Below are 55,716 nucleotides of genomic sequence, written 5' to 3'. Positions count from 1 at the left end.
GCGCGCGAGATCCTCGCCGAATCGCCCCAGCATCCGGGTGCGCGCCTGCTCGCCAGCCAGGTCGCCCAGGCGCGGCCGCTGGAGTCGGCGGTCGGCGAGCTGGGCCCGGCTTTCCAGAAGCCGGTCACGCTGGAATTCCGCGAGGCGCCGCTGCGCCAGGTCTTCGAGGCGCTGGCGCGCTCCAGTGGCGTCAACTTCGTCTTCGACAAGGACGTGCGCGCCGACACGCGCGTGACGGTGTTCCTGCGCGGCGTGACGATGGACGAGGCCATGCGCGTCATCCTCAACACCCAGCAGCTGGACCGCAAGCTGCTCAACGACACCTCGGTGCTGATCTTCCCCAACACCGCCGCCAAGCAGCGCGAGCACCAGGAGCTCATCACCCGCACGCTGTACCTCACCAACGCCGACGTGAAGCAGGTGCAGGCCATGGTGCGCACCATCGCCAAGGTGCGCGACATCCACATCGACGAGCGCCTCAACCTGCTGGTCGTGCGCGACACGCCGGAGGTGCTGCGCCTGGTGGAGAAGCTCATCGCGTCGGTGGACCTGCCCGAGCCCGAGGTCATGCTGGAAGTGGAGGTCATGGAACTGGCCACCGACCAGGTGGACGCGCTGGGGCTGCAGCTGCCCGACACGGTGTCCTACGGCCTGCCTGGCATCAACGGCGGCCTGGCCGCTGGCCAGGTCTTCCTGGGCCAGCGCGACCAGTTTCGCGCCACCATCGCCAACCCCGCCATCGTCGCGACGCTGCGCGGCACATCCGGCAACTCCAACATCCTGGCCAATCCCAAGATCCGCGTACGCAACCGCGACAAGGCCAAGGTCCACATCGGCCAGAAGCTGCCGGTGTTCACGACGACGACCAACTTCAACGGCTCGACCTCCGTGGCAGCCTCGGTCAGCTACCTCGACGTCGGCCTCAAGCTCGACGTCGAGCCCACCATCCAGCTCGACAACGACGTGGTCATCAAGGTGGGCCTGGAGGTCAGCAACCTGATTCGCCAGGTCACCGGCCCCGGCAGCACGACGGCCTATGAGATCGGCACGCGCAACACCTCCACCGTGCTGCGCCTGGCCGACGGCGAGACGCAGGTGCTGGCCGGCCTCATCAACGACGAGGACCGCAAGAGCGCGGTGGGCGTGCCGGGCCTGTCGCGCATCCCGGTGCTGGGCCGGCTGTTCGGCACGCAGACCGACACGCGCAACAAGACCGAGGTGGTGCTGCTGATCACGCCGCGCGTGGTGCGCAACCTGGCCGTTCCCGATGCATCGCTGACCCGCCTGGCCAGCGGCATCGACGCCAGCCCCGGTGCCTTCAGCAGCCTGCTGCGACGCGAGGCCCGGGTTGGCGTGGCGCCGGCCAGCGGTGTTGCCGCACCGGCCGCCGCACCGGCCCAGCCCGTCGCGGCGCCCGCCGAGGCCACGCTCAAGCTGGACGTGACGCCCCAGGTGCCGGCCGGTGGCACGGTATCCGTCGCGCTGAAGAACGACAGCGGCCTGCAGATCAAGGGCGAGCTGGAGTACGACGCCAGCAAGCTCACGCCGGCCCAGCCCATTCCGGGCGCTTCACCCGGGCGTTATCCCATCGAGTTGCCGCCGCGTGGCGAACGCGTCGTCGCGCTGCGGGCGCTGCCGCCGGCGGCGGGCCAGGTGCTGAACGTCAGCCTCAGCGGCCTGTCGGCGTCAGGCCTGAACGGCGAGAGTGCGCCGGTGCGCTTGGATGGTGCCGGGCTGCTCACCGTCGACGCCGTCAAGTAGGCCGGGGCCATGCGCGCACGGGGCTTCACCCTGATCGAGATGCTGGTGGTGCTGGCCATGCTGGGCGTGCTTGCCTCGGCGGCACGGCCGCTGCTCGAACTCTCGGTGCAGCGCGGCCGCGAGCACGAGCTGCGCCAGGCGCTGCGCACGCTGCGCGGCGCGCTGGACGCCTACAAGCGCGCGGTCGAGGCCGGCAGCATCGCGTTGAGCCCCGACGACAGCGGCTATCCGCAGAAGCTGCAGCTGCTCGTCGATGGCGTGGCCGATGCGAAGTCGCCCAACGGCCGCAAGATCTACTTTCTGCGCCGCCTGCCGCGCGACCCCTTTGCTCCGAGCGAACTGGGCGCCGCCGAGACCTGGGGGCTGCGTGCCTACGACAGCCCGCCCGACGACCCGCGCGCCGGCAAGGACGTGTTCGACGTGCATTCGCTGTCGGAGCGCAAGGCGCTGGACGGCAGCAGGCTCAAGGACTGGTGACGGCGATGACCAGGCCACGCGGCTTCACCCTCATCGAGCTCATCGTCGTGATGGCCATCGTGGCGCTGCTCGCGTCCATCGCCGCGCCACGCTACTTTGCTTCGCTGAACAAGAGCAAGGAGACGGCGCTGCTGCAGTCGCTCACCACCATGCGCGACGCCATCGACCAGTACGCCGCGGACAAGGGGCGGTATCCCGAGTCCCTGCGGGAACTGGCCGCGGCGCGCTACATCCGCGACATTCCCGAGGACCCGCTGACCGCCAGCCGCGAGACCTGGGTCGAGCTGCCGCCGCCGGCCGAGATGCAGGCCAGCGGCCGCGTCTGGGACGTGCGCAGCGGCGCAGCCGGCCGCAGCGCCGACGGCCGCCTCTACGCGGACTGGTGAGCAAGATGCGCCCCGAGCGCGGCTACAGCTATCTGGCTGTCCTCTTCCTCGTCGCGCTGACGGCCGCCGGCCTGGCGGCGCTGGGCCAGGCCTGGAGCACTGCGGCCCAGCGAGAGCGAGAGCGCGAGCTGGTGTTCCGCGGCGGCGAGATCGCCAGGGCCATCGCGGCCTACGCGCAGGCCACGCCCAACCCGCCGCAGCAGTATCCGAGAAGCCTGGACGACCTGCTCTCGGACCACCGCGGCCTGCGGCCGCGGCACCACCTGCGCCGTGCCTACGCGGACCCCTTCACCGGTGAGCCGGACTGGGAGCTCGTGGCCGAACCGGGCCAGCCGGGCGCGTTCGGCGCCGTGCGCAGCCGCTCCGCGCATGCGCTGCTGCGCGAATACGGCCCTGATGGCGGCCAGGTCCGGGCGGCGCGCGACCTGCTGTTCTCGTCGCGCAACGCGGCGACCGTCGAGGCCCCCGCCGACCCGGCGTCGGCCGCATCCGCGGCCAGCGGGGTGTCAAGGTAATTCGTTACTCGCGCTGTCGAATTTGTACGGGTTAGTCAAGACCATCGCGTCGGTGAATACCCGTTCCCCCCTTGCTTGCATGCCGGGCAAGTGGGGATGGCCGCGGATTTCTGCTCACTCAGAATCGGCCGCCTAGCTTGGCCCGGTGGCCTATGCGCAGGACGTCCAGACACTTGAACCTTGGCCGTCCCTGCGCGAAGTTGATCAACATCGCAAAGAAAGTGGGTAGTCCAATGAAGAAGACTTTGACGTCGATCGCCCTTGCTGCGGTGGCCCTGGCCGCCTCAGTGGGGGCCCAGGCCGGCGTGCTCCGCACGACCATCAACTTCGAGTCGCCCGTCGATACGGCCGGCGCACCCTTCTTGCCCTATGTGACGCACGACGACATCTTCACGCAGCCGGGCCTCGCCGGGCATGACGTCTTCGTCAACATCTTCTCCAACTCCGCGTTCGCCCAGGCCGGCGACCTGGTCGGCGAACTCATCACCGGCGCGAACTCCGGCTCCTGCGCCGGCATCGCCTGCCCGACCAACAACAACTCCACCTTCCTCAACGTCTACGACGACGCCGTGGCGGCCATCGGCAGCGTCGACGGCTTCCGCTTCTCGGTGAAGAGCTTCAAAGCCGCCTTCATCGGCAATGGCGACCCGACCTTCGCCATCCCCGCCGGGGTACGCCTGCGCGGCGTGCTCAACGGTGTCACCACCGACTACATGGCCTGGCTCAGCGGCCCCGACGCCAATGGCAACCTGGGCTTCTCGACCTTTGTGACCGACGCCGCCTTCGCCGCCAAGGAGTTCGACTACGTGCTGGCCTACGGCTTCTTCTGCACGGCGGGCAGCGGCAGCGGCTGCTCGGCCTTCACCACAGACCGCGCGCAGTTCGCCATTGACGACATCGTCATCGAGCATGTGCCCGAGCCGGCCAGCCTGGCTCTGCTGGGCGTCGCCGGCGTCGCCGCCCTGGGCGCCCGTCGCCGCCGCACCGTCTGAACCCGCTTGCACTCTCGAAAGGACCTTCGATGAAGATGATTCTCAAGCCCGCCGCACTGGCGGCGCTGGTTCTGCTGTCTGGCGTGGCCACGAGCTCGCTGGCCCAGAGCCGCAAAACCTATATCGTCCAGCTCAAGGACGAACCGGCAGCCTCCTATCAAGGCACGGTCTCCGGCTACGCCGCCACGCAGCCGGCACCCGGTGAAGCCTTCCAGGCCAGCTCGGCCCGCGTGCAGGCCTACCTTGGCTATCTGAACCAGAAGCAGGGTGAGGTGCTGTCGCTGATCGACCGCAACCAGGTGCTGGCCACCTACGACACGGTCTTCAACGGCTTCTCGGCCCGCCTGACCGAGGACGAGGCGCTGGCCTTGCGCAACAACGGCGATGTCGTTGACCTGTTCGAGGACTCGCCGCGCCAGCTCGACACCATCTCCACCAGCAAGTTCCTGGGCCTGAGCGCACCGGGTGGCCTGTGGACGCAGAGCATCAACGGCAGCGCGATCAAGGGCGAGAACCTCGTCATCGGCGTCATCGACGGCGGCATCTGGCCCGAGAACCCCGCCTTCTTCGACAAGGTGGACGGCAACGGCATCCCGAGCAGCACCGGCACGCAGGTCTACGGCGCGCCGCCGGCCAGCTTCACCGGCGGCTGCACGCCGGGCGAAGGCATCACGGCCGCGCACTGCAACAACAAGCTGGTCGGCATCAAGTATTTCAAGGCCGGCTTCAACGCCACCGGCAACACGCTGCACTGGACCGACTTCGTGTCCGGCCGTGACTCCGTCGCCGGCCCCGTGGGCCATGGCAGCCATGGCGACCACACGGCCTCCACGGCGGCCGGCAACTCGGGCCCCTCGGCCATCGTCAGCGGCCTGAATCTGGGCGCGGCCAGCGGCATGGCGCCGCGCGCCCGTATCGCCGCCTACAAGGTCTGCTGGACCTGGGTGAACCCCGGCGCCACCGACGGCACCGGCAGCCAGAACAACTGCTGGCCGACCGACTCCGTCGCGGCCATCGACGCTGCCGTCAAGGATGGCGTCAACGTCATCAACTTCTCCATCAGCGGCTCGCAGACCACCGTCAACGACCCGGTCGAGCAGGCCTTCTACCGCGCCGCGCTGGCCAACGTCTTCGTTGCCGCGTCCGCGGGCAACAGCGGCCCCGGCCAGGCCGTGGCCCACCTGAGCCCCTGGCTCAGCACCATCGCCGCGTCCACGCACGACCGCGTCTTCAACGGCGACGTGACGCTTGGCAACGGCGCCAAGTACACCGGCGCGTCGATGTCCCAGAACTCCGTGCCGGCCGGCACGGCCTTGATCAACGCCAGCGATGCCGGCCTGCCCGGTGCCAACGCAACCAACCTGCGGCTGTGCTACACGGCCGGCGACAACGGCGGCACGCCGGTGCTGGACCCGGCCAAGGTGACCGGCAAGATCGTCGTCTGCGATCGCGGCACCAACGCCCGTGTCAACAAGAGCGCGGCCGTCGCGGACGCCGGTGGTGTCGGCATGGTCATGGCCGACAACGGCAGCGGCCTCGTCGCCGAACCGCATTCGGTGCCCACCGTGCACGTCACGGCCGCCGACGGCGCGGCCATCAAGGCCTATGCTGCGGGCGGCGCCGGGACCGCAGCCATCAGCACCTTCTACGTCGGCAGCACGACCAACGCGCCGGTCATGGCCGGTTTCTCTTCGCGCGGCCCCAACGCCGGCGATGCCAACCTGCTCAAGCCCGACATCACGGCCCCGGGCGTCGACGTGATCGCGCAGGGCACGCCCGACATCACCCAGGCCGAGCGCGACCAGGTTGTTGCCGGTACGCTGGTGCCGCCGCCCGCCTGGACGACGCTGTCGGGCACCTCCATGGCCAGCCCGCACGTGGCCGGCCTGGGCCTGCTGCTCAGGCAGGCCCACCCGACCTGGTCGCCTGCGGCGATCAAGTCGGCGCTGATGACGACCGCGTTCTCGACGCTGAACGACGGCCTGAGCGGCGCGCAGAACGGCCTGCTGCCCTGGGCCCAGGGTGCCGGCCATGTCGCGCCCCAGAAGGCGACCGATCCGGGCCTGGTCTACGACGCGGGCAAGAACGACTGGGTCAAGTACCAGTGCAAGGTCAACAAGGCCGCCGTCTCGCCGGCCAGCGACTGCACGACGATTGGCACGCTGGACGAGACCTACAACCTCAACCTGCCCTCCATCACCGCCGGCTCGGTCTACACCACCGGCGTGACCGTGACGCGCCGCGTGACCAATGTTGGCAACACCAGTGCCACCTACGTGGCGTCCGCCAGCGTTCCGAACTTCACGACCGTCGTGACGCCCAGCACGCTGACGCTGGCCGTTGGCGAGACCAAGAGCTTCACGGTCAAGCTGACGCCCAACGCCGCTGCCGCCGCCAACACCTGGTACTTCGGCAGCCTGACCTGGAATGATGGCGCCGGTCACGTCGTGCGCAGCCCCGTGCAGGCCCGCCTCGGCGTGCCCATCAGCGCACCGACCGGGATGAGCGGCCTCACGACTTCCGGCACCCGCACGTTCACGATCAAGACCGGCATCGCCGGCCGGATCTCGGCGCGCAAGGGCGGCATGAAGGACGTGACGATGTCGCCGTCCGCGACGCTGACGCCGGGTGTCGGCCTGAGCTCCGCGCAACTGGCGACGGTCTGCCGCGCCGGTACCGACACCAGCAATGTCAAGGTCTACAAGTTCGACGTGCCGGCCAACACCATCGTCGCGCGCTGGGCGCTGCGCCAGGCGGACACCAGCGGCCCGATGGACGACAACGACATGCTCGTCGTCACGCCGAGCAACACGACCCTCTACTCCGGTTCCGAAGGCAGCAACGAGGCCGTGCAGATCAGCAGCCCGGCCGCTGGCAGCTACACCGTCTGCGTGCATGCCTACGGCGGCCAGCCGCAGATGACGCACTCGCTGTCCAGCTGGGTCGTCACGCCGAGCGATACCGGTGGCAACTTCACGGTGCTGGTGCCCAGCCAGGTCTACGCCGGCAGCTCCGCGACGGTTGGCATGAGCTGGTCGGGCCTGACCAATGGCAAGCGCTACGTCGGTGGCGCCCAGTGGGTGGACCCGAACGGTGCCGTGCAGTCGGCCACCGTGCTGCGCGTCGAACCGGGCGTGGCCGTCCTCAGCGAGGCGCTCGACACGGCACCGCGCAAGCTGGCGGAGGTCACCGAGGAGTAGTCGAGAAGTACCGGCCCGCTCCGGGCCGCTGCATCCCAGGCCGCATGCCGCGAGGCATGCGGCCTTTTTACGCTCTCAGCGCGCCGTAGCCGGCGTCGCGAGCTTGCAGCGCCCCGCCACGCAGGCCGCGCCCGGGTCGACGACCATGGCGCAGTTCGACAGCATGCCACTGGCCTCGATCTCGCGTCGCTGTGCCTCGGCCTGACGCCGTGCCAGCTCGGCCAGCCGCGGCGCATCGGTGCTTTGCGTGGACCAGGCCACATAGCCCGCCGGCCCGCCGCAGGCCTTGGCGCCCACGGCGACGGTGCGGCATTGCAAGTCGGCGCTGCAGGCCGCCGGGCCGATGAGGGCATGCAACTCCCGCCCCAGTCGCTGGGACTCGGCCTCGGCAGGGGACGCGGGAGGCGTCTGGGCGCAGCTGGCGAGGGCGCTCAGCGCGAGCAGGGGACTGAGCAATCGTTGCGGTTTCATGCCCCCATGGTGAGCCGCGCGGGGACGCTTGGCAACAACTAGGATGCAGCCATGCACGCCCTGCTGTCTTTATCGCTCGGTCTTGCAGCGCTGGCGCCCGCCGCCGCCCAGGAAGGCTGCCAGCCGGTCGCGGAGACCGTGCTGGCCGCGCTGAACGCGCTGCGCGCGCAACCACAGGCCTGCGGCGAACGCGTCTGGCCGGCCGTTGCGGCCCTGCGCGCCAGCCCGGTGCTGGCCGAATCGGCGCATCGCTATGCGATGGACCTGGCGGCGCGCGACCGCATCGACCACCAGGGTGCGGCCAGCGGCTCGCTACGCGCGCGGCTGCGCGAGGCCGGCTATGCGGTGCGCGTGGTGGGTGAGAACCTGGCCGGCGGCCCCGAGACGCTGGACGACGCGCTGGCCCAGTGGCTGGCCAGCCCGGCGCATTGCGAGAACCTGATGCTGGCCGACTTCCAGGAGTTCGGCCTGGCCTGCGTGAACGGGCCGGGGCGCTTCCAGCGCTACTGGGTGCTGCACCTGGCTGCCGCCGCAAGACAGGGGCCCTCGTCCCGGTAGTACCCGGGCCGGCCCCACTGGGGCCCGCAGCGCTCGCGGGAAAGCCCCTTTCGCACATCGCCAAGGCGGGCCAGCCTGCGGCGGCCCGGCGCTCGGCGCGTCAAATCCAGCCCAGATCGATGGCGCGCAGCACGGCCTGCGTGCGATCGCGCACGCCCATCTTGGAGAAGATGGCCGAGCAGTGGTTCTTGATGACGCCCTCGCTGTTGCCCAGCAGTCCGGCGATCTCGGTGTTGCTGCGGCCGCTGGCGACGAGGCGAAGCACCTGCAGCTCCTTGGGCGACAGTGGGTCCGGATGGTCGGCCGCCGTGAAGGCGCGCTCGCCGCCACGGGCCTCCATGCGCGTCGTCAACGAGGGGCGCAGCGCGGTGCCGCCGGCGTGGACGTCGCGCAGGGCCTGGGCCAGCGTCTCGGGGCTGATGGCCTTGAGCAGGAAGCCGCGGGCACCGGCGCGCACGGCCTCGTCGAAGGCGGCCGTGTCGTCGAAGGTCGTCAGCAGGACGGTCGGCAGGCGCAGCGCCCGCGCGGCCAGCGCACGGATCAGGCCGATGCCGTCCAGGCGCGGCATGCGCATGTCGGAGAGGATGACGTCGGGCATGTCGTCGGCAGCGGCCGCCGACAGCCATTCCAGCGCCTCGGCACCGTCGCTGGCCTCGCCGACGACCTGCAGCTCGTCGTGCAGCGCCAGCAGGCCCTTGAGGCCTTCGCGCACCAGTTGCTGGTCTTCGACCAGCAGGATCTTGATCACACCCATCGCGGACATCTCAGCTCGATTCGAAACCCAGGGCTGGTGCGCGTCACGCGCATCTGCCCGCCCAGTTCGGCCATGCGCTCGGCCATGCCCGAGAGGCCGTTGCCGGCACGGCCTGCGTGCCAGTGCGGCGCGCCCCGCCCATCATCGTCGATGCCGACGGCCACCTCATCCCCTTCACCCCTGAGTTCAACCTGAACGCGACGCGCGCCGGCGTGGCGCACGCTGTTGGTCACGCCCTCCTGCACGCAGCGCAGCAGCGCATGCGCCGCGCGAGGGCCGAGGTCCCGCGCCGCCTCGTCCAGCTTCAGCTCGATGCGCGTGCTGGCGATGCCCTCGGCCAGGGCCTGCAGCGCGGCAGACAGGTCGATGCGCTGCGAGCTGCGCTGCTGCGACACGGCTTCGCGGACGTCCGCCAGCAACTGCGCCGCCACGCCCTGCGCGCGCCCCAGGGCCTGGCCGGCACCGCCCGAGTCCGCGCGCGCCAGCAGCGCGCCGCCCAGCTGCAGCTGCAGGTTGAGCGCCGTCAGGTGGTGGCCCATCAGGTCGTGCAGCTCGCGGGCGATCTGCATGCGCTCGCTGTAGCGCAGCTGCTCGGCCAGCAATTGCTCGCCGGCCATCTGCTCGGCCAGCACGGCCTGCAGCCAGCGGCGCTTCTCGGCCTCGGCCGCCGCCATGCGCCCCAGGCCGAAGGCGAGGCCGTGCAGGGCCAGCATGGCGCTGAGCATGCCGAACTGGTCCAGCCAGGCGGTCGTCGACGCATAGACGTAGATGCCGGTGTTCAGCACCACCTGGGCCGCCGCGAAGCCCAGCGCCAGGCGGGCCGGCAGAACGACGGCGGCCAGCGCCGTGACGAGGAAGGGCAGGCCCGGCGTCACGCCGAAGGCCAGCAGGTCCACGAGCAGCAAGCCGCCCAGGCGCTGGTTGACGGGCACTGCCGTCTGGCCCTGGCGCGCGAGCCGGAAGATCAGCGCGACGAAGGCCAGCAGCAGCCCCACGCAGACCAGCACCAGGCCGCGGTCGCTGACGTTGCCGCCCAGCTGGCGCCAGACCCAGGCGGCCAGGCCGTCGTAGGGCTCGGTGCGCACGCCCAGCAGCGCCGAGCCGGCGCTGACCAGCTCCATCGCGCAGAACACCAGCGCCGCCAGGCGCAGCACGACGCCGGGCTCGGCCAGGCGCGCGAGCAGGCGGTCGAACTTGGTCATTCGGCCAAGGCTTGCGCGATGACGCCGCCGCCCAGGCAGACATCGCCGTCGTAGACCACGGCGCTCTGGCCGGGCGTGACGGCCCATTGCGGGTCGGGGAAGCGCAGTGTCAGCCGGCCCGACGCGTCAAAGCCCACGCGGCAGGGTGCATCCGCCTGTCGGTAGCGCGTCTTGGCCGCGGCCGTGCCGGTGGCGGGCGCATGGCCGGCGATCCAGCTCAGATCGTCGGCGACGAGGGCCGGGCTCTGCAGCAGCGGATGGTCGTGACCCTGCACGACGATCAGCGTGTTGCTCGGGATGTCCTTGGCCGCGACGAACCAGGGCTCATGCTCGCCGCCGCCGCGCGGTGCACCCTTGTCCTTCACACCGCCTATGCCCAGGCCCTGACGCTGGCCCAGCGTGTAGAACGACAGGCCCACATGCTGGCCCAGCTTGCGGCCACGCTCGTCCTTGATGGGGCCGGGCTGGTGCGACAGGTATTTGTTCAGGAACTCGCGGAAAGGCCGCTCGCCGATGAAGCAGATGCCGGTCGAGTCCTTCTTCTTCGCGTTGGGCAGTCCGATCTCGGCGGCGATACGGCGCACCTCGGTCTTGGGCAGGTGACCCACCGGAAACATCGCCTTGCTCATCTGCGCCTGCGTCAGGCGGTGCAGGAAGTAGCTCTGGTCCTTCAGCGGGTCAAGGCCCTTCAGCAGCTGGAACTCGCCATCGACTTCACGCACCCGCGCATAGTGGCCGGTCGCGATCTTCTCGGCGCCCAGCCGCATCGCATGGTCCAGGAAGGCCTTGAACTTGATCTCGGCGTTGCACAGCACGTCCGGGTTGGGCGTGCGGCCGGCCTGGTACTCGCTCAGGAAGCTCTCGAAGACGCGGTCCTTGTACTCGGCCGCGAAGTTGACATGCTCGATCTCTATGCCCAGCACGTCGGCCACCGAGGCGGCGTCCAGGAAGTCCTGGCGCGTCGAGCAGTACTCGTCGTCGTCATCGTCTTCCCAGTTCTTCATGAAGATGGCGATGACCTCGTGGCCTTGCTCTTTCAGCAGGTGGGCGGTCACGGCCGAGTCCACGCCGCCGGACAGGCCCACGACGACGCGGTGTTTCTTGGGGGAACTCATGGGGCCGATTGTCCCAAAGCCCCCTTCAACCGGGGCCGAACAGGCTTTCGGCGCGCTGGTAGAGCACCCAGCTGGTGGCGATGTACTTGTCGCCGCCCAGCGGCCGGTTGCCACGGTGGGTGTGCGTGAAGCCGCCCGGCGCGATGAGCAGCGTGCCCGCGCGCGGCGCGATCTTGCGGTCCTGGTAGAGGAATTCGGTCTCGCCGGCAGCAAAGTCGTCGTTCAGATAGATGGTCCACAGCACCGCGCGGTGCAGCGCCTCGCCCTGGTCCAGCCGCGGGTACTGCTCGCAATGCCAGTAGGGATAGCCGCCCTGGTCGGCCTGGTAGCGCTGCAGATTGATCGCACCGGGGCGGAAGACCTTGGCGACCAGCCCCATCAGCTGCGCATCGCCCAGCCCCGCGACGCCGTCGGCATCGAGCGGGGCCAGCCTGCCGTCCGGGCCCTGCATCTGCAGCTTCAGCGGCGCCAGCGCCAGGTGGGCGTAGCGGCGCAGGTACTGCTTGAAGCCGGCGATGACGACCTGGTTGAGCTGCTCGCAGGCATCGGCCCATTCCGGGTGGCGACTGATGGCGATGTCCCAGCTGTCCTTCATCGCGACGTCCACGCCGCTGCCCGTCTCGCCGCGCTGCACGCGGGGGCTGGCCTGGAAGCGCGCGACCAGCGCGCGGCAGGCCTCGGGGCTCAGCGCGCCGTCATAGACCTCGATGAAGTCGGGCGCCGTCATGGCTGGGCGGCTGCCGCCGGTTTGAAGAGCTGGCGCAGCGCCAGCAGCGCGGCCGGGTGGTAGATCGTCGCGTGGGTCTCCTGCGGCATGGGCTGGTATTGCCAGGCGCTGCCGGGCGCCAGCTCGCGCTTCAGCATGGCGACGAAGGTCTGGGCCGGCGCGACCAGGCTGGGCTCCGAACTGGTGGCCAGGAAGAGCCGCGGCGCCGCGCCCTTGCGCTGGCGCAGTGCAGCCTGGGCCGTGGGCGTCAACCCGGCGTTGTTCCACCACAGGCTGGGGTCGAAGGCGATGTAGGTGCTGAAGAGACCGGGCTCCAGCGCCCAGGTCTCGACGACGAACAGCCCGGCCAGAGATTCGCCCATCAGCACGCGCTCATCCGTCACGCGGTAGCGCGCGGCGACGGCCGGCAGCAGCTCGTCGCGGATGAAGGCACGGAAGGCCGCCGAGCCGCCGACCTGCGGCGCGATCTTGCGGTCGCTGTCCTGCTCGGTCGGCCCCGTCAGGTCGCGCCGCCGCTGGGTGTTCTCTATGCCCACCAGCAGGAAGGGGCGCAGGGTCCCGTTGGCGAAGCCGACCTGCAGCAGCCCGGCGACATGCAGGAAATCCTCCGCGATGCCGCCGTCGGGCATCACCAGCACCGGCAGGCGCGCGGTCGGGCTCTCGGCATAGCCGGGCGGTGCGTAGACGTTGATGCGGCGCGTCTCGGCCAGCGCGCGGGACGCCAGCGTCAGCGTGTCGCCGATCACCAGCGGCTGGGGGGCGCCGAGTTCGGCGGCCGAGGCGAGCGGCGCGAGGATGAGCAGCAGGGTAGCGGCGATGGCGCCGCGGCAACGTTGAATCAGGTGCATGGTGTCAAGTCTTGACCAAGGGCCGGGCCAGCGAGGGATGGGCGGAGACTGTATCCAGTGGCAGGCGTCGGCCGGCGGCGTGGTCACGCACGCATTGCAACACCAGCGGGCTGCGGTGGCGGTCGGCGCAGGCGGCCAGTTCCGCCTCGCTCATCCACAGGGTGCGGCGTATGCCCTGGTCCAGCGCCCGGCCGGCGATGGCCTCGCCGACGGCACCGCTGAAGGCAAGGCGCACATAGGTCACGTCCTCGCCCACCCCCGCCGGGCCGCTCCCAAGGGGGCAATCTCGCTCGGGGGACGGCGGCGTACTCGCCGCCTGGGGGCCCGCAGGTCGTGCCGGCCGCACGAAGCGGGCCAGGTAGACGCCCAGGAAGGCCTCGGGCACAAAGTGGCGTGCCGTCTCCTCCAGCGCCTCGCGCACGACGGCCTCGACGGGGCTTTCGCCCTGCTTCAGATGGCCGGCCGGGTTGTTCAGCATCAGGCCCTCGGGTGTCTCCTCCTCGACCAGCAGATAGCGCCCGGCCTGCGCGATGACGGCGGCGACGGTGACGCTGGGGCGGAATCTCTCCATCAAGACTTCCTCTCGAATTCCCGAAGCGGGCGGACACGGGCATTGTGTAAGCTGCCGCGCACCCCTGACCGCAAGGAGATTCCATGCAGATCGGCGTCCCGCGCGAACGCGCGGCCGGAGAAACCCGCGTGGCCGTCACGCCAGAGACGGCCAAGAAGCTCAAGGCCCAGGGCCATGTGTTGCGCATCGAGTCGGGCGCCGGCGTCGCGGCCAGCGCCACAGATGCTGCCTACGAGGCCGTGGGCTGCGAGATCGTCGACCAGGCTGCGGCGCTGGGCGCCGAGATGGTGCTGAAGGTGCGCGCACCGGGCGCCGACGAGCTGCCGCTGATGAAGCGGGGCACGGCACTGGTGGGCATGCTCAACCCCTTCGACCGCGATGGCCTGCAGGCCATGGCCGCGGCGGGCCTGACGGGCTTCGCGCTGGAGGCGGCGCCGCGCACGACGCGAGCCCAGAGCATGGACGTGCTGTCCAGCCAGGCCAATATCGCCGGCTACAAGGCCGTCATGATCGCGGCCGACCGCTACCAGCGCTTCTTCCCCATGCTGATGACGGCGGCCGGCACCGTGAAGGCGGCGCGCGTCGTCGTGCTCGGCGTGGGCGTTGCGGGCCTGCAGGCCATCGCGACGGCCAAGCGCCTGGGCGCCGTCATCGAGGCCAGCGACGTGCGGCCGTCGGTGAAGGAGCAGGTCGAGTCGCTGGGCGCCAAGTTCATCGACGTGCCCTACGAGACGGCCGAGGAGAAGGAGGCGGCCGAGGGCGTGGGCGGCTATGCGCGGCCCATGCCGCAGAGCTGGCTGGACCGGCAGAAGGCCGAGGTGGCCAAGCGCGTCGCCGCCGCCGACATCGTCATCACGACGGCGTTGATCCCCGGCCGTGCCGCGCCGGTGCTGGTGACCGAGGAGATGGTCAAGGCCATGAAGCCGGGCTCGGTCATCGTCGACATCGCGGCGCCGGCGGGCGGCAACTGCCCGCTGACGGAGGCCGGCAGGACCGTGACCAAGCACGGCGTCGTCATCGTCGGCGAGACCAACCTGCCGGCGCTGGTGGCGGCCGATGCGTCGGCGCTGTACGCGCGCAACGTGCTGGACTTCATGAAGCTCGTCATCACCCAGGAGGGCGGCTTTCACGTGCCGCTGGATGACGACATCGTCGCGGCCTGCCGCGTGACCCAAGACGGACAAGTGACGAGGGCTTGAGCACCATGGAAATCGTCGACCACACCATCATCAACCTGATCATCTTCGTGCTGGCCATCTACGTGGGCTACCACGTCGTCTGGACGGTGACGCCAGCGCTGCACACGCCGCTGATGGCCGTGACCAACGCGATCTCGGCCATCGTCATCGTCGGCGCCATGCTGGCCGCGGCGCTGACCGAGACGCCGTTCGCCAAGGGCATGGGCGTGCTGGCCGTGGCGCTGGCGGCGGTCAACATCTTCGGCGGCTTCCTCGTGACGAGGCGCATGCTGGAGATGTTCAAGAAGAAGGACAAGGGCGCGGCGAAGAAGGAGGGTGCGTGATGACTCAGCTGAGGACACGTCGGTTGGAGGCCAAGCTGTTGGTCTGGATCGCAGTCGAAGGCCTGGTGCTGGCCTCGCTCGCGGGGATCACCGTCGGCCATGAGGTGCATTGGCTCGCCGGCGTGGCAGCCGCGGCTCTGTGCGTCTGGGGGCTGCTCGGCTGGGTGCGTCGCGGGGCAATGCGGCGGCTCCTGGACTCGCACGGGGAGCAAGCATGAGCCTCAATCTCGTCACGCTGCTCTACCTCGTCGCGAGCGTCTGCTTCATCCAGGCGCTCAAGGGCCTGTCGCATCCCACGACGTCCATACGCGGCAATCTGTTCGGCATGGCCGGCATGACCATCGCCGTGCTGACGACGGCGGCCCTGATCGTCAAGCTGGCCGGCTCGGGGGCAGGCCTGCTCTGGGTGCTCGTCGGCCTCGTCGTCGGCGGCGGCTACGGCGCCTGGCGGGCCAAGACGGTCGAGATGACCAAGATGCCCGAGCTGGTGGCCTTCTTCCACAGCATGATCGGCCTGGCGGCCGTCGCCATCGCGATCGCCGCGGCGGCCGAGCCCTCGGCCTTCGGCATCGCGCCGTTCGGCGGCCACCAGATCCCGCCAGGCAACCGCATCGAGCTCGCACTCGGTGCCTTCATCGGTGCCATCACGTTCACCGGCTCGGTCATCGCCTGGGGCAAGCTGTCGGGCAGGAGCAAGTTCCGCCTCTTCCAGGGCGCGCCAGTGCAGTTCGCCGGTCAGCACTGGGTCAACCTGGCGCTGGGCCTGGCGGCCGTCTTCTTCATCTTCGGCTTCTGGCACAGCCAGAGCGCGATGGACTTCTGGCTGGTCGTGGCGCTGGGCTTCGTGCTGGGCGTGACGCTGATCATCCCCATCGGCGGGGCCGACATGCCCGTGGTCGTGTCCATGTTGAACAGCTACTCCGGCTGGGCGGCCGCGGGCATAGGCTTCTCGCTGAACAACGCGATGCTGATCATCGCCGGTTCGCTGGTGGGCAGCTCGGGCGCGATCCTGAGCTACATCATGTGCAAGGCGATGAACCGCTCGTTCTTCAACGTGATCCTGGGCGGCTTCGGCGGCGAAGCCGGCGGCCCGGCGGCAGGGGCTGCGCAGCAGCGCAACGTGAAGAGCGGCAGCGCCGACGACGCGGCCTTCGTGATGGGCAATGCCGAGACCGTCATCATCGTGCCTGGCTATGGCCTCGCGGTGGCGCGCGCCCAGCATGCGGTCAAGGAGCTGGCCGCCAAGCTGACCGAGAAGGGCGTGACGGTGAAATACGCCATCCATCCCGTCGCCGGCCGCATGCCCGGCCACATGAACGTGCTGCTGGCCGAGGCCGAGGTGCCCTACGACCAGGTGTTCGAGATGGAGGACATCAACGCCGAGTTCGCGCAGGCCGACGTGGCCATCATCCTGGGCGCCAACGACGTCGTGAATCCGGCCGCGCATGTGAAGGGCAGCCCCATCTTCGGCATGCCCATCCTGGAGGCGCACAAGGCCAAGACCGTCATCGTCAACAAGCGCTCCATGGCCGCGGGCTATGCGGGCCTGGACAACGAGCTGTTCTACATGGACAAGACCATGATGGTGTTCGGCGACGCGAAGAAGGTCGTGGAGGACATGCTCAAGGCGGTGGAGTAGCCTGGCCCTTGACAAGGCGGCAGCATCAGCCAGCCTGCTGGTCAAGCTGGCTGATCGGGCATGAGGCCTGATCCGGCCCGCTTGTTCAAGGCTCCTGAGCTGCCGCATGGCCGACCACGCCTTTGCGTTCGGGCCTTGCTGGAGCAGCTCCTCATGCAGCCCGGCGTCTCGGCACCGCGCGCTGCGCGGTGGCTGCGATGCGGCTTCCCGACCGCATTGAAACTGCTGACCGACTTCGAGCCGCGCAGCTGGCTGCGGGAGGTCGCCGGCCACGGCCTCCACGGGCAGCGGCCACTGCACTGCAGGTGTCGAGGAGGGCCTTCCTGGCGCCCCGCCCGTCCTGGACTCCCGGCGAAGCGTCCCTGCACGGTCCTGCGCTGGCACCTCTAGAGTGCGCTATCGAATCCCCTGATCGGTGCGTTGTCAGCCATCGGTCAGAATCGGCGCCAACCAAGAAGGAGACATGGCCATGGAGCCGATCTGGCTGAAGCATTACCCGGCCGCCGTGCCGCGCGACATCGATCTGTCGCTCTATCCCAGCCTGGTCGATCTGCTGGACACGTCGTTCAAGAAGAACGCCGCCAAGCCCGCCTATCTGATGATGGGCAAGAGCGTCAGCTTCGCGCAGGTGGACGAGGCCTCGCGCGCCTTCGCCGCCTACCTGCAGAGCCTGGGCCTTGAGAAGGGCGACCGCGTCGCCATCATGATGCCCAACCTGTTCCAGTACCCGGTGGTGGTGGCCGCCGTGCTGCGCGCGGGCTACGTGGTCGTCAACGTGAACCCGCTGTACACGCCGCGCGAGCTGGAGCACCAGCTCAAGGACTCGGGCGCCAAGGCCATCGTCATCATCGAGAACTTCGCCTCGGTGCTGCAGCAGGTCATACGCAGCGTGCCCACCAAGCACGTCATCCTGGCCGCGATGGGCGACATGCTTGGCCTCAAGGGCCTGCTCGTCAACTACGTCGTGCGCAAGGTGAAGAAGATGGTGCCGGCCTTCGAGCTGCCGGGCGCCGTGCGCTTCAACGACGCGCTGGCCAAGGGCCGCGTCCTGACCTACCAGCCGCCCAGGCTGGGCCCGGACGACATCGCCGTGCTGCAGTACACCGGCGGCACCACCGGCGTGTCCAAGGGCGCGGTGCTGCTGCACCGCAACCTGGTCGCCAACATCCTGCAAAGCGAGGCCTGGTACCAGCCTGCGCTCAAGAAGATCCCCGCGGGCGAGCAGGTCGTCACCATCTGCGCGCTGCCGCTGTATCACATCTTCGGCTTCAACACGAACATGATGCTCTCCATGCACATGGGCGGCGCCAACGTGCTGATCCCGAATCCGCGCGACCTGCCGGCCATGTTCAAGGAGCTGGCCCAGCACCGTTTCCACAGCTTCCCGGCCGTCAACACGCTGTTCATGGCCATGGCCAACCACGCCGACTTCGGCACGGTGGACTGGAGCCGCCTCGTCATCTCGGTGGGCGGCGGCATGGCCGTGCAGCAGGCCACGGCCAAGCTGTGGCTGGAGAAGACTGGCTGCCCCATCGTCGAGGGTTATGGCCTGTCCGAGACGTCGCCGTCGGCCACCTGCAACCCGACCGACAGCACCGCCTACAGCGGCACCATAGGCCTGCCCATGCCGCTGACCGAGCTGCAGCTGCTGGACGACGACGGCAACGAACTGCCCGTGGGCGGTCAGCCCGGCGAGATCGCCATCCGCGGCCCGCAGGTCATGGCCGGCTACTGGCAGCGCCCCGACGAGACGGCCAAGGTCATGACGGCCGACGGCTACTTCCGCACGGGCGACATCGGCACCGTCGACGAACGGGGTTATTTCAAGATCGTCGACCGCAAGAAGGACATGATCCTGGTCAGCGGTTTCAACGTCTATCCGAACGAGGTCGAGGACGTGCTGACGCAGATGCCCGGCGTGCTGGAATGCGCGGCCGTCGGCGTGCCCGACGCCAAGGCCGGCGAGGCGGTGAAGGTCGTCATCGTGAAGAAAGACCCGAATATCACGGAGGCGGACGTGCGGGCCTATTGCGAAGCCAACCTGACGGGCTACAAACGTCCCAAGATCATCGAGTTCCGTACCGACCTGCCCAAGACGCCGGTCGGCAAGATCCTGCGCAGGGAGTTGCGGGACAAGAGCTGAACGCCTGCCCCCGATGACCCGCGAGCGCTGATCCCGCCCGTGGGCGAGGCCCGACAACGTGATCGACCAGTTGCACTCCAAGACTGACGCCGGCCGCGCGGAGATCCGGGCGCGGGCCCTGCCGCTGTCGCGCACGGCGCGCAATCTGCTGCTCGTGCTGGATGCCAGCAAGACGGCGGGCGAGTGGCTGCAGCTGGTGGCCGGCGCCACCGAGACCGACCTCGAAACCCTGCGCCAGCATGGGTTGATCGCACCCCAGGGCATGGGCGGCCAGACGCCGCGGCCCGCGCCGGTGGCTGCTGCGCCGGTGGCGGCCGTGGCCGACGGTGCCAGGCTGCTGGACCGCGCCGCCCTCTACATCTATCTGAGCGGCGAGGCGACCAAGCTGCTGGGGCCGTTCAAGGGCTACAACTTCGCGTTGGAGGTCGAGCGCGCCGACAGCCTGGCGGCCCTGCAGGCGCTGGCGCTGCAGCTCGTCGAGCGCGTGCACAAGGCCAAGGGCGCGGCGGCTGCAGCCGCCGTGCGCGGCGCGCTGGGCCTGCGCTGATCTGGGACACTGGCGGCCCGTCCGCCACCGCCCGCCGCCTTGCCCCGCTTCTTCGTCGACACCCCGCTCACCGCCGCCGGCGAGATCACATTGCCCGCCGGTGCCGCCCGCCATGTGCAGGTGCTGCGCATGCAACCTGGCGACACGCTGACGCTGTTCGATGGCAGCGGCCCGGAATGGCAGGCCGAGGTCACGGCGATGGGCCGCAGCGAGGTGCGCGTGAACCTGCTGCTGGCCGAGCAGCCGCAGCGCGAGCTGGCATGCGCCGTGACGCTGGCCATCGTCATGCCGGCCAACGACCGCATGGACTTCCTCGTCGAGAAGGCCACCGAGCTGGGCGCCGTGGCGCTGCAACCGCTGGTGGCCGAGCGTTCGGTGCTGCGCCTTGCAGGCGAGCGTGCCGACAAGAAGCGCGCCCACTGGCAGGGCGTTGCCATCGCGGCGGCCGAGCAGAGCGGCCGCACGGTGCCCACGCGCATCGAGCCCGTCATGTCGCTGGCGGCCTGGCTCTCGGCGCTGCCGGAGGCGGGCGCCGATGAATGGCGCGGCCTGCTGAGCCCGCGCGCGGCCACGCCGCTCGCGCCCTTGACGCAGCGACGCATGCTCTTCCTCAGCGGCCCCGAGGGCGGCCTGAGCGACGCCGAGGAAGACGCGGCCCGCGCGCGCGGCTTCGCGGCGATCACGCTGGGCCCGCGCATCCTGCGCGCCGACACGGCGCCGCTGGCCGTGCTGTCCTGGCTCTCGCTGACGACATGAACAAGAAGCTCGCGCTGCTTGTCCTGGCCCAGGGCCTCTTCCTCACCAACAACATCTGCTTCATGGCCATCAACGGCCTCGTGGGGCTGGCGCTGGCACCGCGGCCATGGATGGCGACGCTGCCCATCTGCGCCTACGTGGCCGGCGGCGCACTGATGGCACGTTGGGTGGGCCGTCACCAGCTGCGCTTCGGGCGGCGACGGGCCTTCCAGATCGGCCTGCTCGTGGCCATGGCCAGCTGCGCGGTCTCGCTGTCGAGCGTGCTGCACCAGCAGTTCTGGGGCGTCGTGATCGCGACGCTGATCGCCGGCTATTACAACGCCAACGCGGCCCTCTACCGCTTCGCGGCGACGGAGCTGGTACCGCCGGACAAGCGCGAGGCCGCAATCTCCTGGGTGCTGGCCGGCGGGTGTCTGGGCGCGGTGCTCGGGCCCTGGCTGGCCGGCACCAGCAAGAACCTGCTCGTGGCGCCGTTCGCGGGCACCTATCTGCTGCTGATAGCCGTTGCCGTGGGGAGCCTGCTGCTGGTGTCGCTGATCGACTTCCCGCCACTGGCCCGGCCCGCGCCCGGCGCGGGGGGCCGCTCCAGCGCCGAGCTGCTGCGCCAGCCGGTCTTCATGGTCGCGCTGGCCGCGAGTGCGCTCGGTTACGGTGTCATGAACCTGCTGATGGCGGCCACGCCCATTGCGATGGGTCAATGCAGCCTGCCCTTTGGCGACGCCGGCCGGGTGCTGCAATGGCATGTGCTGGGCATGTTCGTGCCCAGCTTCTTCACCGGGCCGCTGATCAAGCGCGTGGGCGTGCTTCCCGTGATGTCCGTGGGCGTGGCGCTCAACCTGGGCTGCGTTGCCTTCGCGCTGTCGGGCCAGGACCTGGACCACTTCCTCGGCGCGCTGCTGCTGCTGGGCGTGGGCTGGAACTTCCTCTACATCGGCGGCACCACGCTGTTCACCCAGGCCTATCGCCCCGAGGAGAAGACCCGTGCGCAGGGCCTGCTGGACACCGGCGTCTACGCGACGATGACGCTGACCTCGTTCTCCTCCGGCGCGCTGGTCACGACCGGCGGCTGGCAATGGATGAACTGGGCCAGCCTGCTGCCCATCGCGCTGTGCGCGCTCGCCCTGGCCGGGCTGGCGCTGCGTCAGCGCCGGTCGTGCTGAAGGTATTCAGCGGCCATCTGCCGGCCTATCCCCTCGGGCTTGAGCCGTGACAGCGCCTTCAGGTCCAGGTCGCGCTGCGTGACGAACAGCGGCGCGCCTATGCGCAGGCCCACGATGGCGCCGCCCTCGCCCAGGGCGGGCAGCAGCGGGTAGATACGCAGGCGCAACACCAGCGTGCCCTGCTCGTCGGCGAAGACCGCGGTCTCGGCCAGCGTGGTGCAGCGCAGGCGGTCGGCCTGCTGCAGCAGCGCAAGGCCGGCGCCCTCGGGATCGATCTGCACGCTGGACGCCGTCATCGGCATGGCGCGACGCCCCTCGCCGTCCAACGCGCCGGCCACGGCGGCGTTGAAGCGCTGGTTCAGCGCATCCCAGTCCGGCTCGCCCGGCGCCGGCGGGTTGCGGCCCTGGCCGAAGACCAGCGTGCAGGGCTGGGCCTGCGCGGCCACGGCACCCAGCGCGAGCAGTGCCGCGGCGATCCGCTCACGCGGGCGCATCACCCTCGCTGACCTTGCGCGCCGAGCCCTTGACGAGGTCGAAGCGGAACAGCCGGCATTCGATGGGGCCGTTCCACATCGGCACGCGACGCGACTCCTTCAGCCGCATCTTGCCCGGCAGCTTCATGTCGGGGCTGAGCATCCACGCCGTCCAGCCGGCGGGGTTCTCGGTGTACTGGCGCTTCCAGTGCGCGGCCAGGCGCGGGAAGAAGTCGTCACCCGCGTCGCGCTCCTCCGAGCCGCCGGCATCGCGCGTCATCGCCGCCTTGCCACGCACCTCGATCCGCTCGCCATAGGGCGGGTTCATGACGATGCTTCCCGGCATGCCCTCGGGCAGTTGCGGCGCGGGCCGCTCCAGCGCGTCGCCGCCGTTGAACTGGATGTACTGAGCCACGCCGGCACGCTCGGCATTGCGGCGCGCGAAGTCGACCATGCGGAAGGCCACGTCGCTGGCGTAGATGGGCACCGCGGGCGCATGGATGCGCGCGCGCGCGGCCTGCGTCAGCTCACCCCAGGCCGCCTTCATCGCCGGCGTGGCGAAGGGCAGCTGGCGCTCGAAGGCGAAGCGGCGTTGCAGGCCCGGCGCCGAGTCGCAGGCGATCAGCGCGGCCTCGATGGGGATGGTGCCGGAGCCGCAGCAGGGGTCGTGCAGCGCGCCCCCTTGCTCATTCGTGCCGCGCCAGCCGGCGGCGGCCAGCATCGCGGCGGCCAGTGTCTCCTTCAGCGGCGCGTCGCCCTTGTCGATGCGCCAGCCGCGCTTGAACAGCGGCTCGCCGGAAGTGTCGACATAGAGGGCCGCGCGCTCGGGGCCGACATGCAGCACCACGGGCAGGTCGGGCCGCTGCGTGTCCACGCTGGGGCGCTCGCCGGTGTGCTCGCGCAGCTGGTCGCAGATGGCGTCCTTGATGCGCAGGGCGGCGAAGTTCAGGCTCTTCAGCGGCGAGCGCTGCGCCGTCACGTCGATGCGCAGCGTGTGCCTGGGGCTCAACCAGTCGCGCCAGTCGACGCGGCGCGCCAGCGAATAGAGGTCGTCCTCGTGGCGGTAGGGGCCCTCGATGATCTCGACCAGCACGCGCTGCGCCAGCCGGCTCTCGAGATTGATGCGCAGGACGTCCTCGGCCGTGCCGAGCAGGCCGCAGCCACCGCGCAGGGCTTCCACTTTGCTGCGCACACCGGGCGGCAGGAAGCGTTTCAGCTCCTCCTCCAGCAGCGGCTCGACGCCGGCGGGGCAGGGTACGAAGAGGTTCAACTTGTTGGGCAGGCTCACCGGCGCATTGTCTCCGCTCCTACAATGACAGCGCTGCCATCACCTCTGCGAGTGCCGCCTGCCATGAAGCGATTCGCCCTGACCCTCGCCTTCCTGTTCACCGCGCTCCAGGCGCATGCCGCCGACCCAGCACCGGCCTTTCCGCCGCACACCCTCCCCGACACCCAGCTGCGCGCCCTGGCCAGGAACGCCGACGGCCGCAGCTACCAGCTGCACGTCCACCTGCCGGCCTCCTTCGCCAAGGAGCCCACGCGCCGCTATCCGGTGCTCTACGTGACCGACGGCTATTGGGACTTCCCGACCGTCGTCAGCTCCTACAACAACCTGGCCTACGACAAGGTCGTGCCCGAGTTCATCACCGTGGGCCTGGGCTATGTCGGCGACAACCCGGACTACGGCCTACTGCGCAACTGGGAGCTGTCGCCGGTGCGCATGAACCCGCTGTCCGCCAGCACCGGCAATGCCGACAGGTTCATCGCCGCGCTGGAGAAGGACATCTTTCCGCTGGTGGAGCGCGACTACCGCGGCGATCCGGCCCAGCGTTACCTGGCCGGCAGCTCGCTGGGCGGCCTGTTCGCGCTGCACGCGATGTATGCCAGGCCCGAGCTGTTCAAGGGCTATATCGCCGCCAGCCCGGCGGTCGTCGTCGGCGGTGACTGGATCATCGGCCGGGCCAAGGCCTATGCCGCCACAGGCAAGCCCATCAAGGCCAGGCTCTACGTGACCGGTGCGGAGAGCGAATGGCCCGCCTTCCTTGCGGGCATCAAGCGCTACCAGGCGCTGCTGCCGGAGCTGAAGCATCCGGAACTGGTGTACGAGTACCGCGGCATCGACGGCGAGCGCCATGCGGGCACCAAGGCCGAGAGCTACACGCGCGGCATGCGCTTCGTGTTCGCCCCGCTGGCGCCGGAGACGGGGCCCTCGCGGGACTAGGCATGAAGCTTCGGTAGGTTGCAGCGGGTGTCCATGCGCCCCGGCAAGCGCAAGGACGGTGCCGAGACCTTCCTGCGCGCTGCCCTTGCCTGATCGTGCCGGGCTGGGCCTGATGCTCCAGCGCCTGATCACGGACTACGGGCCCGCCTTCCATTCACAGCCGTTCCGTGACTCCAGCCGGCGCGCTGTGAGCGGGCTTGCTACGGTCGTCCCTGCGCCTCGTCGGATGAGCCCGCATGGCCGTGCCCGCGTGGAACTGCTTCTACACGGGCACCCGCCGCACCATGGCATCGGCTGCCTACCGCCTATGTCCGAATCCCGCGGTCACGAAAGAACCTCTCGACCCGTCACAGCTAGAGCGCCAGCGCCACCACCGTCGGCGCCCCAGTGAAGCGCATCACGCCGGCGTCCAGCACCGCCGCGGCGACGCCCAGCATGACGCCCATGCCCATGCCGTAGCCCGGACAGGCATGCGGCGGCGGGCCGGCCGGGTCGGCGCGGTCGCCGCCGAAGGCGACATGGTGGCGCAGCGGGTCCTGCTGGGTGGCCGAGCCCAGGCCGACGATCAGCGTGTCGCCGACCGTCACGTCGACCAGCCCCAGGCGGTGGTCGCCCAGCACACGGCGCCAGATCTGGAAGGGCGTGGGGCGCTGGTTCAGCGTCGCCACCAGCGTCGGGCGCAGCCGGGCGACAGCCTCGACATAGCGCTGGGCATCGATCACGGCCTCCGACACCTCGTGCCAGACCGGCTGCAGGTCCCACAGCTTGCGCGTCTGCACCCAGGCGCCCAGCGCGGTCAGCAGGTTGGCGTGCGTCGTCGGCGGGAAGCCGAGCATGACGCCGGCCAGCGTGCGTGCGGGGAGGTCCGCCGACGCGCCGGGCACGGCCTCGACGGCCTTGACGATCTTCTCGGTCAACGCCGGCCATTGCGCCCGCGGCGTCTGCTGCAGCCAGGCCGTCGTGGCGGCCAGGAAGCCCTGGCCGGCCTTGCGGCCGGTGTCGCTGACGAAGGCGCTGGGATGCGGACCGAAGACATGGCGCGACACCTGGAACAGCGCGCGCGGGCAGCGCGGCGGTTCGGGGTGTGTGGGCGGGTGCAGCTCCGTGCCCCAGACCAGCCGGCCGTCCGGCATGCCGAACCAGAGGCGGCACAGCGCGGCCAGCACGCCTTCGCTGAGGCGCTCCAGGTCCAGCGGCGTGTCGGTCGGGATGCCGTCGGGCTTCTGGTCGGCCGGGAACGCGTCCAGCAGCGCGCGGGCCTCCTGCTTCAGGTCGGCCAGCCCCTTGCGGGCGATGGCGTAGGCGGCCAGGAAGGCTTCGGCCTCGCTGACCTGCTCCAGCGCCTTGTTGACCTCGGGCGCCTGTTCCTTGTGGCCGTTGTCATCGTCCATGCCGAGGAAGCCCTCGCCGATGGAGTCGCGCATGCGCTCGCCATAGCCCTTGTTGGAGTAGAGCGCGGACTGGTTGCGCAGCACGTCGCAGACCCGCTCCGGCGCGCCCACCAGCACGCCGTAGGCGGTGCGGGCGACGCCGCCCGGCTGGGCACGCACCCAGGCCCAGGCGAGGTCGCGGGTGTTGGTGTCCTCCAGCCAGCGCTGCCAGGCGGCGAAGTCGTCCGGCGCGGGCGCCCTCAGCGGCACGGGCGTGGGGGCCGGCAACGGCAGGGGCAGCTCGACCAGCGCCGGCAAGGCCTTGAGCGCCGGGATGGAGGGCACGAAGAAGTAGGCACCCCATTGCAGCGTGACGAAAGGCTGGCTGCCGAGGTCGATCTCGTAGGGCTTGCCGGCATGCTCAAAAGGGTAGAGGCGCCTGCCCTGGCTGGGGTCGACGACGCCCAGCAGCGGGTCGCTCTGCGCCGAATAGCCGCCACTGGCGTTGGCGCCGGCCATCCAGCGCTGCACGACCTCGAACTGCTCGGCCAGGTGGGCGTTGTAGGCCATGAAGACCAGGCCGCGGTCGTCCTTGTCATTGGGGTTGAGGCGGTCCGGCGGCGGACCGTAGCTCATGCCGCGGCGCAGGATGCGCGGCATGCGGCCCGTGAGTGCGGAGTCCGGCGCCTGGTCGCGCGGGTTGGCGCGGCGGATATGGGCGTGGAAGGGGCAGGCCGAGCCGCGCGGGTCGTGCTCGTAGTTGAAGTCGTTGCGGTCCGTGCTCTCGTCGGCCAGCGCCTTGCCATCCAGGCGGCGGCCCATCAGCTTGGCCAGCAGCAGCTCGCGGGGCAGGTTGATGCGCTTGGCCTCATGCTCGATGCAGTCGTGCAGCCGGCCGGTGTACTGGCGCAGCTTGCGCACCGCGAGGAAGCTGCCGCAATCCAGCAGCGCGTCGGGCTGCTCGGGTACGGGCCAGCCCTTGTCGCGCTGAGTGGCAAAGCCCTGCACGATCTCGCCCTCGGGCACCTGGTCGTTCCAGTGCCTGTGCTCGACCGGGTCCAGGCCGGGCTGGCTGATGCCGTCCTTGAAGCCGAAGTTCTCGCGGTCGGCGCTGTTGCTGCGCATGGGTTCGACGGCCATCAGCGACAGGCCCGTGCCTTCGGTCAGCCGTCGGCCGGCGGCGGCGATGCGCGCGCGGTCGTCGTCCGTCAGCGCCTCGCCGCCGTTCGGGTTGTGGAAGCGCACCTGCACCAACAGGTGGGCGCCGGCCGGGTCGAAGCGATCGCGCTGGTTGACATGCGGCGCCAGCGCCCAGTGGCTGGGGTGGTTGTGGCGCACGTCGCCCAGCAGGCCGGCGCGGGTGGCCATGCCCTCCTTGAAGGCCTGCGGGAAGCGCGCCAGGCGCGACTCCGGGACGCCCAGCGCCCTCAGGCCGGCCATTGTCAATGCCAGCTGCTGCCAGATGCCGTCGGTACCCGCCTTGCCACCTTCGGCCTGCACCGGCGCGGTGGACAGCCAGGCCAGCGCGCGGGCCGGCTGCTCGATGCGCAGCAGCAGCAGCGCGCCGCGGTTGGCGGGCAGCCGGGTCAGCATGCCGGCCTGCAGCTGGCCGCGGTCCAGCGTCAGCCGGGCGGGCGGCGTGGCGGGAGGCGGCAGCTGGGCCTCGAACCAGGCCAGCATCTCGTGGTGGCGCAGGCGCAGGCTCTCGCCGGGCGTCAGCTGCACGGCCGGCGTGCCCGGCGCGGGCCTGGGGAACTGCGTGGCCGTACCCAGCTGGGTCAGCTCGAAGAGCACGTCCTGCGTGGCGCGCAGCAGGCAGGCGCCGTCGGGCGCGCCCGGGCGGAAGAAGCGCTGCAGCGTGAACAGCCCGGCCAGCGGCACCAGGCCGCGCGCGGCCATCGCGAAGCGCTCCGCCGGCTGGTCCGGGCCAGGCAGGGGCTTGACCTGGCCCGATGAGGGCGCACGCAGGCGGTCGGCCTTGAGCTCGTCGGCATGGCCGCGCTGGGCGGCCTCCAGCAGCGCCAGGTATTCGGCGTCGCCCACCGTGCGGCCGGACTCGATGAACAGGAAGTCAGCCGAGATCTCGTGGGCGCGCACCCAGCGCGAATAGGTCTCGAAGCTGCAGTTGCACGAGAGCTGGTAGCCCTCGGTGTGGCACAGCATCAGGTCCAGCGTGGAACCGAGCTGGTCCCAGATGACCCGCATATAGGGTTCCCAGCCGCCATCGAAGTTGACGCACAGCAGCAGGCGGTCGGGCGTACCGTCCCGGCCCTCGACGACGGCCCAGCGGAAGGAATGGACGATGCGCCAGCGGGCGACGATGTCGGTGTAGGGCGAGGCCGGCGAGCTGGACTCGCGCGAACCCAGGCGCAGGCCGTTGAGCGTGCGCAGCACCTTGCGCAGCCGGTCCACATAGGTGACGACCTCGAGGGCGTCGACGAAGCCTGATTTGATGTCTGCCAGCAGCACCAGGTCGGTGATGCCGCCGAGTTGGACGTCGTTGCCACGTGCCATGCCTGTTCTCCCTTGGTTTGACCGGGAAAGTATCCGGCACCGCCCGACCGCCGCGTCAGGGGACGACCCTCAGGTTTGACGATGCTCGTCCGCGCCGGCTGCATTTCATCCGCGAAAAGCAGCAACCTATCGCAAACCCTTAGTTCTCTCGCCCACCTCGGCACACACTGGCGCCCAGACACAGAGAGGACAACACCATGAACCGCATCAGCACCACCACCACCCGCACCACCCGCCTGCATGCCGTCAGCGCCACCGCCCTGGTCGCCCTGACCGCCCTGACCGGCGCCGCCTGGATGACCCTCACGGTCCCGGACGAGGCGCCCGAGGTGGTGAAGCTGGATCGCGTCGTCATCGAAGGCGTCCGCACGCCTGCGCCTGCCGTCGCGCAGCTGCCCCGTGTCGTCATCGAGGGGCGCCGCAACGCGGGCACCCAGGTCGCCAGCGCCTGCGTCGCGCCGGCGGTCTGCTGAGTCAGCGGCCGAGCACCCGAAGAATCTCGCGGCCATAGGCCTCGAGCTTCTTCGCCCCGACACCACTGATCTCGCCCAGCTCGGCGAGGTCGCCCGGCACGACGCGCGCCATCTCGGCCAGCGTCGTGTTCTGGAAGATGACGTAGGCCGGCAGGCCATGCTCCTTGGCCACTTCGGAGCGCCAGGCCTTCAGCGCCTCGAAGCGCTCCTGCCCCTCGGCATCCAGGCCCAGCGCCGGGTCGATCCTGGGCCTGGCCCCGCCACGCGATGACTTGGCGCGGGACTTCTTCTCCTCCGCCTCGCGCAGCCTCACCTCCACCTCGCCCTTGAGCACCGCGCGGGCGCTGTCCTGCAGCGCCAGCGTGTTGAACTCGCCCTCGGTGGCAACATGGCCCAGCGCGATCAGCTGGCGCAGCACGGCCCGCCACTGCTGCTCCGACAGGTCCGCGCCGCAGCCCCAGGTGGACAGCGACTCGTGGCCGTACTGGCGCGTCTTGTCGGTCGCCTTGCCACGCAGCACGTCGATCAGGTGGCCGGCGCCGAAGCGCTCGCCGCGCTGGTGGAAGCGGTAGATGCAGCTCAAGAGCTTGCGCGCCGCTTCGGTCGCGTCCCAGGTCTGCGGCGGGTTCAGGCAGTTGTCGCAGTTGCCGCAGGGCCTGGATTCCTCGCCGAAATAGGCCAGCAGCCGCACGCGCCGGCAGTCGGTCGCCTCGGCCAGCGCCAGCAGCGCATCCAGCTTGCCGCGCTGGCCCTGCTTGAAGGTCTCGTCGGCCGGGCTCTCGTCGATCATGCGGCGCTGGTTGACGACGTCGGCCAGGCCATAAGTCATCCAGGCCTCGGCCGGCGCGCCGTCGCGGCCGGCGCGGCCCGTCTCCTGGTAGTAGGCCTCGATGTTCTTGGGCAGGTCCAGGTGGGCGACGAAGCGCACGTCGGGCTTGTCTATGCCCATGCCGAAGGCGATGGTGGCCACCATGATGAGGTCATCCTCCCGCAGAAAGCGGTCCTGGTGGCGACGGCGCATGTCGGCGTCCAGGCCGGCGTGGTAGGGCAGGGCGTTCAGGCCCTCGCTCTGCAGCCACTGGGCCGTCTCCTCCACTTTCTTGCGGCTCTGGCAGTAGACGACGCCGGCCTCGCCCTCGTGCTCGTCACGCACGAAGCGCAACAGCTGCTCGCGCGGCGAGCCGTTCTTCTCGACGATGAGATAGCGGATGTTGGGGCGGTCGAAACTGCTGATGAAGACCCGCGCCTCCTGCAGCTGCAGGCGCTCGATGATGTCGGCGCGCGTCAGCTCGTCGGCCGTCGCGGTCAGCGCGACGCGCGGCACGTCGGGGAAGCGCTCGTGCAGCAGGCTGAGCTGCAGGTACTCGGAGCGGAAGTCATGGCCCCACTGGCTGACGCAGTGCGCCTCGTCGATGGCGAACATCGACAGCAGGCCGCGTTCATGCAGCGAGCTCAGCTGGGCCAGGAAGCGCGGCGTCGTGATGCGCTCCGGCGCCGCGTAGAGCAGCGTCAGCCGTCCGCTCATCATCTCGCGCTCGATGCGGCTGGCCTCCTCGCCGGTCAGGCTGGAGTTCAGGAAGGCCGCGTGCACGCCGGCCTCCTCCAGCGCGCCGACCTGGTCGTGCATCAACGCGATCAGGGGGCTCACGACGATGGCCACGCCCTGGCCGCGCTGGTGGCGCAGGATGGCGGGCACCTGGTAGCACAGACTCTTGCCGCCGCCCGTGGGCATCAGCACGAGTGCGTCGCCGCCGGCGGCCACCTGCTCGACGATGTCGGCCTGCTGGCCACGGAAGGCGGTGTAGCCGAAGACTGCTGACAGGACCTGGTGCGCGGCGGATTGCGGGTCGTCGGTCGGGCTTGGAAGATGCGCGGGCGGATTCATTCAGCCGCCATTGTCCCAGGAGCCTTCCCATGCCCACATCCGCCGAGTTGCGCGAGCGCCTGATCCGCAATTTCAAAGACGCGCCGCGCGAACGCTTCCTGCGCCCGCCGCGCTACGACAGCGAGACCGCCTCGATGACCAAGGGCACGGCCGCCCGGCAGATGGGCGCGAGCTTTGACATCGTCGCGCCCGGCCAGCAGAGCTGCCCCTACCACTTCCACCATGCGGAGGAGGAGATGTTCATCGTCATCCAGGGACAGGGCACGCTGCGCGTGGCGGGCGAGCGGCTGCCCATCAAGGCCGGCGACGTCATCACCATCCCGGCGGGACCGGACTACCCGCACCACATCATCAACACCTCGGACGCGCCGCTGCATTACCTGTCCATCAGCACGCACAAGGAGCCGGAGATCTGCGTCTACCCGGACTCCGGCAAGGTGGGCAGCTTCGCGCCCGGGCTGCGCCTGCTGCAGCGGCGCGAGGCGGGGCTGGACTACTGGGACGGCGAGCCCTGAGAGGGGCAGGCGTCAGTAATGCGGCGGCAGCTCGTCGCGCAGGCTGCGCACGCCGCCCGGCTCTCCCGCGGCGGCGGCACGGTCGCGCAGCTCCACCAGCTCGCGCACCAGGCGGTCGATCTGGGCCTGCTGGCGCACGACGACCTGGTTGAGCTGCTCCACCGTGTCCTCGGCGAAGCTGGCCTTGATCTCCAGGTCGGTGATGCGCTGTTCCAGGGTTTGCAGGTTGTCCATGCCCGTATTGGACGCTATGGCGCCGCGAGCCGGAATTCGACGCGCGCCCAGCGGCCCAGGCCGTCCATCACCGTGAGGCGGTGTTCGCCGGCGCGCGCCACGTGCAGCGTCTGCGCGGCGCCGGCCGTGGCGCTGGCGGCCATCCACTGGCCGTCCAGCAGCCAGGTCAGGCCCTGCTGCGCGCCGATGGCCTGCAGCTTCAGCACGACGTCCTGCCGGCCCGGCGCGGGGCGCAGCACGGTACCGGGCTCCAGGCCCACGACACGCAGCCGGTTCGCGACCGGCTCGTGCGGCGCGCAGTCGGCACGCCAGGGCAGGCGCTCCAGCGGATGGCGCTGTTCGGCATCGAGGAAGGGGCCCAGCAGCGCCGGCCAGCGCACGGCCTCGGCGCGCTCGGCGGAGGGCTCGCAGCCCGGCTGCACGCGCTGGCCGGACGCCACCCAGACGGGCTCCAGCAGCGCCCCCGGGCGCAGCCGGTCGGGCAGCGTCGGCGGCACGGCGCCATCCAGCGCCCAGGCGGTGCGGTGCTGCAGGCACAGCGCAGGCGGCGTGGCGGCTTCGGCCAGGCCTTGCGGCCAGCAGATGGGCACCGCCGTGACGCCGGCGGGCCGGCGCCGCGGCGCGAGCTGCTGGCGGGCCTCGTCCGGCCCCAGCGCGGCGGCCAGGTCGCGCAGCAGCGGCGCCGCGGAGTTGGCGCCGAAGTGGCCGGGGTTGGGCGTGCCGTCGGGTCGGCCGATCCACACGCCCAAGGTGTAGCGGTCCGTCACGCCCAGCGCCCAGGCGTCGCGGAAGCCGAAGCTGGTGCCCGTCTTCCACGCGACGCGCTGGCCACTCTCGCGGAACGGGCTGCCGGGCCGGCCACCGTTCTCCAGGATCTCGCGCACGATGAAGGCCGCGCCCTCGCTCATCAGCCGCGACTCCTTCAGCGGCTCATCGGCCGTCAGCCGCGGCCGCGCGGCCACGCCACCGCGTGCCAGCGCCGTGTAGGCGCCCACCAGCTCCTCCAGCGTCGTGCTGCCGCCGCCGAGGATGAGGCTGAGGTTGGGCGCTGCGTTGGCAGGCATGCGCAGCTTCACGCCCGCGTTGCGCAGCCGGCCGGCGAAGCGCTCGGGGCCGAGGCGGTCCAGCAAGTCCACGGCCGGCACGTTCAGCGAGCGCTGCAGCGCCTCGGCCACGCTGACCGGGCCGGAGAAGTCGGCCTGGAAATTGCCCGGCGCATAGCCGCCGAAGTTCTGCGGCGCGTCGATGAGCAGGCTCTCGGAATGAATGAGGCCTTCGTCCAGCGCCATGCCGTACAGGAAGGGCTTCAGCGTGGAGCCCGGCGAGCGCCGCGCGCGCACCATGTCGACGTGGGCGCCGCGGCGCGCATCGGTGAAGTCGGCCGAACCGACATAGCCGCGCACGGCCAGCGTGCGGTTGTCGACGACCAGCGCGGCCAGCGACACCGCGTCGGGCAGGCTGTTGAGCCGGTCCGTCAGCAGCTGCTCCAGCCGCGCCTGCAGGCCGGCGTCCAGCGTCGTCTGGATGACGGCCGGCTTGCGGCCCTGATGCTTCGCGTCCTGCCGCACGCGCTCGGCCGCCAGTGGCGCCAGCCAGCGCGCACGCAGCGGCGGTGCGAAGACACGCTCCAGCTTCGCGTCGGCCACGTCGGCGGCGCTCCAGACGCCGAGCGTCTGCATGCGCGTCAGCACCTTGTCGCGCGCGGCCTGCGCGGCCTGCACGGCGCGGTCCGGCCGCAGCCGCGTGGGCGACTGCGGTAGCGCGACGAGCAGCGCGGCCTCGGCCTTGGACAGATCTGCCGACCCCTTGCCGAGGTAGGCACGGCTGGCCGTCTCCACGCCCTCCAGCGGCCCACCCATGGGCGCGAGGTTCAGGTAGAGCGACAGGATCTCGTGCTTGCCGAGGTGCAGCTCGAGCTGCAGCGCGCGCACGATCTGGCGCAGCTTGGCGGGGATGCTACGGCCCGCCGCCTTGTCATCGACGAGCCGCGCGACCTGCATCGTCAGCGTGGACCCGCCCGACACGATGCGCCCATGCCGCGCCCACTGCCAGGCCGCACGCGCGAGGGCCACCGGGTTCACGCCCGGATGCCAGCGGAACCAGCGGTCCTCGTAGTGCAGCAGCGCCTCGACATAGTTCGGCGACACGGCCTCGGGCGTCGTCGGGTGCCGCTGCGCGCCGTCGTCGCCCGGCCACGCACGCAGCGGCGTGCCGTCGGCGGCGAGGACGGTCAGCGTGGCGGAGTCGGCTGCGGGGCTGGGGAGGGGAAAGGCGAAGTCGAGCGCGAGGATGGCGAGGAGCAGCGCGGCAAGGCCGAGCTCGAAGCGGCGCAGTCGGCTCATGGCGGGAGATTCAGCGCGGACTGGACGCCGCCTTCGCCGCCCGCACCTGCTGCAACTCCGACTTCAGCCATTGCGCACTCTCCACCGGTGCCTTGCCTGCGCAACGCACGAGGTAGGGCTTGCCACTCATGCTGCTGGACGACGCACCGCGCTCGATGAACTGCTCGGCGGTCTGCACCATGTCCTTGCCTTCAAGGTAGTCCAGCTTCTTCAGCAGGTGCGCCCTGGCTTCGACGCCGGCATACCAGCTGCCGTTGCGGTTGAACTCGCAGCCGGAGGATTGCAGCTTGACCAGCAAGGCATCGACCTCCGCGCGGGCGGCCTGCGGCAGCGGAGCGGCGTGAGCCGTCACGGTGGCCGCGACCAGGAGCAGTAGAAGAATGGGCTTGTGCATGGAAGTTCAGGGCGAGGCTGCGATGGCCATCAACTCGCCGCGGCAGCCGGGCGCCAGCGAGCGGGCCTCCATCACCGCTTGTCCACCACCGTGATCTCCCCCTCCACCTTGCCGATGCCGCGGATCTCCGGCCGATACATATCCTCCGCAAACGTCGCCGGCACCACGTACCGGCCCGGCGTCACGGCGCGCACCAGGTAGAACAGGTCCAGCGGCTGGCCCAGCTGCGCGGCGGCAACGAATCGGTCGTCGCGGTACTCGGTGTGGACGATGCGATCGTTGGCATTGGCCTGCGCGACGTTGACCCCGTCCACCGTGAACTCGCCGGCCTGCGGGCCCTGGCTCAGGTTGAGGTTCTCGATCTCGAAGCCGGCCGGGATACGGTCCACGACGAGGCCGTCCCTGATGTTCTGGCTGGCCTTCACGCGCAGGCGCACGACGAACATCTCGCCGGTCGTGAACTGGCGTGCCGTCACGGGCTTGCCGTCGGTCGTGAACATCGCGCGCTCGACCGAGATGCGGTCGCTCGTCGGCGCCAGCGGCCTGGTTGGATAGCCCTGCGCCGTGACGTCGAGGTAGAGCGGCGCGCCGCCGTCGTTCTTCAGCGCGATGCCGCTCCTGAGCTGGCCCAGGTCGAAGCTCTGCTGGCCGACGCCGCGGCCGGCCCACGCGTCGGCCTTGGCGCCGACGCTCAGCGTCGCCTTCCAGGCATCGTCCTTGCCGGCACCGTCGGTGGCGGCCTGCACGGCGAGGAACAGGGCCAGGCGCTCCTGCGTGGAGTAGTAGTTGCGGCGGCCAAAGTCATCGGACAAGTCGAACAGCAGGTTCTCGCGCTTCTCGTGCGCGACCTTGTGGCGCAGCAGCAGCGCATAGGCCAGCGCGCGGTCGCGCACGCGCGAGCCATAGTCACCCAGCCACTGGCCCCAGCCGCTATTCGGGTCGTCGGGCTGGTAGCCGTATCCGCGGGTCATCGCATCGTCCAACGCCGCCTTGGCGCGGCTCTCGTCGCCCATCAGCTTCAGTGCCAGGCCGAGCTGCACCAGCGGCAGCGGCGACAGCGCATGGCTGCGGTACTGGTCGTGCAGCGTGCGCAGCGTGGCCAGCGGTGCCTTCTGTTCGCGGGCCAGGATGTAGCCGGCATGCGCGGCCTCGGCGAAGCGCTGGTGCGCCAGGCGCAGCGTCTCGGCGTCGCGCCAGTCGGCGATGCGGCCCTTGTCGTCGCGCCTGGGCGACTTGGCCGGCGTGGTCTGCTGCGCCGGGGCGCGCTGGAACTGCTCCAGCAGGTTGTCCAGCGAGCGCTTCAGCTGGGCCTCGGGCACGGCGAAGCCGGCGTCGCGCGCGTCCTGCAGGAAGCCGGTCACGTAGGCGCTCAGCCAGCCGTCATACGACCCGCTCGCGGCCCACAGACCGTAGCCGCCCCTGGGCTGCTGCATGCCGGCCAGGCGTGCGAAGGCGGCATCCAGCCGCTTCGCACGCTCCTCTCGCGGCACCGGCTTCAGGCCCCAGCGCTTCGCCGCATCGTCGTCGATGAAGACCAGCGGGTAGGCGCTGGACGTCGTCTGCTCGAGGCAGCCGTAGGGGTACATCAGGAGACCCTGCACCTGGTCCTTGATGTCGATGGGCGGCGTGTTGGAGATGCTCAGGGACAGGCTGGCCGAGCCCGACCAGTAGGCGTCGAGCAGTGCCTTGTCCAGCGCCTGCGTGGCGCCGGCTTCCAGACGGACGCGCCGGCTCTCACGCGTCAGCGGCGTGACGGGCTGCACCTGCAACGCGGCCTCGCGCGTCAGGTTGAGCGCGCCCGCGCTGACCTTCACGGTGACGGGCGCAAGGCCCCACGCGTCCAGCGCCTCGGCCTGGAAACGCAGGATCTGGCGCTGCTTGTCGTTGAGCCGGATCGGCTCGGCGCTGCCGGTGATCTTCACCGGGCCGGTGGACGTGACGGCCACCCTCACGTCCTGCGCGCTTCCGCTGAGGTTGGTCACGTCCAGCGCGATCGTGGCCTTGTCGCCGGGCGATACGAAGCGCGGCATGTTCAGCTCGGCCACCAGGGGCGCGGCGACCACGGTGTCCGCCTGCGCCGAGCCGTAGCTGTCGGCGCCGGACGCGACGGCCATCACGCGCAGCGTGCCGTTGAAGTCCGGCAGCTTCAGGTTGATCGTCGCCTCGCCCTTGGCGTCCAGCTGCACGGGGCCGCTGAACAGGTCTACCAGCAGCACCTTGCGCGGCATGCTCTGCGTGTCGCGCTTGCCGGCGTCGCCGCCAAAGCGCTGCTTGGCGACATTGCCTTCCATCTTCTCGATGAGGCGGCCGTAAAGGTCCAGCATGTCCGCGCCGTAGCGATGCTTGCCGAAGAAGAAGTCCTGTGGGTCGGGCGTCTTGAAGCTGGTGATGTTCAGGATGCCCACGTCCACGGCGCTGACGGTGACGATGGCCGGCTTTCCGGCAAGCTGCGGCGCCTTCACGACGACCGGCAGCGGCACGGATGGCTGCGCCTTGGCCGGCACCGTCAGCGCCACCCTGGCCTTGCGGTCCTCGCGGTTCAGCGGCAGGTGCACCAGGCCCAGTGCGCGGGCGGGCGTCACGCGATCGCCCTGGCTGCCAGGGCGGAAGGCGGCGACGGTGACGTAGATGTCGTGCCGCGCCCAGCTCGCATCGGCCGAGACCGGGATGGACAGCTCGGTGCCGCTCGCCTTCACGGGGATGCGCTTGGTCCACAGCACGCGGTCGCCCTCGACGGTGACGATGGCCTCGCCGTCATGCGGCGCCTTGATGGACAGCTTGGCCACGTCACCTGGCTTGAAGGGCGCGCCCTGCAGCCTGAGCTGCACGCGATCGGGCCGGTTGCCGATGTCGTCGGCGTCCTGCGCGCCGTAGCCGGCGTAGAAGCCGTAGCGCAGCGCCAGGCCGGTCTCGGGGTCGGTCACTTCCAGGCGGTAGCGGCCCCAGCGCACGGGCAGCGCGATCTTCGTGCGCGTCGTCAGCGCGAGGCTGCGCGCCTCGACCAGCTCCTCGTTGACGTTGAAACCGGAGTTCCAGCCGCGGCCGTCGTCATAACGCCAGTACCACTGGCGCTCCTCGTAGATGAGCTTGAGCTGCACTTCCTTGGCCGGCTTGAAGCCGCCGGTCGCGTCCACGCGCGCCAGCTCGAACTCGGCGAGGCCACCTTCTGGCGCGACGTTGCGGTCGAACAGCGGCCGCGCGCCGATGAGCACCGGCGCGGGCCACCAGGCGCGCTCCAGCGAGCGCACGACCGGCCGGCCGCCGGATTCCAGCAGGCTGAAGGCCGCGCGCAGCTTCATCGGCGACTTGCGCTCGCCGAAGGCGGTGGCGATGGCCACGCTGGCCTTGCCGCTCTCGTCCAGCTCCTGCTCGGGCAGGTCCTGCCGGTTCTTGGCCTTGTCGTCGGCCAGGTCGCCGAAGATGAAACCGGGCAGCTTGGCCGGCAGCGGCATCAGCAGCCGCTCGGAGTAGGCGCTGGCCTGCAGCCGGTTGCCGGCGGCGGGGGCACCGTAGAGGTAGTCGCCCTGCGCCTGCACGGTGACGCCGGCGTCTCCCGTGAGCGTGGCCTCGGGCGCACTGAGCGAAAGCTTCATGCGCTCGGGCAGGAACTCCTCGACCTTGAAGGCCCATTGCGCATCGGGCTGGCGCGCGCCGGGGTCGACGCGAGCCTGCAGCGTCCAGCCACCGGTGGGTGCATCGGCCGGCAGCGCGATGGCCTGCTGGTAGTAGCCGGTGCCCAGCTTGCCCGGCTGCACCAGTTGCTCGACGAGCTTGCTGCCGTCCGGCTTCTTGACCGTCAGCGTGAGGGGCAAGGGCTTGGGCAGCGGCTTGCCGTCGGCATCGCGCGCCAGCACAGAGATCTGGAAGGTCTCGCCGGGCCGGTACAGGTCGCGGCCCGCGTAGACGAAGAGCTTGTTGCTGCGCGACGGGTGGCCGGTGGCATCGAACTCGCTGAGGTCCAGCGCCGCGTCGCGCAGCGACAGCACGGACATCTCCTTGCCGCCTCGGCGCGCGATGACGGCGCGGGCCTTGTCGCCGATCCTGCCGTCGGCACCGGTGAAGACCGCATGGCCGTCGCTGTCGGTCTGCACCTGGGCGAGTGCCTTGCCCGCCTCGTCGACGAGGCTGAGTTCGATGCCCGACAGCGCGCCGCCGCTCTTCAGCGACGTGGTGAACACGTCGATCTGCGCGGCGTGGCGGCGCAGGTGCAGGCCGATGTCGGTGACGTAGTAATGCGTGACCTGGTAGTCCCAGCCGAAGCGGCCTGGCTGGTTCATGACGGCCACGTAGATGCCGGGCTCCTGCAGCTCCTTGATGCGCTCCACCGGCAGGAAGCTGACGTTGCGGCGGTTGGGCCGCGCATCGGTCGTGAAGCGGCCGATGTAGACGCTGTCGCTCATCGCGCGCAGCTCGTCCAGCAGCCAGCCGCCCACGGTGCCCTTGAGGCGGCGCTGGTTGTCGCTGTAGCCGTCGTAGTAGTAACCGCCCTCGCCGTCCTCCTCGCCGGCATTGGCCTTGCGCTCGCGGCGGCCCCCCACCTGCTCCAGGAAGGCGGGCAGCGACTCGGGCTTGATGCGCAAGAACTGCACGTCCACCTCGGGCGTGTTGACCGTCACGACCGGCAGGCCGCCGTTCTCGCCGGCCGGCAGCACCAGGCCGCGGCTGGCGAAGTAGTAGCTGTCGGGCATGGCCTCGCTGACGGCCTCGCAGTTCTGCGCCGTGGCCAGCTTGGCACCCGAGCGGGCGGCCAGATCGGGCTTGAGCGCGATGCGGAAGCTGCGGTCCGGCGTCGCGAACGGCAGGTAGAGCACGCGCGGGTTGTCGCCCAGCACCCAGCGGGCGGCCAGCGGCTTGAAGCTGGCGTCAGGTGGCGGAGTCTTCCTATCGCCCGCCCCGGCGGGCGCGGCGCCTTCCTGCGCGGTGACGAGGGCGCCGAAGTCCTGGCGCGAGTCCAGCGGCTGCGTGAAGCTGACCGCGATGGCCGGCGAGCCGTCCAGCAGGCGCGGCTTGCAGTCCATCAGCGCGAAGGCCGTCTGTTCGCCGACCTCGGCGCTGCTGGGCAGGCCCGGGCCGGCACTCCTCTGCCAGGCCCACCAGCCCGCGCCCGCCACCACGCCCGCACCGACCAGGCCCAGGACGGCCTTCTGCCACGCCACCATGGAGATCCTCCCCGCTATGTGGCGGCGAGTTTAGGCATGCGGCGGGGCTGTCACGACATGGCGCGCTAAGGTTTCTTTTCACCTCGGGCGTTGACCGAGCCCATGCCCGACACCGAGCGCTGCACCGACGGGTTGCCGAAGTAGTCCACCGAGCCGATGCCGGAGATGTGGGCGGACAGGTCGTCCGTGACCCACAGCACCACATTGCCCAGGCCGCTGACGTTGACGCGGGCGCGCTGCGCCTGCAGGCGCTCGGCGATGACCTTGCCCTTGCCGGAGATCTGCAGCGCCAGGTCGTCCACCCGGCCGCCCAACTGGCCGTCGCCGGCGCCGGAGATGGTGAAGACGAGCTGGCGCGCCTCCAGCTGGTCCAGCCTCACGTTGCCGGCACCGCTGATGCTGAGCTTGAGCTGGTCGGCGCGCAGCGGGCCGGGCGCCTGCACGTCGCTGGCGCCGGAGACCGACAGCTGGCGCAGCTCGCGCATCTCCACCTGAACGAAGAGCTTGCCGTTGCGCCAGATCTTCCAGCCGCCGGTGGGGCGGATGACCAGCTGGCGGTCGGCCAGCTCGACCTCGACGCCCTTCTGCGCCTCGTCGTCGCCGGCGATGAAAGCCTGGTCGCGGTCACCCTGCACGACGACGACGCGGGCGGAGCCGGCCAGTTCGAGGCGGTCGAAGCTGCCGGGTGCGTAGACCTTGCCCGGCCCGGCGGGCAGCGCCATGGGCGCGGGGCGCGCCGCTGGCGCGGGATGGGCGATGGGGGCCGGGCTGGCCGGCGCCGCCGGCGGCGCGGGCTGGGCCGCGGCCAGGCCGGTGGCCGCCAGCAGGGACAGGGCGAGGCTCTTCATAGCGACTGCTCCCTCAACATCTTGGACACCTCGCGGTTGGCGGTGATGCGCGTGCCATCGCGCAGCTGCACGACAAGCTGCGAGTTCTCGTCGGGCGTCATGCTTTCGACGAAGTCCAGGTTGACGATGCAGCCGCGCTGTACGCGCAGGAAGCGGGTCGGGTCCAGCCGCGTCTCGAAGTCGGCGATGGGCAGGCGCACCAGGAAGCTGCGGCCCTTGCTGGTGATGGCGGTGTACTTGTTGTCCGAGCGCAGGCACTCGATGGCGTCCACCTGCAGCGGGAAGATCTTGCCCTGGTCGCGCACCAGCAGCCGGGTCAGCGGCGCGTCTGCCGGCGCCCCCAGCGCCTGCGCCACATCGGCGGCGCTGGGCGCGGCGTCGCGCAGCGCATGGGCCACCGCCTCGTCGAAGCGCTCGCGCGAGAAGGGCTTGAGCAGGTAGTCCACCGCATGCAGCTCGAAGGCCGTCAGCGCATGCTGGTCGTAGGCCGTCGTGAAGATGATGCGCGGCTGGTGGGCATCGCCCTGCAGCGCTTGCACCACCTGCAGGCCGGTCAGGCCGGGCATCTGGATGTCGGTCAGCACCAGGGCGGGCTTGAGGGCGCGGATCTGTGCCAGCGCATCCTCGCCGTCCTCGCAGACGGCCACCAGTTGTAGGCCCGGCGTGGCCCTGACCCAGTCGGCCAGCGCCTCGGCGGCCAGGTGCTCGTCCTCGGCGATCAGAACGGTGGTGTTGCTCATGTCTGTGGAATGAAGAGGTCGACGCGGAAGCCCGCGCCGGGGGCCGTGTGGATGCGCAGGCGCGCCTGGCCGTCGTAGTCCAGCGCGAAGCGCTTCTTCAGCGCCGCAAGGCCTACGCCTCGGCGCTGGCCGGGCCTGGGCTCCAGCGCCTCGGGCTCACAGCCCGGGCCGTCGTCGGCGACGGCCAGGTCCAGGCCATGGTTGAGCGCGTTGCGGCGCGCGGTGATGGTCACGCGGCCGCCGCCCTTGCGCGGCGCGACGGCGTGCAGGATGGAGTTCTCGACCAGCGGCTGCAGCGTCAGCGGCGGCAGTTCGTCGGCCAGCACGCGTTCCTCCAGTTCCCAGTCCACGCGCAGCCGCGGGCCCAGGCGCAGCGCCTCCAGCGCCAGGTAGTCACGCAGGAAGTCGATCTCGTCGGACAGCATCACGCGGTCCTCGGCACCGCGCTTGGTGTCCAGCACATAGCGCAGCATGGACGCGAACTTCAGCAGCGCGGCCTCCGCGGCGGCGGGGTCCTTGCGGGTCAGCGCGATCAGCGAGTTCAGCGTGTTGAACAGGAAATGCGGGTTGAGCTTGCCGCTGATGGCCGACAGCTCGGCCTTGGCCAGCGCGCTCTCGGCCTGGGCCGTGGCCACGGCCGCGGCGCGCGCCGCCCGCGCCTGCAGCACGGCCGTGAATGCGGTGGCGATGGTGGCGTAGACGACGACGCCCCAGACCGAGCGCCACAGCAGCCCGGCCAGCAGCACCGCGCCCGCATGGTCGGTGCCGAACAGCCAGGTGTTGACGGCGAACTCGCCCGCCTGCCACAGCGCCGCAAAGGCCAGCGCCGCCAGCACATGGGCCAGCGCCGTCGCGGCCGGGCCGGCATCGCCCGCATGCAGGCGGCGCGCCAGCGGCCAGACGGCGATGCCCAGCAGCATGGGCGCCCAGAGCATGGTGGTGGCCTGGTAGACGGCCAGCCAGAACGGGTCCAGGCCGCGGTCGAACTCGCTGCCGGCCAGCACGAACAGGCACCAGGCCAGTGCGCAGCAGCCGGCGTAGGCCAGCCAGAGGCGGGCGTTGCGGGTGCGAGGGGCCAGAGTGTTCATGGCTTCATCTTAGGGAGACTGGCCGCCCGGGCGACAGACGGGGAGACGAAGTGCGGGCTCCTGGGTGCAGGATGCGGTCTGCGAGGTGCTGCTGACCGCCCAGGCGGGGTCGGCCGGCATAATTCATCCCCTTCCCCATCGAATTCGGACGAGCGTCATGGCCAGCGTCAACAAAGTCATCATCATCGGCAACGTCGGCAAAGACCCCGAGGTCCGCTACAACCCCAGTGGCGGCGCCTGGGTCACCCTCAGCCTGGCGACGACCCGCAACTGGAAGAACCGCGAGACCGGCGAGCGCCAGGAAGAGACCGAATGGCACCGCGTCGTGTTCAACGACCGCCTGGCCGAGATCGTCGGCGAGTACGTCAAGAAGGGTCGCCCGCTGTACGTCGAAGGCCGCCTGAAGACCCGCAAGTGGCAGGACAAGGAAGGCCGCGACACGTACACGACCGAAATCATTGCCCAGGAGATGCAGCTGCTGGGCGGCCGTGATGGCGGCGGCGGTGACGAAGGCGGTGGTGGCGGTTACAGCCGTGGCGCTGGTGGTGGTGGTGGATACAGCCGCGGCGGCGACGACATGGAAGGCGGCGGTCGCCCGGCAGCGCGTCCTGCAGCGCCCCGCCCGGCCCCGCAGCGCGCCCCGGCTCCGGCGCCCAAAGCCTCGACCGGCTTCGATGACATGGACGACGACATCCCGTTCTAGAACCTACAGGTCGTCTGTCAACATCAGGCCCGCAGCCCAATGGCTGCGGGCCTTTTTGCTTGTCTACGCGTTTCCCTTGCTGGGTCTGAGCGTCGCCGGGGGCGACACCCAAGTGGTGCTGCGCAGTGGATGATCTCCGTCGCGTGGCAGATATGGCCAACGCTACCGATAGCTCCGAGCGGCAATTGGCGTAGCGCGCCAGATACTTTGCGACTGCACCTCTCAAGCCCTGCGCGTTCCCATCGGACCGCCCATTCCCAAGTCGACCAGTTGCGCTCGCCGAACATGCAAATAGAGTTGCCCTGTTATGGCATTTTCGATAAATTCTATTTGCATGCCGAAGCCTGCTCGCGCCATCCAACAGCTGCCGCCATCCACTATCGCCGCGCTAGACAAGCTCGGTGCGGACCTGGCTGTGGCCCGACTGCGTCGCAAAGAGTCGCTGAAGACCTGGGCCAAGCGCATGGGCGTGACGGTGCCAACGCTGCTGCGCCTCGAGTCCGGTGACCCGACCGTCAGCCTCGGCATCGTTGCATCGGCGCTCTGGCTGCTCCAGCGCGACGACGAACTCGGGAAGCTCGCAGCGCCGGAGTTCGATCGAGGCGCGATCGAGATGGAGGTCCGGGCGGCGGTCGACTTGGGACGGGCCCGTGCTCAAGCATCCGCTGAAGCTCGACTCCGCCGGCAGAGCAAGCCAACCTGATGCGCGGCGACACGCTCTACCCCTAGCACCTCGCTGATCCGGTCGCACCGCGATGCGTAGGTGTCCTGCAGCTGGTCGCCGCCGGAAAAGGGCGTTTCCCTGCGCTACGGCCAGGCATGGCAGAAGGAGAGCTCCCTCTCAACCCGTCGGAACACGAAGCAGCCGCGGTCAAGCCAAGCGTACCGGTCCGGACGGGGCAGCGTTGAAATCTGATGGCCCCAGCGCCCCTGTGATGTAGACAAGGAAGCGCGGCGGCGCCCGCTGATGCATCGCCCGCCAGCAAGCCCCAGGGGGCGCCAGCGCGAGGGAGTCATCCGGGGTTTCCCGCATCCCCGACAGCAGCGCACAAGAATCCCCTACACCGCCGCGACAGGTCTTGCCCGACATTGCCGCAATGCCCCGAGGAAAAGAAAGACAAGCATGCGCGACAACGGACCGGTGACCCAGCAGGAGTACGAGATCAGTGCCGACGCGCCCCTGGTGTCGACGACCGACCTGCAAAGCCGTATCACCTACTGCAACCCGGCCTTCATCGCCGCCAGCGGCTTCGACCGTGACGAGCTGCTGGGCCAGCCGCACAACCTGATCCGCCACCCGGACATGCCGGCCGAGGCCTTCCGCGACATGTGGGCCACGCTGAAGGACGGCGAGCCGTGGACGGCCCTGGTCAAGAACCGCCGCAAGAACGGTGATTTCTACTGGGTGCGGGCCAATGTCACGCCGGTGCGCGACGGCCGCGGCATCTGCGGCTACATGTCGGTGCGCACCAAGCCCGGCCGCGAGGAGGTACGCGGCGCCGAGGCGCTGTACGCGCGGATGCGCGAGGAATACCGCGCCGCCGGCGGCGGCAAGTCCCCCAGGCTGGCGACGCGCCTGCACAAGGGCGCGCTGCAGCGCGCCGGCTGGCCGGGCATCGGCAGCCGCCTGGTCCGCCACGCCTCGCTGCTGCAGGAGGGTGGTGCCATGCTGGCCGCAGGCACGGCGGCTGGCGCCGTGGCCATGGCGGCGGTGGGCGCGCTGGGCCTGCGCCCTGACGTCGCCGCCCTTGGCGGCGCCGCGCTCACCATGCTGCCGCTGCTGGCCTGGCTGCGCACGCGCGGCGACCGCGCCCTCGTCGAGGCGACGCTGGCCGCCGAACGCCTGGCCTCGGGCGACCTGACGCAAGACCTGCAGGCCCGCAGCGGCGGCACCCAGGGCCGACTGTTGCGGGCGCTGGCCCAGCTCAAGGTCAACCTGCAGGCCGTCATCGGCGACGTGCGCCGCGAGGTGGACGGCGTCAACCTGGCCTGCTCCGAGATCGCCGCGGGCGGCGAAGACCTGGGCCGGCGCACCGAGCAGCAGGCCGGCAGCCTGCAGCAGGCCGCCACGGCGCTGGAACAGGTGGCCGCCACCGTCAAGCACACGGCCGACGGCGCCTCGCAGGCCAGCAGCCTGGCCCGCGACACGGCCGCCGCCGCGCGCCACACTGGCAGCACCAGCGTGGCCGCCAGCCAGCGCATGGACGCCGTGCGCGAGGCGACGATGCGCATCAACGAGATCGTCGCCGTCATCGACGGCATCTCGTTCCAGACCAACATCCTGGCGCTGAACGCGGCCGTCGAGGCGGCGCGGGCGGGCGAGACGGGCCGCGGCTTCGCGGTGGTGGCGTCCGAGGTGCGCATGCTGGCAGGCCGCACCCGCGAGGCCGCGCAGGAGATCAAGAAGCTGGCCGAGGACTCGCGCGCACGCGTCGAGGAGGGCGTGCGCATCGTGGCCGACACCGGGCGCTCGGCCAAGGAGGCCGAGACCGCGGTGGACCGCATGAACGAGCTCATCGGCCGCATCAGCGTCGCCGTGCAGCAGCAGAGCGGCGGCATCGGCGAGCTCAACGGCAACGTGTCCAGCATCGACGGCTTCACGCAGCAGAACTCGGCCCTGGTCGAGCAGCTGTCGGCGTCGGCCATCTCGCTGGCCCACCGCGCCGAGCTGGTGACGCAGTCGGTGCGGGTGTTCCGGCTGAACAGCGGCGCCGCCGTGACCGCATGAGCCCGGCCCGCCCGCCCGCAGGAGCTCCTTCCCGCCTGGCGGGACGGTGTGCGGCGCGAAGGGTGCACCTACCTCCCCCCGCCGCCCGGCTGACCTGACGCCACGGCTGCAGCCGTCGCTGCGCGGCGCCGTCATACAGGTGCAGCAGCTGACGGCGGACGGCATGGGCCGCGCGCGCCTGATGCCCGCGCCTGCCCGTCGCCGCCTTGCCGGGCCATGGCACCATCGCGGCCCTGACCTGGGAGGACCACCGCAACGATGAGCCGCATCTACCTGATCGATGACCACGCCATCATGCGCGACGGCCTGCGCGTCGTGCTGGAAGTGGCTGGCCACGAGGTCATCGGCGAGGCCGCCGGCCCCACGCCGGCGCTGGCCGACCTCGGCCGGCTCGACCCCGACGTCGTGCTGCTGGACCTGCGCCTGGGCCAGCGCTCGGGCCTGGAGCTGCTGGCCGAGTTGAACAAGCGCGGCATGGCGCTGCGCGTCATCGTGCTGACCATGTCAGACCAGCCCCGCCACGTCACGGAGGCGCTGCGCCTGGGTGCCCGTGGCTATCTGCTCAAGGGTTCGGCCAGCTCCGAGCTGTTGCAGGCGGTGGAGACGGTAGCCGCAGGCGGGCGCTTCCTCAGCCCGCAGGCGGCCGAGTTCGCCGCCTCCGCGCTGACCGAGGGCGGCGGCACGGATGGGGAGGCGCTGTCGCCGCGCGAGCGCCAGATCCTGCTGCTGGTGGCCCAGGGCGCCACCAGCAGCGCCATCGGCGAGGCCTTGCACCTCAGCCCCAAATCCGTGGACACCTACCGCAGCCGGCTGATGAAGAAGCTAGGCCTGAACGACATCGCGGGCCTCGTGAAATGGGCCCTCCGCGAAGGGATGATCAGCCTCGACGAGCACTGACCCGGCCGCAGCTTGCGATCGCGCCGTCCTCAGCCCGCGCCGAAGGCCTCGTCGTAGCTCACCGTGCCGGCCGGCAGCGCGCGCGCCTCGTCCAGCCGCAGCGCCTGGAAATGCGAGGCCGGCACGCCGGGCAGCACCAGGCCGGACCCGGCGCGGAAGCCGAAGCGCGCATAGTAGGCCGGGTCGCCCAGCAGCACGCAGCCCGCCGCCCCCACCACGCGCAGGCGCGCCAGGCCGGCCTCCACCAGCGTCCGACCCACGCCCTGGCGCTGTCGGTCGGGCCGCACGGCCAGCGGGCCCAGGCCCAGCCAGCCGAGGTCCTGCCCGGCGATGCGCACCGGCGAGAACGCCAGGTGGGCGATGGGTTCGCCGCTGGCCGGATCGCACGCCACGAGCGACAGCGTCAGCGCGCCGTGCTCGTCCAGCCGCTGCAGGATCCGCGCCTCGTCGTGCCGGCTGAAAGGGTGGTCGCGGAAGGCCGCAGTGATCAGCGCCGCGACGGCGGGCCGGTCGGCCGGCGCCTCGTCGCGGACCAGCGGCCCGGCCAGGTCGCGCCGCATGATGAACTGGTGCAGCGCCTCTGGCGCGAAGCCGCAACGGCGCAGCGCGGCGCCACCGAGGTCGGGCCGCTGCAGCGCCGGCGCGCTGACGCGCACGCCCGGATGGGCCGCCAGCAACCCGCGCAGCAAGGCCTCGGCGTCGTGCTGCGCCGGGTCCAGGTCGATCAGCGAGCGCACGACCAGGCCGGCCTCCGCATCGCCGCTGAACACCAGTTGCGCGCGGCCCTGGCGCCAGGCCGTCCAGCCCGCCGGCAGCGCGGCGACGAGGTCGGCGCCGAACTGCAGCGGCAGGTCCGTGATGCACGCCTCGGCCTCGCGCAGCCAGGCCAGCGCGGCGTCCGCGCCTACGGCCAACGCCGCGGCGGGCGCCTGCGCCCCGCCGGCCTCGGCCACGCGCTGCCAGCCCTGCAACACATGGCGCTCGACGAAGCCATGGCGCCGGTACAGCCGCACGGCGCGCTCGTTCTGCGCGAAAACCTCAAGCTCCATCGCAGCGAGACCGGCCGCGCGGCCGCGCACCACGAAGTCCTGCAGCAGCTGCGCCGCCGCCCCGCTGCCGCGCGCCTCGGGCAGCGCCCCCATGGTGGCGAGGCGCCAGCGCGCCAGGCCCGGCCGCGGCGCCACCAGCGCGAAGGCCTGCACCGCACCGCCCGGCGCGTCCAGCACGGCCCGGCCCAATGCCAGGTCTATGCCCTGGCGCCGCAGGAAGCCGGGCCATTGCGCCAGCGGCAGCTGGAAGGGGCCGGCGACGTAGTCGGCGAAGGCCCGGCCGAAGGCGGCATGCAGTGCCTCGGGAGCGATCTGGTCGGTGGCGGTAAGCAGGGATGCGGGCATGGGCAGCGGCGTGACGGAGCCAAGGTCCGTCACGGCAAGCCCATTCTGGGCATGCCGCACCCGTGAGCGCAAAGTCATGTCCGGCCCGGGGCCGGCGCCCGTCAGGGGCGCGGCCGCTCGGCCTCCGTCGGCGCCGCGCCGCCATGCCAGCGCCGCAGCACGCGCTGGAAGAACAGGCTGTTGGGCAGCTGCAGGCTGGTGCCGCTCTGCGCGTCGCCGCTTTCGAGCAGCGTGGTGTAGACCAGATTGATGTCCATCACACGGCCCTTCATCCCGGGTTTGTCGCCGGCTTCGAGCAACTCCACCACGTCGCCGACGCGAAAGGCGCGGGTGACATAGATCAGCAGCGTGCAGAACAGGTTGGACAGCACGCTCCACGCGGCGAAGAACGCGACCGCCCCCACCGTCGCAAACCCGGTGAACGCCGTCCAGAGGACCGCGCCCGACACGCCCAGCCGCTCCAGCGCCCACAGCAGCGCGCCGCCATACACGAGCACGGCCACCAGGCGCAGGAACAGCGCGGCGACATTGACCGGCAGCCCGTAGGTGCGCGTGACGCGGCGGATCAACAGGCGGACCACCCGCATCACCAGCCAGGCGGCCAGGCCGATGAGCGTGACCTCGATCAAGGGCACCAGGACGTCGAGCCAGTCGGCCCAGGCCGGCATGCGGTCGCGCAGGGATTGGATGAGCTTTTTCATGAAGGTCGATGGGGTGGTGATTCGGTCCGCAGAAGACGGAGCACCGCCCTGGCAGGGAAACTCACGGCACGCGCGAGACGCGATCATGCCGACCAGTGGATTGGTGGCCGGCGGAACCATACCGCACGCCGACTGGCGGGCGTGCGGATCAATCTGCTGATCAGTTGGCGCTGCAGCCTGCGGCCAAGCCATCAGGCCGGCACACTGCGCCGTCATGAACCTGACGCGCCGCTTGTTGACCCTGTTGCCGCTGGCCGGACCGCTACCCGCACTCGCCCTTGAGGCGGCCACGCCGACCTTGCTGCCGCTCTGGCCCGAAGGCGTGCCCCCCGCCCGGCGCGCCGATGCGCCAGCCGCGCGCGGCGACCTCGGCCCCGAGCGCGTGGATGCGAGCGGCAGCATCGGCAACGTGTCGGTGCCGACACTCACCGTCGTGCCGCCCGCCGTCGACCGCCCCAACGGCACCGCCGTCATCCTGTGCCCGGGTGGCGGCTACAGCCACCTGTCGGCCCACCGCGAAGGCACGCAGTACGCCGCCTTGCTGAGCACGCTGGGCGTCACCACCTTCATCCTGAAGAGCCGCCTGCAGGAGTGGGGCCACCCCGCACCGCTGCAGGACTTGCTGCGCGCCGTCCGCCTCGTGCGCTCACGCGCGGCAGAGTTCGGTGTCGACCCGAGGCGCATAGGCGTCATGGGCAGCTCCGCCGGCGGCCACCTTGCGGCCAGCGCCAGCACGCTGTTCGACCACGCCGACGGCCGCACCGGCGCCGCGCTGGACAGCACCAGTGCCCGCCCCGACTTCGCCGTCCTCGTCTACCCCGTCATCACGATGACCGGTCCCGCCGCCCACGCCGGCTCGCGCCGCGCGCTGCTGGGCACCTCGCACAGCCCGGCGCTGCTGGCTCAGATGTCCATCGAGCAGCAGGTCACGGCCGCCACGCCGCCCACGTTGCTGCTGCACACCCAGGGCGACAAGGCCGTGCCGGTGCAGAACAGCCTCCTCTATTTCGACGCCCTCACCCGCGCCGGCGTGCCGGCCGAGCTGTACGTCTTCGAGCAGGGTGGCCACGGCATAGCCATGCGCGACGGCCTTGGCAACGCGTCTGCCTGGCCGCGGCGCATGGAGGAATGGCTGCGCCAGCGCGGCCTGCTGACCCAGGAGGCCGCGCGATGAAGCGTCGCGAGCTGCTGGCGAGCGCGGCCCTGGCCGGCGGCCTGCCCGCCTGGACGCTGGCCGCCGGCCCGATGACGCTGCCCGAGATGGACCTGCACGACCCCTTCATCGTGACCGACAAGGCCAGCATGACCTACTGGCTGTTCACGAAGAACACCCCTTCGGTCAGCGGCAAGCAGGCGATAGGCGTGATGGCCTACCGCAGCAGCGACCTCAAGCACTGGACCCGGCCCGAGCTGGTGTTCCAGCTGCCCGCCGGCATATGGGCCAATGACGGCTGCTGGGCGCCGGAGGTGCACCGCTGGCGCGGCCGGTGGTATTTGTTCGTCACCGTCCACAACGAAGGCCTGCCACTGGCCGAGCCCGGCCCCGTCTTTGGCCAGCGCACCTACCGCCGCAGCACGGTGTTGGCCGTGGCCGACCAGCTCGGCGGGCCGTTCACGCTGGTTCGCGATGGCGAGCCCGTCGTGTCCAAGGACTTGATGACGCTGGACGGCACGCTCTACGTCGACCCCGCCGGCAAGCCCTGGATGGTGTTCGCCCACGAATGGCTGCAACTCCGCGTAGGCGCGTTCGCCGCCGTGCCGCTGGACGAAGAACTTCACGCCATCGGGCCACCCCGCGAACTGTTCCGTGGCGACGCCTCCCCCGTCGCCCGGCCGCAGCAAGGCCTGGGCATCATCGTCACGGACGGCCCGCAGCTCTATCGCACGGCCGACGGCAGCCTGCATATGCTGTGGTCGAGCTGGGGCGAGGACGGCTACTTCCAGACGCTGGCCCGCTCCGAGTCCGGGAATTTGTTCGGCCCGTGGAAGCAGCTGCCCGTGTGGCTGAGCAAGGGCTCAGGCCACGGCATGCTGTTCCGCACGCTGGACGACGGCTGGATGCTGGTGGTGCATCGACCGTTCAAGAATGCGCGGGGGAAGCTGTACGAGGTGAGGGAACGCACGGATGGGTTCGAGTTGGGGCGGCAGCGCGTCGACCTCGATCTTGATCCCAGGCCCCTGCAGCCGCGCAGCGACGCCTAGGCCGGATCCGGACTCGCGAGCGCGAGGGCGAGGGCGAACAGGTACCCGCCGCGAAGGCTTGCAGATGCCGGTGTCGAACCCATGCGGACCAGGCCCTCAGCGCCCTTTGCGATGAGGTGCCGCGGTTCCCGTGCAGTGCTCGACCCAGCGAGCGGTGGATTGACCTGATGAGCACCCGACTTGAAGGTTCGACGTTGCACATCGCCTCCACCCTGCTTGCAATGATTCATCAATTCCATAAAAATGGAATCATGGAAGAGAATGACGTCATCAAAGGCCTTGCTGCTTTGGCGCAGCCCCTGCGCCTGCAGGTGTTCCGCGCTCTGGTCGTCGTGGGCGAGTCCGGCCTCACCCCCGGCGCGATTCAAGAGGGCCTTGGCACGCCACCGGCCACGCTGTCCTTCCACCTCAAGGAGCTGGTCAACGCCGGCCTCGTGACCCAGGAGCGCGCCAGTCGCAACCTGATCTACCGCGCGAACTACGCGCGCATGAACGGCCTGCTGGGCTACCTGACCAACAACTGCTGCCAGGGCGCCGCCTGCGCCGTGGAGCGCAAGATCGCTCCATGCTGCTGACCTCGCCGCCATGGCCACCAACGTCCTCATCCTCTGCACCCACAACTCCGCCCGCAGCGTTCTGGGCGAAGCCATGCTCAACCACTGGGCCCGCAAGCTCGGCCAGGACGTGCAGGCCTACAGCGCCGGCAGCGCACCCAGCGGGCGCATCAATCCGTTCGCGCTGGAAGCGCTGCAAAACGCTGGTGTCGAAACTGCCGGCTACCGCAGCAAGAGCTGGGACGAGTTCACGACGCCGGATGCACCGCCCCTGTCTATCGTCATCACCGTCTGCGACAGCGCAGCGGCCGAGCAATGCCCGGTCTTCTTTGGCGGCAGCGGGCAACCCATCAAGGTGCACTGGGGCTACCCCGATCCGTCCAACGCCGAGGGCGATGACGACGGCAAGCGCCGCGCCTTCGAGCTGACGCGCCAGGCCCTCGGCTACCGCATGTTGCAGTTGCTGCAACTGCCGCTCGCCACCATGAGCAAAGCGGAGCGGCAGCAGGCCCTCGCCCAGATTGCGAGAGCCTGACCATGAACCTGACCCGCAAGCTCCTGGCCGAGGCGCTGGGCACGATGCTGCTGCTGGCCGTCGTCATTGGCTCCGGCGTCATGGCCGAGCGGCTGTCCGGTGGGAATGTGGCCCTCGCGCTGCTGGCCAACACGCTGGCCACGGTGGGTGGCCTGTACATCCTGATTGAGGTGTTCGGCCCCGTCAGTGGCGCGCACTTCAATCCGGCCGTCAGCGCCGTGATGGCCTGGCGCGGCGAGCTACCGGTGGCTGCGCTGCCCCCTTACATCGCGGCCCAACTGCTCGGGGCGCTGCTGGGCGCTTGGCTTGCCCATGCGATGTTCGACATGAGCCTTCTGCAGTTCTCCACCAAGCTGCGTAGCGGCACCGGGCAGTGGATCGCGGAAGGCGTCGCCACCTTCGGCCTGCTGCTGGTGATCCTGCGAGCGCCGGCAGGCCGCGTATCCGCGATGGTGGCGGCCTACATCGGCGCGGCCTACTGGTTCACCGCGTCCACATCGTTCGCCAATCCCGCCGCCGTGTTCGGCCGCATGTTCAGCGACAGCTTCGCTGGCATCGCGCCGGCCAGCGCGCCGGGCTTCATCGTCGCCGAGCTGCTGGGCGCAGCCCTCGCGGTGGGCGTGCACCGCCTGCTGTTGCCGCGCACGTCCGTCCCTTCCACCGAATCCACCTTGGCCCGCCATGACTGAACGCCTGTTTCCCGACGCGACGTTTCCTGCGCTGAACCCTGCGCTGTTGGACATTCCTACGCCCGAGCCCCTGGTCGTGGCGGCTCCGTCGCAGCATCGACCACGCATCCTGATGCTGTACGGCTCGCTGCATGGTCTGAACATCTCGATCCGGGATCGCAGCCTGCGCCTGGGAAGTTGACCGCTCAGGAACCCAAGGGATCGCGCGGCCGTGGGCCCATCGCCCCGTGCTGGTAGAGGCCTTGACAGACGTGCTACTCTGTCCCACATAGATTCGCGCAAGACCGTTTTCTTAAGGTCTTTACTGCAGCCCCGCAGGCCACCCCCTGGCCTTTCTTGCGAGCGGCTCGCTTCAGCAACTCCCCGGTGAGTGTTCTTGAGTGTTTCTGTCTCCGCCCGGCTTTCGCCTGCGGAGGGTTATCTCCATCTCTACTTTTCCAAAGGAAACATCATGACTACGCAAACCGGCACCGTGAAGTGGTTCGACGACGGCAAGGGCTTCGGCTTCATCACGCCGGACAACGGCGGCAAGGACCTGTTCGCTCACCACAGCGAAGTCAAGAACGGCGGAGGCTTCCGCTCGCTGGCAGAAGGCGCCAAGGTGCAGTTCGAGGCGACGCAAGGCGCCAAGGGCCCGCAGGCGTCCAACATTCGCACGCTCTGAGCATGCGATCCGGCGCCGGTTGCGGCGCCATGGGCCGGCATCCACCGGCTCATCCCACACAACAAGAACAACATGTACGACAACAAGAACAACAACATTGAACTCGGGCGGTTCATGATTTCGCCGATGTCTCGAGCACGAGGTGATGGCGGTTTCGATGCCGTCGTCTCCATCCGTTCCGGCCAAGGCATGGCCAGCGTCGACCGCGTCATGAGCTTTTCTCCGAAATTCAGCAGCTCTCAAGCGGCGCTTCACTATGCCCGGGAACAAGGTTTGACGTGGGCCCGCTGCCATTGAAACGGCGAGGGTTCTGGCCTGTTCCGCAGGCCTTTCAGGTACATTGATTTCCTTCGGGGCACGCTGCAAGTGACATTGCCCCAAACTGGCTTGCTTGAAGCGCCACCGGCGGAAGCGTCGCCCTTGACGGGACAAGTCCTTGAGCGGAGTTGTCCCATGTCTTCCCGATCCGATCCCCCCGCCCCGCAAGAGGCGGCACCCGTTGTCGAGGGCGCGCCACCCAGCGGAGCGCTTTCTGCGCCCGTTTCTGCTGAGCACGCTGAACTGCAGCGTCAGGGGGCCAAGGCGGCCGCCCGCGGCGAGGCGCAAGCATCGAACCCGATGCTTGACACCATCAACCAACCCGGCGCCACTGGTGAGAGCGAACAGGTCTGGTTGGATCGACGCGACGCGTGGGATCGTGGCCACGATTCGCAGCAACAACTGACCATCTCGCCGGCACGTCCCGCTGGGGGCATCGCAGCCAACGAGCAAGTCCACGACGAGGCGCTCTTCGGCGTCACCCGAGTGCTCACCTTTGCAGGCCCCAAGGGCCTGACATCTGCAAGCGGCTTCTTTTTCGAGCGAGACCAACGTCTCTTCCTGGTCACCAGTCGCCACGTCCTGTTTGATGCCGCGACGGGGCATGCTCCCGACCGCATCGAAATCGAACTGCATACCAATTCGCGCGACCTGACGCAGTTGGCCACGCTGTCGATCCTGCTGCACCGCGACGGCCTGACCGCGTGGAGCCAGGCATGCGACAGCGCCGGAGAGGTTGACGTGGCTGCCATCGAGATAGACCGATCCGCGATGCCGGCTGGCTGCGTTGTGCATCCCTTCGGGCAGCTGCATCTGCCAGTCGGGTTCGACTTGTTTGAAGTTGGCGACCGGCTCGCCATTCCGGGCTTCCCACTCGGCTTCTTCGACACCGTCCATCACCTGCCCGTGGTGCGGCAAGCCAGCGTGGCGTCCTGCTATGGCGTCCGTTTCCAGGGGCAAGGCTACTTCCTCACCGACGCACGCATGCACCGCGGGTGCAGCGGCTCGCCGGTGCTCGCGCGAGTCGAACCCGCCGCTGAAGGCCGACCACGCTGGTGCCTTCTCGGCGTTCACTCCAGCCGCATGGATATGGCCACGCGGGACACGGTTCTGGATGAATCGCTGGGATTGAACTGTGCCTGGTATGCCGATGTGCTCATGACACTGACCACCGGCCCATGCCGCGCAATGCCATGACCCAACCCCTACTACAGGCCGCCGACCTTCGCGGCGCCGCGCGCCTCACTACCGATGCCGTGGCTGGCCTGGCCAGCCTGGTAGAGGCCATGCACGCGCGCATCGTCACGCTTCCCCGCATACCTGGCCTGGGCGGGACAGTCGCGGCGGACGAGCGCACGGGCGGTGTCACTGGTCTGGTGTACGAGACCGTGCGCGGCGTCACGCACTTGGCAGGTGGCACCGTCGAGGCCCTGTTAGGCTGGCTGGCGCCTGCCTTGGCCGCTGCCGATCCGCATCAGCCGCCACGGGCGGAGCGTGAGGCCGTCCTGGCGGCCCTCAACGGCGTGCTGGGCGACCACCTTGCCACGACCGACAACCCGCTGGCGATCACGATGCAGTTCCGCCATTCGGGTCGGCCCCTCCCGTTGGAACGTCACGCGCTGCGCACCCGCCTCGGCGGTGCCAGGCCGAAGCTGCTGGTGCTGCTGCACGGGCTGTGCATGAACGACCTGCAGTGGTGTCGCGCGGGACATGACCATGGCGAGGCCCTGGCCCGGGAGTTGGGCTATACGCCGGTCTACCTCCACTACAACAGCGGCCTGAGCGTGTCGACCAATGGCCGCATCCTGGCATCGCTGATGGAAGGGCTTTACAGCGCATGGCCCGTGCCAGTCGAACGCTTGGTGATGCTCGGCCACAGCATGGGCGGCCTGGTGGCACGCAGCGCCATCCATCATGGCGTTCAGATGCAGCGCGGCGGCTTGCGTTGGCCAGGGCGCGTCAATGACCTCATCTGCCTGGGCACACCCCACCAGGGCGCACCGCTTGAACGCGCAGGCCATGGCGTTGACCTGCTGCTCGGCGCCACACCGTACGCAGCCCCGCTGGTGCGGCTGGGCAAGGTACGCAGCGCGGGCATCAATGACCTGCGGCTGGGCAACATTCTGAAAGGCCCGGCAGGCGACGATGGACCGCATCGCGCCGACCGGGTCAACCTGCCGGACAGCGCCCGCTGCTTTGCCGTTGCCGCCAGCCTCGGCCCGGCATCCGGAAGCATGAAGGCAAGGCTGCTAGGCGATGGCCTGGTACCTGTGGCGAGCGCGCTGGGCCAGCACAACGATCCCGGACTCAGCCTTGGATTCGCACCGGAGCGCCGGGCGGTGGTGTACGACACGGGCCACCTCGATTTGCTGTCGAGCCCCGAGGTGCACGGCCTGCTGCGGCAGTGGCTCAACTGAAGACCAGCCTTCGTCGTGGGCATGAAGCGCCGCAGCGACAGGAGCAAGCGCAAGCCGGCATCGCTGCGGCTTGAAATCGCGAACGCACAGGCCCGACTCTCAATGCTGCAGCCATCAATCAAGGAAGCTCTCAGTGTCGTGGTCGAGTCTTTTCGGACACTCCGATTGTTACGTCCCGCGTAAATTTCGACGCCCGGTCCCAGACTATTTGAGGGCGAACCGAGGGCGGTGTCCCACGACGAATCGGGAAGCACTCGCGCCTTGAGGAAGGCGAGACGCTGATGCCGCAGGCGCGATGAACAACGCCGCCAGGG

General features: G+C 70.1%; 52 protein-coding genes (1 of these 52 only partly in view). 32 read left to right on the top strand and 20 right to left on the bottom strand.

The window, feature by feature from the left end; translation table 11 throughout:
• The 6 genes from JOY88_RS05810 to JOY88_RS05785 all read left to right on the top strand — a co-directional run.
• Positions 1-1,761, top strand: the 3' portion of a protein-coding gene (locus tag JOY88_RS05810) for a secretin GspD/PilQ domain-containing protein (protein WP_293501146.1). It extends 411 nt beyond the left edge of the window; only the last 1,761 of its 2,172 coding nucleotides appear in the window; its start codon lies beyond the left edge, outside the window; it ends in the stop codon at positions 1,759-1,761.
• 9 nt (positions 1,762-1,770) lie between these two features.
• Positions 1,771-2,238, top strand: a complete 468-nt coding sequence (locus tag JOY88_RS05805) for a type II secretion system protein (protein WP_293501145.1) — start codon at positions 1,771-1,773, stop codon at positions 2,236-2,238.
• 5 nt (positions 2,239-2,243) lie between these two features.
• The gene (locus tag JOY88_RS05800) at positions 2,244-2,624 is read left to right on the top strand and encodes a type II secretion system protein (RefSeq protein WP_293501144.1); all 381 of its coding nucleotides are present in this window, start codon (positions 2,244-2,246) and stop codon (positions 2,622-2,624) included.
• A complete protein-coding gene (locus JOY88_RS05795; protein ID WP_293501143.1) occupies positions 2,621-3,139 on the top strand; it encodes a type II secretion system protein in 519 nt (172 codons plus the stop codon). Before JOY88_RS05800 ends, JOY88_RS05795 begins: the two co-directional genes overlap by 4 nt.
• Before the next feature lie 233 nt (positions 3,140-3,372).
• Positions 3,373-4,131, top strand: a complete 759-nt coding sequence (locus tag JOY88_RS05790; protein WP_293501142.1) for an NF038120 family PEP-CTERM protein — start codon at positions 3,373-3,375, stop codon at positions 4,129-4,131.
• Between the two features lie 29 nt (positions 4,132-4,160).
• Positions 4,161-7,331, top strand: a complete 3,171-nt coding sequence (locus JOY88_RS05785) for a S8 family serine peptidase (protein ID WP_293501141.1) — start codon at positions 4,161-4,163, stop codon at positions 7,329-7,331.
• 75 nt (positions 7,332-7,406) lie between these two features.
• Here the strand turns inward: JOY88_RS05785 and JOY88_RS05780 are convergent, their stop codons facing one another.
• Entirely contained in the window at positions 7,407-7,802 is a 396-nt protein-coding gene (locus tag JOY88_RS05780; RefSeq protein ID WP_293501140.1) for a hypothetical protein, read from the bottom strand.
• 51 nt (positions 7,803-7,853) lie between these two features.
• On the opposite strand from JOY88_RS05780, the gene JOY88_RS05775 reads away from it, so the two are divergent.
• Positions 7,854-8,360: a CAP domain-containing protein gene (locus JOY88_RS05775; protein ID WP_293501138.1), complete on the top strand. Its 507-nt coding sequence runs from the start codon at positions 7,854-7,856 to the stop codon at positions 8,358-8,360.
• Positions 8,361-8,460: 100 nt separating this feature from the next.
• On the opposite strand, the gene JOY88_RS05770 is transcribed toward JOY88_RS05775, so the two are convergent.
• The 6 genes from JOY88_RS05770 to JOY88_RS05745 are packed head-to-tail and all read right to left on the bottom strand — an operon-like array spanning position 8,461 to position 13,577.
• Entirely contained in the window at positions 8,461-9,114 is a 654-nt protein-coding gene (locus tag JOY88_RS05770) for a response regulator (protein ID WP_293501137.1), read from the bottom strand.
• The gene (locus tag JOY88_RS05765) at positions 9,105-10,316 is read right to left on the bottom strand and encodes a sensor histidine kinase (RefSeq protein WP_293501136.1); all 1,212 of its coding nucleotides are present in this window, start codon (positions 10,314-10,316) and stop codon (positions 9,105-9,107) included. The genes JOY88_RS05770 and JOY88_RS05765 overlap by 10 nt, the downstream gene beginning before the upstream one ends.
• The gene (mnmA, locus tag JOY88_RS05760; protein WP_293501134.1) at positions 10,313-11,431 is read right to left on the bottom strand and encodes a tRNA 2-thiouridine(34) synthase MnmA; all 1,119 of its coding nucleotides are present in this window, start codon (positions 11,429-11,431) and stop codon (positions 10,313-10,315) included. Before mnmA ends, JOY88_RS05765 begins: the two co-directional genes overlap by 4 nt.
• Before the next feature lie 25 nt (positions 11,432-11,456).
• Complete coding sequence (locus JOY88_RS05755) at positions 11,457-12,158, bottom strand: 2OG-Fe(II) oxygenase (protein ID WP_293501132.1); 702 nt, start codon at positions 12,156-12,158, stop codon at positions 11,457-11,459.
• Complete coding sequence (locus tag JOY88_RS05750; protein ID WP_293501131.1) at positions 12,155-13,006, bottom strand: alpha/beta hydrolase; 852 nt, start codon at positions 13,004-13,006, stop codon at positions 12,155-12,157. The genes JOY88_RS05755 and JOY88_RS05750 overlap by 4 nt, the downstream gene beginning before the upstream one ends.
• A gap of 4 nt (positions 13,007-13,010) precedes the next feature.
• Positions 13,011-13,577 (bottom strand): NUDIX domain-containing protein, encoded by a 567-nt coding sequence (locus tag JOY88_RS05745; RefSeq protein WP_293501129.1) that lies wholly within the window; start codon positions 13,575-13,577, stop codon positions 13,011-13,013.
• An 83-nt stretch (positions 13,578-13,660) separates the two neighbouring features.
• On the opposite strand from JOY88_RS05745, the gene JOY88_RS05740 reads away from it, so the two are divergent.
• The 8 genes from JOY88_RS05740 (at position 13,661) to JOY88_RS05705 (ending at position 21,344) form a co-directional block, all read left to right on the top strand.
• Positions 13,661-14,776, top strand: coding sequence for a Re/Si-specific NAD(P)(+) transhydrogenase subunit alpha (locus JOY88_RS05740; protein WP_293501127.1), 1,116 nt, complete (start codon positions 13,661-13,663; stop codon positions 14,774-14,776).
• A 5-nt stretch (positions 14,777-14,781) separates the two neighbouring features.
• Positions 14,782-15,099 (top strand): NAD(P) transhydrogenase subunit alpha part 2, encoded by a 318-nt coding sequence (locus JOY88_RS05735; protein ID WP_293501149.1) that lies wholly within the window; start codon positions 14,782-14,784, stop codon positions 15,097-15,099.
• Positions 15,099-15,317: a hypothetical protein gene (locus JOY88_RS05730; protein ID WP_293501125.1), complete on the top strand. Its 219-nt coding sequence runs from the start codon at positions 15,099-15,101 to the stop codon at positions 15,315-15,317. Before JOY88_RS05735 ends, JOY88_RS05730 begins: the two co-directional genes overlap by 1 nt.
• On the top strand, positions 15,314-16,738 hold the full coding sequence (locus JOY88_RS05725; RefSeq protein WP_293501123.1) for an NAD(P)(+) transhydrogenase (Re/Si-specific) subunit beta: 1,425 nt from the start codon (positions 15,314-15,316) through the stop codon (positions 16,736-16,738). The genes JOY88_RS05730 and JOY88_RS05725 overlap by 4 nt, the downstream gene beginning before the upstream one ends.
• A gap of 469 nt (positions 16,739-17,207) precedes the next feature.
• Positions 17,208-18,881, top strand: a complete 1,674-nt coding sequence (locus JOY88_RS05720; protein WP_293501121.1) for a long-chain-fatty-acid--CoA ligase — start codon at positions 17,208-17,210, stop codon at positions 18,879-18,881.
• Positions 18,882-18,951: 70 nt separating this feature from the next.
• Positions 18,952-19,428, top strand: a complete 477-nt coding sequence (locus tag JOY88_RS05715; RefSeq protein WP_293501119.1) for a hypothetical protein — start codon at positions 18,952-18,954, stop codon at positions 19,426-19,428.
• 39 nt (positions 19,429-19,467) lie between these two features.
• On the top strand, positions 19,468-20,184 hold the full coding sequence (locus JOY88_RS05710; protein WP_293501117.1) for a 16S rRNA (uracil(1498)-N(3))-methyltransferase: 717 nt from the start codon (positions 19,468-19,470) through the stop codon (positions 20,182-20,184).
• Positions 20,181-21,344, top strand: coding sequence for an MFS transporter (locus JOY88_RS05705; RefSeq protein ID WP_293501115.1), 1,164 nt, complete (start codon positions 20,181-20,183; stop codon positions 21,342-21,344). The genes JOY88_RS05710 and JOY88_RS05705 overlap by 4 nt, the downstream gene beginning before the upstream one ends.
• On the opposite strand, the gene JOY88_RS05700 is transcribed toward JOY88_RS05705, so the two are convergent.
• Together JOY88_RS05700 and JOY88_RS05695 are read right to left on the bottom strand one after the other, a co-directional pair.
• A complete protein-coding gene (locus tag JOY88_RS05700; protein ID WP_293501113.1) occupies positions 21,326-21,841 on the bottom strand; it encodes a hypothetical protein in 516 nt (171 codons plus the stop codon). The two genes, JOY88_RS05705 and JOY88_RS05700, sit on opposite strands and share 19 nt — an antisense overlap.
• Complete coding sequence (locus JOY88_RS05695; RefSeq protein ID WP_524539188.1) at positions 21,825-23,105, bottom strand: THUMP domain-containing protein; 1,281 nt, start codon at positions 23,103-23,105, stop codon at positions 21,825-21,827. The genes JOY88_RS05700 and JOY88_RS05695 overlap by 17 nt, the downstream gene beginning before the upstream one ends.
• A 63-nt stretch (positions 23,106-23,168) precedes the next feature.
• Here JOY88_RS05695 and JOY88_RS05690 point away from each other — a divergent pair, with 63 nt between their 5' ends.
• Positions 23,169-24,038: an alpha/beta hydrolase gene (locus JOY88_RS05690; protein WP_293501111.1), complete on the top strand. Its 870-nt coding sequence runs from the start codon at positions 23,169-23,171 to the stop codon at positions 24,036-24,038.
• Between the two features lie 353 nt (positions 24,039-24,391).
• Here the strand turns inward: JOY88_RS05690 and JOY88_RS05685 are convergent, their stop codons facing one another.
• The gene (locus JOY88_RS05685) at positions 24,392-27,922 is read right to left on the bottom strand and encodes a Dyp-type peroxidase domain-containing protein (RefSeq protein WP_293501109.1); all 3,531 of its coding nucleotides are present in this window, start codon (positions 27,920-27,922) and stop codon (positions 24,392-24,394) included.
• Positions 27,923-28,119: 197 nt separating this feature from the next.
• Between JOY88_RS05685 and JOY88_RS05680 the strand changes: the two genes are divergently transcribed.
• Positions 28,120-28,395, top strand: a complete 276-nt coding sequence (locus JOY88_RS05680; RefSeq protein WP_293501107.1) for a hypothetical protein — start codon at positions 28,120-28,122, stop codon at positions 28,393-28,395.
• Position 28,396: 1 nt separating this feature from the next.
• Here the strand turns inward: JOY88_RS05680 and recQ are convergent, their stop codons facing one another.
• Positions 28,397-30,280, bottom strand: a complete 1,884-nt coding sequence (gene recQ / locus JOY88_RS05675) for a DNA helicase RecQ (RefSeq protein WP_293501105.1) — start codon at positions 30,278-30,280, stop codon at positions 28,397-28,399.
• 29 nt (positions 30,281-30,309) lie between these two features.
• Here recQ and JOY88_RS05670 point away from each other — a divergent pair, with 29 nt between their 5' ends.
• Entirely contained in the window at positions 30,310-30,795 is a 486-nt protein-coding gene (locus JOY88_RS05670; RefSeq protein WP_293501103.1) for a cupin domain-containing protein, read from the top strand.
• A 12-nt stretch (positions 30,796-30,807) separates the two neighbouring features.
• Here the strand turns inward: JOY88_RS05670 and JOY88_RS05665 are convergent, their stop codons facing one another.
• From JOY88_RS05665 to JOY88_RS05635, 7 genes are all read right to left on the bottom strand, one after another.
• Positions 30,808-31,029 carry a SlyX family protein gene (locus tag JOY88_RS05665; protein WP_293501101.1) on the bottom strand — a complete coding sequence of 74 codons (222 nt, stop codon included), beginning with the start codon at positions 31,027-31,029 and terminating at the stop codon, positions 30,808-30,810.
• 14 nt (positions 31,030-31,043) lie between these two features.
• A complete protein-coding gene (gene pbpC, locus JOY88_RS05660) occupies positions 31,044-33,371 on the bottom strand; it encodes a penicillin-binding protein 1C (RefSeq protein WP_293501099.1) in 2,328 nt (775 codons plus the stop codon).
• Between the two features lie 10 nt (positions 33,372-33,381).
• The gene (locus JOY88_RS05655) at positions 33,382-33,765 is read right to left on the bottom strand and encodes a YfeK family protein (protein WP_293501097.1); all 384 of its coding nucleotides are present in this window, start codon (positions 33,763-33,765) and stop codon (positions 33,382-33,384) included.
• Between the two features lie 71 nt (positions 33,766-33,836).
• Complete coding sequence (locus tag JOY88_RS05650; RefSeq protein WP_293501095.1) at positions 33,837-38,924, bottom strand: alpha-2-macroglobulin family protein; 5,088 nt, start codon at positions 38,922-38,924, stop codon at positions 33,837-33,839.
• Between the two features lie 65 nt (positions 38,925-38,989).
• Positions 38,990-39,772, bottom strand: a complete 783-nt coding sequence (locus JOY88_RS05645; RefSeq protein WP_293501094.1) for a head GIN domain-containing protein — start codon at positions 39,770-39,772, stop codon at positions 38,990-38,992.
• A complete protein-coding gene (locus JOY88_RS05640; RefSeq protein ID WP_293501092.1) occupies positions 39,769-40,512 on the bottom strand; it encodes a LytR/AlgR family response regulator transcription factor in 744 nt (247 codons plus the stop codon). Before JOY88_RS05640 ends, JOY88_RS05645 begins: the two co-directional genes overlap by 4 nt.
• Positions 40,509-41,600: a sensor histidine kinase gene (locus JOY88_RS05635; protein WP_293501091.1), complete on the bottom strand. Its 1,092-nt coding sequence runs from the start codon at positions 41,598-41,600 to the stop codon at positions 40,509-40,511. Before JOY88_RS05635 ends, JOY88_RS05640 begins: the two co-directional genes overlap by 4 nt.
• A gap of 157 nt (positions 41,601-41,757) precedes the next feature.
• On the opposite strand from JOY88_RS05635, the gene JOY88_RS05630 reads away from it, so the two are divergent.
• The 4 genes from JOY88_RS05630 to JOY88_RS05615 all read left to right on the top strand — a co-directional run bounded on the left by JOY88_RS05630 (position 41,758) and on the right by JOY88_RS05615 (position 45,928).
• Positions 41,758-42,303 carry a single-stranded DNA-binding protein gene (locus tag JOY88_RS05630; RefSeq protein ID WP_293501089.1) on the top strand — a complete coding sequence of 182 codons (546 nt, stop codon included), beginning with the start codon at positions 41,758-41,760 and terminating at the stop codon, positions 42,301-42,303.
• Positions 42,304-42,637: 334 nt separating this feature from the next.
• Complete coding sequence (locus tag JOY88_RS05625; RefSeq protein WP_293501087.1) at positions 42,638-43,006, top strand: helix-turn-helix domain-containing protein; 369 nt, start codon at positions 42,638-42,640, stop codon at positions 43,004-43,006.
• 420 nt (positions 43,007-43,426) lie between these two features.
• On the top strand, positions 43,427-45,031 hold the full coding sequence (locus tag JOY88_RS05620) for a methyl-accepting chemotaxis protein (RefSeq protein ID WP_293501085.1): 1,605 nt from the start codon (positions 43,427-43,429) through the stop codon (positions 45,029-45,031).
• Positions 45,032-45,289: 258 nt separating this feature from the next.
• Positions 45,290-45,928: a response regulator gene (locus JOY88_RS05615; RefSeq protein ID WP_293501083.1), complete on the top strand. Its 639-nt coding sequence runs from the start codon at positions 45,290-45,292 to the stop codon at positions 45,926-45,928.
• 29 nt (positions 45,929-45,957) lie between these two features.
• Here the strand turns inward: JOY88_RS05615 and JOY88_RS23080 are convergent, their stop codons facing one another.
• Positions 45,958-47,355 carry a GNAT family N-acetyltransferase gene (locus JOY88_RS23080; protein ID WP_367269787.1) on the bottom strand — a complete coding sequence of 466 codons (1,398 nt, stop codon included), beginning with the start codon at positions 47,353-47,355 and terminating at the stop codon, positions 45,958-45,960.
• Positions 47,356-47,423: 68 nt separating this feature from the next.
• Entirely contained in the window at positions 47,424-48,023 is a 600-nt protein-coding gene (locus JOY88_RS05600) for a mechanosensitive ion channel family protein (protein ID WP_293501081.1), read from the bottom strand.
• Between the two features lie 214 nt (positions 48,024-48,237).
• Between JOY88_RS05600 and JOY88_RS05595 the strand changes: the two genes are divergently transcribed.
• The 10 genes from JOY88_RS05595 (at position 48,238) to JOY88_RS05550 (ending at position 55,402) form a co-directional block, all read left to right on the top strand.
• Positions 48,238-49,197, top strand: a complete 960-nt coding sequence (locus JOY88_RS05595) for an alpha/beta hydrolase (protein ID WP_293501079.1) — start codon at positions 48,238-48,240, stop codon at positions 49,195-49,197.
• The gene (locus JOY88_RS05590; protein WP_293501077.1) at positions 49,194-50,225 is read left to right on the top strand and encodes a glycoside hydrolase family 43 protein; all 1,032 of its coding nucleotides are present in this window, start codon (positions 49,194-49,196) and stop codon (positions 50,223-50,225) included. The genes JOY88_RS05595 and JOY88_RS05590 overlap by 4 nt, the downstream gene beginning before the upstream one ends.
• Before the next feature lie 251 nt (positions 50,226-50,476).
• Complete coding sequence (locus JOY88_RS05585; RefSeq protein WP_293501075.1) at positions 50,477-50,800, top strand: ArsR/SmtB family transcription factor; 324 nt, start codon at positions 50,477-50,479, stop codon at positions 50,798-50,800.
• A 10-nt stretch (positions 50,801-50,810) separates the two neighbouring features.
• The gene (locus tag JOY88_RS05580; protein WP_293501073.1) at positions 50,811-51,314 is read left to right on the top strand and encodes an arsenate reductase ArsC; all 504 of its coding nucleotides are present in this window, start codon (positions 50,811-50,813) and stop codon (positions 51,312-51,314) included.
• Positions 51,315-51,316: 2 nt separating this feature from the next.
• Complete coding sequence (locus JOY88_RS05575; RefSeq protein ID WP_293501072.1) at positions 51,317-52,003, top strand: aquaporin; 687 nt, start codon at positions 51,317-51,319, stop codon at positions 52,001-52,003.
• Positions 51,996-52,184, top strand: a complete 189-nt coding sequence (locus tag JOY88_RS05570) for a hypothetical protein (RefSeq protein ID WP_293501071.1) — start codon at positions 51,996-51,998, stop codon at positions 52,182-52,184. The genes JOY88_RS05575 and JOY88_RS05570 overlap by 8 nt, the downstream gene beginning before the upstream one ends.
• A 270-nt stretch (positions 52,185-52,454) precedes the next feature.
• Positions 52,455-52,667, top strand: coding sequence for a cold-shock protein (locus tag JOY88_RS05565; RefSeq protein WP_293501069.1), 213 nt, complete (start codon positions 52,455-52,457; stop codon positions 52,665-52,667).
• 72 nt (positions 52,668-52,739) lie between these two features.
• Positions 52,740-52,964, top strand: a complete 225-nt coding sequence (locus JOY88_RS05560) for a hypothetical protein (RefSeq protein ID WP_293501067.1) — start codon at positions 52,740-52,742, stop codon at positions 52,962-52,964.
• Between the two features lie 156 nt (positions 52,965-53,120).
• A complete protein-coding gene (locus JOY88_RS05555; RefSeq protein WP_293501065.1) occupies positions 53,121-54,182 on the top strand; it encodes a CrpP-related protein in 1,062 nt (353 codons plus the stop codon).
• Positions 54,164-55,402 (top strand): esterase/lipase family protein, encoded by a 1,239-nt coding sequence (locus JOY88_RS05550; protein WP_293501063.1) that lies wholly within the window; start codon positions 54,164-54,166, stop codon positions 55,400-55,402. Before JOY88_RS05555 ends, JOY88_RS05550 begins: the two co-directional genes overlap by 19 nt.
• Positions 55,403-55,716: the final 314 nt, after the last annotated feature.

The organism is Roseateles sp., assembly GCF_019237615.1.
Taxonomy (GTDB): Bacteria; Pseudomonadota; Gammaproteobacteria; order Burkholderiales; family Burkholderiaceae_C; genus Pelomonas.
Note: the sequence above shows the minus strand (reverse complement) of the source record. Positions and strands in the feature narration are given on the sequence as shown.

Excerpts from the sequence above, each read along its gene's own strand:
- JOY88_RS05615 (WP_293501083.1), top strand. The coding sequence starts at position 45,290 with ATGAGCCGCATCTACCTGATCGATGACCACGCCATCATGCGCGACGGC.
- JOY88_RS05590 (WP_293501077.1), top strand. The coding sequence starts at position 49,194 with ATGAAGCGTCGCGAGCTGCTGGCGAGCGCGGCCCTGGCCGGCGGCCTG.
- JOY88_RS05635 (WP_293501091.1), bottom strand. The coding sequence starts at position 41,600 with ATGAACACTCTGGCCCCTCGCACCCGCAACGCCCGCCTCTGGCTGGCC.
- JOY88_RS05625 (WP_293501087.1), top strand. The coding sequence starts at position 42,638 with ATGCCGAAGCCTGCTCGCGCCATCCAACAGCTGCCGCCATCCACTATC.
- JOY88_RS05620 (WP_293501085.1), top strand. The coding sequence starts at position 43,427 with ATGCGCGACAACGGACCGGTGACCCAGCAGGAGTACGAGATCAGTGCC.
- JOY88_RS05725 (WP_293501123.1), top strand. The coding sequence starts at position 15,314 with ATGAGCCTCAATCTCGTCACGCTGCTCTACCTCGTCGCGAGCGTCTGC.
- JOY88_RS05740 (WP_293501127.1), top strand. The coding sequence starts at position 13,661 with ATGCAGATCGGCGTCCCGCGCGAACGCGCGGCCGGAGAAACCCGCGTG.
- JOY88_RS05560 (WP_293501067.1), top strand. The coding sequence starts at position 52,740 with ATGTACGACAACAAGAACAACAACATTGAACTCGGGCGGTTCATGATT.
- recQ (WP_293501105.1), bottom strand. The coding sequence starts at position 30,280 with ATGAATCCGCCCGCGCATCTTCCAAGCCCGACCGACGACCCGCAATCC.
- JOY88_RS05550 (WP_293501063.1), top strand. The coding sequence starts at position 54,164 with ATGCCGCGCAATGCCATGACCCAACCCCTACTACAGGCCGCCGACCTT.
- mnmA (WP_293501134.1), bottom strand. The coding sequence starts at position 11,431 with ATGAGTTCCCCCAAGAAACACCGCGTCGTCGTGGGCCTGTCCGGCGGC.
- JOY88_RS05680 (WP_293501107.1), top strand. The coding sequence starts at position 28,120 with ATGAACCGCATCAGCACCACCACCACCCGCACCACCCGCCTGCATGCC.
- JOY88_RS05705 (WP_293501115.1), top strand. The coding sequence starts at position 20,181 with ATGAACAAGAAGCTCGCGCTGCTTGTCCTGGCCCAGGGCCTCTTCCTC.
- JOY88_RS05595 (WP_293501079.1), top strand. The coding sequence starts at position 48,238 with ATGAACCTGACGCGCCGCTTGTTGACCCTGTTGCCGCTGGCCGGACCG.
- JOY88_RS05800 (WP_293501144.1), top strand. The coding sequence starts at position 2,244 with ATGACCAGGCCACGCGGCTTCACCCTCATCGAGCTCATCGTCGTGATG.
- JOY88_RS05650 (WP_293501095.1), bottom strand. The coding sequence starts at position 38,924 with ATGGTGGCGTGGCAGAAGGCCGTCCTGGGCCTGGTCGGTGCGGGCGTG.
- JOY88_RS05585 (WP_293501075.1), top strand. The coding sequence starts at position 50,477 with ATGGAAGAGAATGACGTCATCAAAGGCCTTGCTGCTTTGGCGCAGCCC.
- JOY88_RS05690 (WP_293501111.1), top strand. The coding sequence starts at position 23,169 with ATGAAGCGATTCGCCCTGACCCTCGCCTTCCTGTTCACCGCGCTCCAG.
- pbpC (WP_293501099.1), bottom strand. The coding sequence starts at position 33,371 with ATGAGCCGACTGCGCCGCTTCGAGCTCGGCCTTGCCGCGCTGCTCCTC.
- JOY88_RS05755 (WP_293501132.1), bottom strand. The coding sequence starts at position 12,158 with ATGACGGCGCCCGACTTCATCGAGGTCTATGACGGCGCGCTGAGCCCC.
- JOY88_RS05780 (WP_293501140.1), bottom strand. The coding sequence starts at position 7,802 with ATGAAACCGCAACGATTGCTCAGTCCCCTGCTCGCGCTGAGCGCCCTC.
- JOY88_RS05805 (WP_293501145.1), top strand. The coding sequence starts at position 1,771 with ATGCGCGCACGGGGCTTCACCCTGATCGAGATGCTGGTGGTGCTGGCC.
- JOY88_RS05570 (WP_293501071.1), top strand. The coding sequence starts at position 51,996 with ATGACTGAACGCCTGTTTCCCGACGCGACGTTTCCTGCGCTGAACCCT.
- JOY88_RS05555 (WP_293501065.1), top strand. The coding sequence starts at position 53,121 with ATGTCTTCCCGATCCGATCCCCCCGCCCCGCAAGAGGCGGCACCCGTT.
- JOY88_RS05665 (WP_293501101.1), bottom strand. The coding sequence starts at position 31,029 with ATGGACAACCTGCAAACCCTGGAACAGCGCATCACCGACCTGGAGATC.
- JOY88_RS05720 (WP_293501121.1), top strand. The coding sequence starts at position 17,208 with ATGGAGCCGATCTGGCTGAAGCATTACCCGGCCGCCGTGCCGCGCGAC.
- JOY88_RS05785 (WP_293501141.1), top strand. The coding sequence starts at position 4,161 with ATGAAGATGATTCTCAAGCCCGCCGCACTGGCGGCGCTGGTTCTGCTG.
- JOY88_RS05750 (WP_293501131.1), bottom strand. The coding sequence starts at position 13,006 with ATGCACCTGATTCAACGTTGCCGCGGCGCCATCGCCGCTACCCTGCTG.
- JOY88_RS05765 (WP_293501136.1), bottom strand. The coding sequence starts at position 10,316 with ATGACCAAGTTCGACCGCCTGCTCGCGCGCCTGGCCGAGCCCGGCGTC.
- JOY88_RS05630 (WP_293501089.1), top strand. The coding sequence starts at position 41,758 with ATGGCCAGCGTCAACAAAGTCATCATCATCGGCAACGTCGGCAAAGAC.
- JOY88_RS05600 (WP_293501081.1), bottom strand. The coding sequence starts at position 48,023 with ATGAAAAAGCTCATCCAATCCCTGCGCGACCGCATGCCGGCCTGGGCC.
- JOY88_RS05745 (WP_293501129.1), bottom strand. The coding sequence starts at position 13,577 with ATGGAGAGATTCCGCCCCAGCGTCACCGTCGCCGCCGTCATCGCGCAG.
- JOY88_RS05565 (WP_293501069.1), top strand. The coding sequence starts at position 52,455 with ATGACTACGCAAACCGGCACCGTGAAGTGGTTCGACGACGGCAAGGGC.
- JOY88_RS05655 (WP_293501097.1), bottom strand. The coding sequence starts at position 33,765 with ATGCACAAGCCCATTCTTCTACTGCTCCTGGTCGCGGCCACCGTGACG.
- JOY88_RS05685 (WP_293501109.1), bottom strand. The coding sequence starts at position 27,922 with ATGGCACGTGGCAACGACGTCCAACTCGGCGGCATCACCGACCTGGTG.
- JOY88_RS05770 (WP_293501137.1), bottom strand. The coding sequence starts at position 9,114 with ATGGGTGTGATCAAGATCCTGCTGGTCGAAGACCAGCAACTGGTGCGC.
- JOY88_RS05730 (WP_293501125.1), top strand. The coding sequence starts at position 15,099 with ATGACTCAGCTGAGGACACGTCGGTTGGAGGCCAAGCTGTTGGTCTGG.
- JOY88_RS05790 (WP_293501142.1), top strand. The coding sequence starts at position 3,373 with ATGAAGAAGACTTTGACGTCGATCGCCCTTGCTGCGGTGGCCCTGGCC.
- JOY88_RS05670 (WP_293501103.1), top strand. The coding sequence starts at position 30,310 with ATGCCCACATCCGCCGAGTTGCGCGAGCGCCTGATCCGCAATTTCAAA.
- JOY88_RS05580 (WP_293501073.1), top strand. The coding sequence starts at position 50,811 with ATGGCCACCAACGTCCTCATCCTCTGCACCCACAACTCCGCCCGCAGC.
- JOY88_RS05640 (WP_293501092.1), bottom strand. The coding sequence starts at position 40,512 with ATGAGCAACACCACCGTTCTGATCGCCGAGGACGAGCACCTGGCCGCC.
- JOY88_RS05775 (WP_293501138.1), top strand. The coding sequence starts at position 7,854 with ATGCACGCCCTGCTGTCTTTATCGCTCGGTCTTGCAGCGCTGGCGCCC.
- JOY88_RS05645 (WP_293501094.1), bottom strand. The coding sequence starts at position 39,772 with ATGAAGAGCCTCGCCCTGTCCCTGCTGGCGGCCACCGGCCTGGCCGCG.
- JOY88_RS05735 (WP_293501149.1), top strand. The coding sequence starts at position 14,782 with ATGGAAATCGTCGACCACACCATCATCAACCTGATCATCTTCGTGCTG.
- JOY88_RS05575 (WP_293501072.1), top strand. The coding sequence starts at position 51,317 with ATGAACCTGACCCGCAAGCTCCTGGCCGAGGCGCTGGGCACGATGCTG.